This window comes from Cupriavidus sp. 94F1, from assembly GCF_057798875.1.
This window is the reverse complement of sequence record NZ_JBYOJT010000002.1, coordinates 56724-112165: the sequence shown is the minus strand read 5'-3', so window position 1 is coordinate 112165 and position 55442 is coordinate 56724. Positions and strand designations below refer to the sequence as shown.

The 55442-nt window shown below is 65.6% G+C and carries 56 protein-coding genes, 1 tRNA gene and 1 other RNA gene (2 of these 58 cut by a window edge); 15 read left to right on the top strand and 43 right to left on the bottom strand.

Annotated elements, in window-relative coordinates:
* From ruvC to AC3FJ6_RS04570, 7 genes are all read left to right on the top strand, one after another.
* Positions 1–336: the 3' portion of a crossover junction endodeoxyribonuclease RuvC gene (gene ruvC / locus AC3FJ6_RS04600; protein ID WP_153946805.1), read on the top strand. 210 nt of this gene lie to the left of the window's left edge; the window shows 336 of its 546 coding nt (coding positions 211–546); its start codon lies off the left edge, out of view; it ends in the stop codon at positions 334–336.
* 121 nt (positions 337–457) lie between these two features.
* A complete protein-coding gene (locus tag AC3FJ6_RS04595; RefSeq protein WP_488770858.1) occupies positions 458–1633 on the top strand; it encodes a glycerophosphodiester phosphodiesterase in 1176 nt (391 codons plus the stop codon).
* Between the two features lie 54 nt (positions 1634–1687).
* Positions 1688–2269, top strand: a complete 582-nt coding sequence (gene ruvA, locus AC3FJ6_RS04590) for a Holliday junction branch migration protein RuvA (protein WP_400396997.1) — start codon at positions 1688–1690, stop codon at positions 2267–2269.
* A gap of 84 nt (positions 2270–2353) precedes the next feature.
* Positions 2354–3421, top strand: a complete 1068-nt coding sequence (gene ruvB / locus AC3FJ6_RS04585) for a Holliday junction branch migration DNA helicase RuvB (protein WP_488770857.1) — start codon at positions 2354–2356, stop codon at positions 3419–3421.
* A gap of 228 nt (positions 3422–3649) precedes the next feature.
* Positions 3650–4240, top strand: a complete 591-nt coding sequence (locus AC3FJ6_RS04580; protein WP_488770856.1) for a hypothetical protein — start codon at positions 3650–3652, stop codon at positions 4238–4240.
* A 64-nt stretch (positions 4241–4304) separates the two neighbouring features.
* Positions 4305–4892 (top strand): BPSL1445 family SYLF domain-containing lipoprotein, encoded by a 588-nt coding sequence (locus AC3FJ6_RS04575; RefSeq protein WP_153946564.1) that lies wholly within the window; start codon positions 4305–4307, stop codon positions 4890–4892.
* Positions 4893–5057: 165 nt separating this feature from the next.
* Positions 5058–5792 carry a queuosine precursor transporter gene (locus tag AC3FJ6_RS04570; protein WP_153946563.1) on the top strand — a complete coding sequence of 245 codons (735 nt, stop codon included), beginning with the start codon at positions 5058–5060 and terminating at the stop codon, positions 5790–5792.
* A gap of 30 nt (positions 5793–5822) precedes the next feature.
* On the opposite strand, the gene AC3FJ6_RS04565 is transcribed toward AC3FJ6_RS04570, so the two are convergent.
* The 4 genes from AC3FJ6_RS04565 to tyrS are packed head-to-tail and all read right to left on the bottom strand — an operon-like array spanning position 5823 to position 8939.
* Positions 5823–6497: a histidine phosphatase family protein gene (locus AC3FJ6_RS04565; protein WP_488770855.1), complete on the bottom strand. Its 675-nt coding sequence runs from the start codon at positions 6495–6497 to the stop codon at positions 5823–5825.
* A 55-nt stretch (positions 6498–6552) separates the two neighbouring features.
* Positions 6553–7200, bottom strand: a complete 648-nt coding sequence (locus AC3FJ6_RS04560; protein WP_488770854.1) for a YbhB/YbcL family Raf kinase inhibitor-like protein — start codon at positions 7198–7200, stop codon at positions 6553–6555.
* Positions 7201–7219: 19 nt separating this feature from the next.
* The gene (gene dtd, locus AC3FJ6_RS04555) at positions 7220–7690 is read right to left on the bottom strand and encodes a D-aminoacyl-tRNA deacylase (RefSeq protein ID WP_488770853.1); all 471 of its coding nucleotides are present in this window, start codon (positions 7688–7690) and stop codon (positions 7220–7222) included.
* Between the two features lie 7 nt (positions 7691–7697).
* Positions 7698–8939, bottom strand: coding sequence for a tyrosine--tRNA ligase (tyrS, locus tag AC3FJ6_RS04550; protein ID WP_400394786.1), 1242 nt, complete (start codon positions 8937–8939; stop codon positions 7698–7700).
* Positions 8940–9155: 216 nt separating this feature from the next.
* Here tyrS and AC3FJ6_RS04545 point away from each other — a divergent pair, with 216 nt between their 5' ends.
* Both AC3FJ6_RS04545 and AC3FJ6_RS04540 read left to right on the top strand, forming a co-directional pair.
* Positions 9156–10550 (top strand): M23 family metallopeptidase, encoded by a 1395-nt coding sequence (locus AC3FJ6_RS04545; protein ID WP_488770852.1) that lies wholly within the window; start codon positions 9156–9158, stop codon positions 10548–10550.
* A 3-nt stretch (positions 10551–10553) separates the two neighbouring features.
* Positions 10554–11693, top strand: a complete 1140-nt coding sequence (locus tag AC3FJ6_RS04540; protein WP_488770851.1) for an anhydro-N-acetylmuramic acid kinase — start codon at positions 10554–10556, stop codon at positions 11691–11693.
* A 72-nt stretch (positions 11694–11765) separates the two neighbouring features.
* Here the strand turns inward: AC3FJ6_RS04540 and erpA are convergent, their stop codons facing one another.
* From erpA to rplM, 5 genes are all read right to left on the bottom strand, one after another.
* Positions 11766–12134, bottom strand: coding sequence for an iron-sulfur cluster insertion protein ErpA (gene erpA / locus AC3FJ6_RS04535; protein WP_066739489.1), 369 nt, complete (start codon positions 12132–12134; stop codon positions 11766–11768).
* A gap of 99 nt (positions 12135–12233) precedes the next feature.
* Positions 12234–12731: a bactofilin family protein gene (locus tag AC3FJ6_RS04530; protein ID WP_488770850.1), complete on the bottom strand. Its 498-nt coding sequence runs from the start codon at positions 12729–12731 to the stop codon at positions 12234–12236.
* Between the two features lie 22 nt (positions 12732–12753).
* A complete protein-coding gene (locus tag AC3FJ6_RS04525) occupies positions 12754–13509 on the bottom strand; it encodes a DUF6776 family protein (RefSeq protein ID WP_488770849.1) in 756 nt (251 codons plus the stop codon).
* 242 nt (positions 13510–13751) lie between these two features.
* Entirely contained in the window at positions 13752–14144 is a 393-nt protein-coding gene (rpsI, locus tag AC3FJ6_RS04520) for a 30S ribosomal protein S9 (RefSeq protein ID WP_066739492.1), read from the bottom strand.
* Between the two features lie 14 nt (positions 14145–14158).
* Positions 14159–14587 carry a 50S ribosomal protein L13 gene (gene rplM / locus AC3FJ6_RS04515; protein ID WP_124682435.1) on the bottom strand — a complete coding sequence of 143 codons (429 nt, stop codon included), beginning with the start codon at positions 14585–14587 and terminating at the stop codon, positions 14159–14161.
* A gap of 761 nt (positions 14588–15348) precedes the next feature.
* Here rplM and AC3FJ6_RS04510 point away from each other — a divergent pair.
* Complete coding sequence (locus AC3FJ6_RS04510) at positions 15349–15771, top strand: OsmC family protein (protein WP_153946555.1); 423 nt, start codon at positions 15349–15351, stop codon at positions 15769–15771.
* Positions 15772–15869: 98 nt separating this feature from the next.
* Here AC3FJ6_RS04510 and rnpB read toward each other — a convergent pair.
* The 5 genes from rnpB to AC3FJ6_RS04485 all read right to left on the bottom strand — a co-directional run bounded on the left by rnpB (position 15870) and on the right by AC3FJ6_RS04485 (position 20476).
* Positions 15870–16214, bottom strand: an RNA gene (gene rnpB, locus AC3FJ6_RS04505) — RNase P RNA component class A.
* A 34-nt stretch (positions 16215–16248) separates the two neighbouring features.
* On the bottom strand, positions 16249–17052 hold the full coding sequence (locus AC3FJ6_RS04500; protein WP_488770848.1) for a DUF3025 domain-containing protein: 804 nt from the start codon (positions 17050–17052) through the stop codon (positions 16249–16251).
* A gap of 5 nt (positions 17053–17057) precedes the next feature.
* A complete protein-coding gene (gene pyrC, locus AC3FJ6_RS04495) occupies positions 17058–18092 on the bottom strand; it encodes a dihydroorotase (RefSeq protein ID WP_488770847.1) in 1035 nt (344 codons plus the stop codon).
* A gap of 15 nt (positions 18093–18107) precedes the next feature.
* The gene (locus AC3FJ6_RS04490) at positions 18108–19406 is read right to left on the bottom strand and encodes a glycerate kinase type-2 family protein (protein ID WP_488770846.1); all 1299 of its coding nucleotides are present in this window, start codon (positions 19404–19406) and stop codon (positions 18108–18110) included.
* Positions 19403–20476 carry a tartrate dehydrogenase gene (locus tag AC3FJ6_RS04485; protein ID WP_488770845.1) on the bottom strand — a complete coding sequence of 358 codons (1074 nt, stop codon included), beginning with the start codon at positions 20474–20476 and terminating at the stop codon, positions 19403–19405. Before AC3FJ6_RS04485 ends, AC3FJ6_RS04490 begins: the two co-directional genes overlap by 4 nt.
* A gap of 121 nt (positions 20477–20597) precedes the next feature.
* On the opposite strand from AC3FJ6_RS04485, the gene AC3FJ6_RS04480 reads away from it, so the two are divergent.
* Positions 20598–21428 carry a class II glutamine amidotransferase gene (locus tag AC3FJ6_RS04480; protein WP_153946551.1) on the top strand — a complete coding sequence of 277 codons (831 nt, stop codon included), beginning with the start codon at positions 20598–20600 and terminating at the stop codon, positions 21426–21428.
* 294 nt (positions 21429–21722) lie between these two features.
* Here the strand turns inward: AC3FJ6_RS04480 and AC3FJ6_RS04475 are convergent, their stop codons facing one another.
* From AC3FJ6_RS04475 to AC3FJ6_RS04450, 6 genes are all read right to left on the bottom strand, one after another.
* Positions 21723–22457 carry an amino acid ABC transporter ATP-binding protein gene (locus tag AC3FJ6_RS04475; protein WP_153946550.1) on the bottom strand — a complete coding sequence of 245 codons (735 nt, stop codon included), beginning with the start codon at positions 22455–22457 and terminating at the stop codon, positions 21723–21725.
* Positions 22454–23137 carry a glutamate/aspartate ABC transporter permease GltK gene (gltK, locus tag AC3FJ6_RS04470; protein ID WP_153946549.1) on the bottom strand — a complete coding sequence of 228 codons (684 nt, stop codon included), beginning with the start codon at positions 23135–23137 and terminating at the stop codon, positions 22454–22456. The genes AC3FJ6_RS04475 and gltK overlap by 4 nt, the downstream gene beginning before the upstream one ends.
* Before the next feature lie 11 nt (positions 23138–23148).
* Positions 23149–23877, bottom strand: a complete 729-nt coding sequence (locus AC3FJ6_RS04465) for an amino acid ABC transporter permease (RefSeq protein WP_400394325.1) — start codon at positions 23875–23877, stop codon at positions 23149–23151.
* Between the two features lie 65 nt (positions 23878–23942).
* Positions 23943–24842: a glutamate/aspartate ABC transporter substrate-binding protein gene (locus AC3FJ6_RS04460; RefSeq protein ID WP_153946547.1), complete on the bottom strand. Its 900-nt coding sequence runs from the start codon at positions 24840–24842 to the stop codon at positions 23943–23945.
* A 313-nt stretch (positions 24843–25155) separates the two neighbouring features.
* A complete protein-coding gene (locus AC3FJ6_RS04455) occupies positions 25156–26463 on the bottom strand; it encodes a Glu/Leu/Phe/Val family dehydrogenase (protein WP_066739501.1) in 1308 nt (435 codons plus the stop codon).
* Positions 26464–26594: 131 nt separating this feature from the next.
* Entirely contained in the window at positions 26595–27551 is a 957-nt protein-coding gene (locus AC3FJ6_RS04450) for a LysR family transcriptional regulator (RefSeq protein WP_400394323.1), read from the bottom strand.
* A gap of 189 nt (positions 27552–27740) precedes the next feature.
* Between AC3FJ6_RS04450 and AC3FJ6_RS04445 the strand changes: the two genes are divergently transcribed.
* On the top strand, positions 27741–28286 hold the full coding sequence (locus tag AC3FJ6_RS04445; protein ID WP_488770844.1) for a cysteine dioxygenase family protein: 546 nt from the start codon (positions 27741–27743) through the stop codon (positions 28284–28286).
* A 61-nt stretch (positions 28287–28347) separates the two neighbouring features.
* Positions 28348–28806, top strand: coding sequence for an Lrp/AsnC family transcriptional regulator (locus AC3FJ6_RS04440; protein WP_092595370.1), 459 nt, complete (start codon positions 28348–28350; stop codon positions 28804–28806).
* A gap of 10 nt (positions 28807–28816) precedes the next feature.
* Here AC3FJ6_RS04440 and AC3FJ6_RS04435 read toward each other — a convergent pair whose 3' ends face one another.
* The 5 genes from AC3FJ6_RS04435 to AC3FJ6_RS04415 all read right to left on the bottom strand — a co-directional run bounded on the left by AC3FJ6_RS04435 (position 28817) and on the right by AC3FJ6_RS04415 (position 34495).
* Positions 28817–29485 carry a hypothetical protein gene (locus AC3FJ6_RS04435; protein ID WP_488770843.1) on the bottom strand — a complete coding sequence of 223 codons (669 nt, stop codon included), beginning with the start codon at positions 29483–29485 and terminating at the stop codon, positions 28817–28819.
* A 238-nt stretch (positions 29486–29723) separates the two neighbouring features.
* A complete protein-coding gene (locus AC3FJ6_RS04430) occupies positions 29724–30497 on the bottom strand; it encodes an ABC transporter permease (RefSeq protein WP_488770842.1) in 774 nt (257 codons plus the stop codon).
* 2 nt (positions 30498–30499) lie between these two features.
* Positions 30500–31375, bottom strand: a complete 876-nt coding sequence (locus tag AC3FJ6_RS04425; protein ID WP_488770841.1) for an ABC transporter ATP-binding protein — start codon at positions 31373–31375, stop codon at positions 30500–30502.
* The gene (locus tag AC3FJ6_RS04420; RefSeq protein ID WP_488770840.1) at positions 31372–32430 is read right to left on the bottom strand and encodes an ABC transporter substrate-binding protein; all 1059 of its coding nucleotides are present in this window, start codon (positions 32428–32430) and stop codon (positions 31372–31374) included. The genes AC3FJ6_RS04425 and AC3FJ6_RS04420 overlap by 4 nt, the downstream gene beginning before the upstream one ends.
* A 172-nt stretch (positions 32431–32602) precedes the next feature.
* Positions 32603–34495: an ABCB family ABC transporter ATP-binding protein/permease gene (locus AC3FJ6_RS04415; protein WP_400391048.1), complete on the bottom strand. Its 1893-nt coding sequence runs from the start codon at positions 34493–34495 to the stop codon at positions 32603–32605.
* Between the two features lie 113 nt (positions 34496–34608).
* Here AC3FJ6_RS04415 and AC3FJ6_RS04410 point away from each other — a divergent pair, with 113 nt between their 5' ends.
* Positions 34609–35010, top strand: a complete 402-nt coding sequence (locus AC3FJ6_RS04410) for an acyl-CoA thioesterase (RefSeq protein WP_101680068.1) — start codon at positions 34609–34611, stop codon at positions 35008–35010.
* Between the two features lie 113 nt (positions 35011–35123).
* Here AC3FJ6_RS04410 and AC3FJ6_RS04405 read toward each other — a convergent pair whose 3' ends face one another.
* The 7 genes from AC3FJ6_RS04405 to clsB all read right to left on the bottom strand — a co-directional run bounded on the left by AC3FJ6_RS04405 (position 35124) and on the right by clsB (position 45021).
* The gene (locus tag AC3FJ6_RS04405) at positions 35124–35900 is read right to left on the bottom strand and encodes an enoyl-CoA hydratase (RefSeq protein WP_488770839.1); all 777 of its coding nucleotides are present in this window, start codon (positions 35898–35900) and stop codon (positions 35124–35126) included.
* Between the two features lie 35 nt (positions 35901–35935).
* Positions 35936–36892, bottom strand: a complete 957-nt coding sequence (locus AC3FJ6_RS04400; RefSeq protein ID WP_488770838.1) for a DegV family protein — start codon at positions 36890–36892, stop codon at positions 35936–35938.
* Between the two features lie 115 nt (positions 36893–37007).
* The gene (locus AC3FJ6_RS04395) at positions 37008–38207 is read right to left on the bottom strand and encodes an acetyl-CoA C-acyltransferase (protein ID WP_488771348.1); all 1200 of its coding nucleotides are present in this window, start codon (positions 38205–38207) and stop codon (positions 37008–37010) included.
* 20 nt (positions 38208–38227) lie between these two features.
* Complete coding sequence (locus AC3FJ6_RS04390) at positions 38228–40654, bottom strand: 3-hydroxyacyl-CoA dehydrogenase NAD-binding domain-containing protein (protein WP_488770837.1); 2427 nt, start codon at positions 40652–40654, stop codon at positions 38228–38230.
* A 101-nt stretch (positions 40655–40755) separates the two neighbouring features.
* Entirely contained in the window at positions 40756–42543 is a 1788-nt protein-coding gene (locus AC3FJ6_RS04385; RefSeq protein WP_488770836.1) for an acyl-CoA dehydrogenase C-terminal domain-containing protein, read from the bottom strand.
* A gap of 89 nt (positions 42544–42632) precedes the next feature.
* Entirely contained in the window at positions 42633–43223 is a 591-nt protein-coding gene (locus AC3FJ6_RS04380) for a TetR/AcrR family transcriptional regulator (RefSeq protein ID WP_092595388.1), read from the bottom strand.
* A 397-nt stretch (positions 43224–43620) separates the two neighbouring features.
* Positions 43621–45021 (bottom strand): cardiolipin synthase ClsB, encoded by a 1401-nt coding sequence (clsB, locus tag AC3FJ6_RS04375; RefSeq protein ID WP_488770835.1) that lies wholly within the window; start codon positions 45019–45021, stop codon positions 43621–43623.
* 93 nt (positions 45022–45114) lie between these two features.
* On the opposite strand from clsB, the gene mobB reads away from it, so the two are divergent.
* Positions 45115–45627 carry a molybdopterin-guanine dinucleotide biosynthesis protein B gene (mobB, locus tag AC3FJ6_RS04370; RefSeq protein WP_488770834.1) on the top strand — a complete coding sequence of 171 codons (513 nt, stop codon included), beginning with the start codon at positions 45115–45117 and terminating at the stop codon, positions 45625–45627.
* A gap of 45 nt (positions 45628–45672) precedes the next feature.
* Here the strand turns inward: mobB and AC3FJ6_RS04365 are convergent, their stop codons facing one another.
* From AC3FJ6_RS04365 to AC3FJ6_RS04315, 11 genes are all read right to left on the bottom strand, one after another.
* On the bottom strand, positions 45673–46428 hold the full coding sequence (locus AC3FJ6_RS04365; RefSeq protein WP_153946533.1) for an endonuclease/exonuclease/phosphatase family protein: 756 nt from the start codon (positions 46426–46428) through the stop codon (positions 45673–45675).
* Positions 46425–46913, bottom strand: a complete 489-nt coding sequence (gene nudB / locus AC3FJ6_RS04360) for a dihydroneopterin triphosphate diphosphatase (protein ID WP_488770833.1) — start codon at positions 46911–46913, stop codon at positions 46425–46427. Before nudB ends, AC3FJ6_RS04365 begins: the two co-directional genes overlap by 4 nt.
* An 85-nt stretch (positions 46914–46998) precedes the next feature.
* Positions 46999–47964, bottom strand: coding sequence for a hypothetical protein (locus tag AC3FJ6_RS04355; RefSeq protein ID WP_488771347.1), 966 nt, complete (start codon positions 47962–47964; stop codon positions 46999–47001).
* 202 nt (positions 47965–48166) lie between these two features.
* Entirely contained in the window at positions 48167–49975 is a 1809-nt protein-coding gene (aspS, locus tag AC3FJ6_RS04350) for an aspartate--tRNA ligase (RefSeq protein ID WP_092595400.1), read from the bottom strand.
* A 48-nt stretch (positions 49976–50023) separates the two neighbouring features.
* Positions 50024–50719, bottom strand: coding sequence for a DUF502 domain-containing protein (locus tag AC3FJ6_RS04345; protein WP_488770832.1), 696 nt, complete (start codon positions 50717–50719; stop codon positions 50024–50026).
* Between the two features lie 13 nt (positions 50720–50732).
* Positions 50733–51038: an FmdB family zinc ribbon protein gene (locus AC3FJ6_RS04340; RefSeq protein ID WP_488770831.1), complete on the bottom strand. Its 306-nt coding sequence runs from the start codon at positions 51036–51038 to the stop codon at positions 50733–50735.
* 194 nt (positions 51039–51232) lie between these two features.
* Positions 51233–52000: a sodium:solute symporter family transporter gene (locus tag AC3FJ6_RS04335; protein ID WP_488770830.1), complete on the bottom strand. Its 768-nt coding sequence runs from the start codon at positions 51998–52000 to the stop codon at positions 51233–51235.
* 6 nt (positions 52001–52006) lie between these two features.
* Positions 52007–52096: transfer RNA gene (locus AC3FJ6_RS04330), tRNA-Ser, on the bottom strand.
* Positions 52097–52949: 853 nt separating this feature from the next.
* Positions 52950–54527: a ubiquinone biosynthesis regulatory protein kinase UbiB gene (ubiB, locus tag AC3FJ6_RS04325; RefSeq protein WP_153946529.1), complete on the bottom strand. Its 1578-nt coding sequence runs from the start codon at positions 54525–54527 to the stop codon at positions 52950–52952.
* A gap of 57 nt (positions 54528–54584) precedes the next feature.
* Positions 54585–55262: a ubiquinone biosynthesis accessory factor UbiJ gene (locus AC3FJ6_RS04320; protein ID WP_488770829.1), complete on the bottom strand. Its 678-nt coding sequence runs from the start codon at positions 55260–55262 to the stop codon at positions 54585–54587.
* A 114-nt stretch (positions 55263–55376) separates the two neighbouring features.
* Positions 55377–55442 carry the final stretch of a Tim44 domain-containing protein gene (locus AC3FJ6_RS04315; RefSeq protein ID WP_488770828.1) on the bottom strand. The gene runs 933 nt beyond the window's last position, so 66 of the gene's 999 nt are visible here — the last part of the coding sequence; its start codon lies off the right edge, out of view; it ends in the stop codon at positions 55377–55379.

The window sequence follows — 55442 nt, the reverse complement described above, 5'->3', positions numbered from 1 at the left end:
GTCAACGTCAATCCGCAATCGACCCTGTTGCTTGGCCAGGCGCGCGGCGCCGCCATCTGCGGCCTGGTGGGCCAGGGCCTGCCCGTGTTCGAATACACCGCACTGCAGCTGAAGGTGGCCGTGGTCGGTTACGGGCGCGCCAACAAGGACCAGGTGCAGGAGATGGTGATGCGTCTGCTGGCGCTGTCCGGCCGCCCCAGCAGCGATGCCGCCGACGCGCTGGGCGTGGCGATCTGCCATGCCAACGGGGGCGACACCCTGGGCACGCTGGCCACGATGGCACCGGAACTGGCGCGCAAGGGGCTGCGCGTGCGGCGCGGCCGCCTGATCGGCTGACCCGGCTGACCCGGCTGCCCCGGCAGACAGATCTGCCCGCCGACTGACCTGTCGATGCGACGGGCCTGACGCCTGCGTCGCTTAGAATCGGCGTTCGAGCCCCCGCCCAGGAACGCCCCAGATGCCGCAATCCCTCGTTTTCCGATTTTCACTGGCTGCCGCCACGGCGACGCTGGTCGCCGGCTGCGTCACGGCGCCGCGCGCACCGGTTGCCACCGCGACGCCACCGGCCACGGCACCCGCGCCGGCCGCACCGGCCCCCGCGCCCGCCGCCCCGGCGCTGGTCATCGGTCATCGCGGCGCCAGCGCCCTGCGGCCCGAGCACACGCTGGCGTCGTACCAGAAGGCCATCGACGACGGCGCCGACATCATCGAGCCCGACCTCGTGTCCACCAAGGACGGCGTGCTGGTGGCCCGCCACGAAAACGACATCACCGGCACCACCAACGTGGCCGAGGTGCCCGAGTTTGCCGGGCGACGCCGCATCAAGGTCATCGACGGCGAGCGCATCGACGGCTGGTTCACCGAGGACTTCACGTTGGCCGAACTCAAGACACTGCGCGCCCGCGAGCGCATCCCCAGGCTGCGGCCCTACAACGCCAAGCTCGATGACCAGTTCGAAATCCCCACCTTCGACGAAATCCTGAAGCTGGCAGCGCAGGCGTCGGGCCGCCGCGGCAGCCCGGTGGGCATTTATCCCGAGCTCAAGCACCCGAGCTACTTCCGCGGCATCGGCCTGCCGCTCGAAGAAAAGCTCGCCGCCACGCTGCAGGGCAATGCCTACGCGAAGATCGCGCCGGTCTACGTGCAGTCGTTCGAAGTGGGCCCGCTGCGTACCATGAAGCGATTGCTGGGCAGCACCATGCCGAACGTGAAAATTGTCCAGCTGATCGGCAGCGCCCGGCAGCGTCCGGCTGACTGGCGGCTGGCGGGCGACAGCCGCACCTATGCGTCGATGCTGACGCCGCTGGGCCTGCGCGAGGTGGCCACCTACGCCAACGGCATCGGCCCCGAGAAGAGCCTGGTGATTCCGCGCGACGCCCACGGCGGCCTGGCGGCGCCCACGCCGCTTGTGGCCAACGCCCATGCCGCCGGCCTGGTGGTGCACCCGTACACGTTCCGTCCCGAGAACAGCTTCCTGCCGAAGACGCTGCGCGCGCCGGGCGACGATGCCACCCGCAACCCGGACGGCATGGTGCGCGAAGTGCAGGCCTTCCTGGCGGCCGGCATCGACGGCTTCTTCACGGACGACCCCGCACTGGGGCGTCGCGCCGTGGCCACGCCGGCCGGCCAGTAACCCTGAGGGCCGCGCTACACTTGCGGCCAGAATTCGCACCTGAACCCATCCATCATGATCGGACGCATCGCCGGCACCCTGCTTGAAAAGAATCCCCCGCATCTGCTGGTCGACTGCCACGGCGTCGGCTACGAGATCGATGTGCCGATGAGCACCTTCTACAACCTGCCCGCCACGGGACAGCCCGTGGTACTGCTGACGCAGCAGATCATCCGCGAGGATGCCCACCTGCTGTTCGGCTTCGGCACCGCCACCGAGCGCAACACCTTCAGGGAGCTGATCAAGATCACCGGCATCGGCGCGCGCATGGCGCTGGCCGTGCTGTCCGGCCTGTCCGTCCCGGAACTGGCGCAGGCCGTGACCATGCAGGAAGCCGGCCGGCTGACGAAAATCCCCGGCATCGGCAAGAAGACCGCCGAGCGCCTGCTGCTGGAGCTGAAGGGCAAGCTGGGCGCCGACCTGGGCCATGTCCCCGGTGCCGCGCCCGTGCCCGACAGCGCCGTCGATGTGCTCAACGCGCTGCTGGCGCTGGGGTATTCGGAAAAGGAAGCCGCGCAGGCGATCAAGCAGGTGCCGGCCGGCACGGGCGTGTCCGAGGGCATCAAGCTCGCGCTCAAGGCGCTGTCAAAGGGATAACGCTGCCGGCGCGGGATGACGCTGCATGCTGGCGGGCCGTGCGCACTGGCAGCGTAGAATGGCGCCATATAGCTTTCCACTGCCATGATCGAAACCGACAAGCTGACCGGCGACCGCCCGCCGGAGCGCGTAATCTCCGCTGCCCCCGCCTCCACCCAGGAAGAAGCCTTCGAACGCGCGCTGCGCCCGAAGCTGCTTGACGAATACGTCGGGCAGGAAAAGGTGCGTGGCCAGCTCGACATCTTCATGCACGCGGCCCGCAAGCGCCGCGAGGCGCTGGACCACGTGCTGCTGTTCGGCCCGCCGGGCCTGGGCAAGACCACGCTGGCCCACATCATCGCGCGCGAAATGGGTGTGAACCTGCGCCAGACGTCGGGCCCCGTGCTGGAGCGGCCCGGCGACCTGGCCGCGCTGCTGACCAACCTCGAAGCGCACGACGTCCTGTTCATCGACGAAATCCACCGCCTGTCGCCCGTGGTGGAAGAAATCCTGTACCCGGCGCTGGAGGACTACCAGATCGACATCATGATCGGCGAGGGCCCGGCCGCGCGTTCGGTCAAGCTCGACCTGCAGCCGTTCACGCTGGTGGGCGCCACCACGCGCGCCGGCATGCTGACCAACCCGCTGCGCGACCGCTTCGGCATCGTGGCACGGCTGGAGTTCTATACGGCCGACGAACTGGCGCGCATCGTCACGCGGTCGGCACAACTGCTCAACGCCACCATCGATGCCGGCGGCGCGCTCGAAATCGCACGGCGCGCGCGTGGCACCCCGCGTATCGCCAACCGGCTGCTGCGCCGGGTGCGCGACTTCGCCGAGGTCAAGAGCGACGGCGCGATCACGCGCGAACTGGCCGACGCGGCGCTGGCGATGCTCGACGTGGACAGCGTCGGCTTCGACCTGATGGACCGCAAGCTGCTGGAGGCCGTGCTGCACAAGTTCGATGGCGGACCGGTGGGCGTGGACAACCTGGCAGCCGCCATCGGCGAAGCCCGCGACACCATCGAGGACGTGCTGGAGCCCTACATGATCCAGCAGGGCTACCTGCAGCGGACCCCGCGCGGCCGGGTGGCCACCGCCGCCGCCTATCGCCATTTCGGACTGGCGTCGCCGCGGAGCGACCGCGGCGAGGGCGACGGCACCCTCCTCTGACAACCACCACGGCCCGGTTTCACGGGCGGCGCAACAACCGCCCTTGCCGCCCGTTCGCGCGGCCGTCTGACCCCGGCCAGAAGCCCTTGCGCGTCCAGCCGGGCGCCAATTAAACGTTTTCGGCAACCCCTGCAAGTTTTTTCGAAGTGGATTGATGGCTTATGGCCAGTTGTCCACAATGGCTCCATCCTTTTTACAAAATGCGCACGCGCGCCAACAAGGACAGCCATGAAGATCAGAGCCCAGCACGCCCTTTCCATCGCCGCCTGCCTGATGTTCGCCTGGGGCGCCGCCGCCCAGGCCCAGAAACCGTCGACCCCGGCGCCCATCGGCGTGGCCGAGGAAGCGGTGGTCAGCGGCCGGGTCGTCAATGTCGATCCCGACTCGAAGGCCGTGCTGGTCAAGGGCCCGGGCGGCAATCTGGTCGAAATCATCGCGGGTGACGAAGCCAAGAACATCGGCAACGTCAAAAAGGGCGATATCGTCACTCTGACGCGCGGCGCGGCCGTGGTCGCCGGGCTGGAGCCCATCGGCAGCAAGGACACGGCGCTGATGGAGCAGGTGGAGCGCATCTCGCACGCGCCCGAGGGCGGCAAGCCCGGCGTCATGCGCGAAATCACGACCACCATTACCGCACAAGTCACCAATGTGGATGTTGCCAAGCGCACAGTCACGTTCCGCGGCCCGCGTGAGACTCTGCGCACCGTGAAGGTCCAGGACCCGAATATCGATCTCGCCAGTATCAAGAAGGGCCAGATGGCCAAGTTCGTGATCAAGGAAGTCGTGGCGATCACGGTCAAGGCACCAACCGCTGGCTGACCGGTCCGGCAACCCTGCCGCATCGCCTCTGACGCAGTACCTTTCCCCTCCAGGAGAACAACAAATGGATCGACGTCAGTTTGTCACCCGGGTCGCCGGGTCGGGCCTGCTGGTCGCCACGGCCGCGTTTGCTGCCGGTTGCACGACGACGGGCACCAGCGCGGGCACCGATGCCGCGGCCCAGCGCCGGGAAATCGACGCCGGCGCCGATGGCGCGCTGAACCGGCTTTATTCTTCGGTGAAGAGCGCCCAGGAACTGGGCAATCGTGCCCAGGGCATCCTGGTGTTCCCGCGCGTGCTGTCAGGCGGCCTGGTGATCGGCGGCGAGTATGGCGATGGCGCATTGCGCAGCAAGGGCGTCACGCAGGGCTACTACCGGACGATTGCGGGCTCCATCGGCCTGACCGCCGGGGGCCAGTCCCGCTCGGTCATCATCATGTTCATGACGCCCGAGGCGTACAACAAGTTCGTGCAGTCGAAGGGCTGGACCGTCGGCGCCGATGCCAGCGTGGCACTGGCCAAGGTGGGCGCCAATGGCACCATCGACACCGTGACGGCACAGCAGCCTGTCATTGCCTTCGTCCAGACGAACGCTGGGGCGATGGTCGATGTGTCGCTGAACGGCGCGAAGATCAGCAAGCTTGACATCTGACGCCTGGCGCCGGCCCCGCCCTGTCAGGGCGGCAAGGCGAGACAGCGGATGGAAACGCCCGGCTTCGGCCGGGCTTTTTCATGGGCGCGCCACGCGCACGCGTCGCCACTGGCATAATCGCGCGAATCACGCCGCCCCTGCGCTGCCCGCCCCCGGATGCCACCCATGCAAGAACCGCTTGCCGCCACCGCCGCCCCCGGCCATTCCGGGCGGGTCTATCGCTACTACGACCTCGTGATGGTGGCCTTTGTCACGGTGCTGCTGTGCTCGAACCTGATCGGTGCGGCCAAGGCGGCGCAGGTCACGCTGCCGGTGATCGGTCCGGTCACGTTCGGCGCGGGCGTGCTGTTCTTCCCGGTCTCGTACATCTTTGGCGACGTGCTCACCGAGGTCTACGGCTACGGCCGCGACCGGCGCGTGGTCTGGGCCGGCTTCGCCGCGCTGGCGTTTGCCACGTTCATGGCCTTCGTCGTGCTGCGCATGCCCGTGGCGCCGTTCATGATCGATTACCAGAAAAGCCTGGAAGACGTGTTCGGCAACACCTGGCGCATTGCGCTGGGGTCCCTGATCGCGTTCTGCTGTGGCAGTTTCGCCAATAGCTACACCCTGGCCAAGATGAAGCTCTGGACCGGCGGCCGCTGGCTCTGGACGCGGACGATCGGCTCGACCCTGGCGGGCGAGCTCGTCGATTCATCGTTGTTCTACGTGATTGCGTTCTACGGCATCTGGCCGCTGGAAAAGGTCATCCAGGTGGCCATCGCGCAGTACATCCTGAAGACCGGCTGGGAAGTCGTGATGACCCCCGTGACCTACAAGGTGGTGGGATTCCTGAAACGGGCGGAGAACGAGGACTGGTACGACCGGAACACCAATTTCACGCCGTTCCGGCTGCGCGTGTAGGGGTTAGGCGCTGACCGCCCGCACCGCGTCTCACGGTACGCGGCGATCGACCTCGTCCAGCGTCAGCGCCTCCAGATGGCTGACATCGGCCCATTGCAGCAGCGTCAGGTTGGCGCTGTCGCACCGCAGCCGGTTGACGCTGGCGTTCAGCAGCTCGTGCGAGCGCGGCGCCTCCAGCGTCATGCCGGTGGCCTCGCGATAGAGGCAATCGAGCACACCGCCGTGCGCCACCAGCGCGATCCGTTCGCCCGGATGGCGGCGCGACAGCGACAGCGCCACCTCCACCGCCCGCTCGTGGAATTCACGCAGAGACTCACCGGCCGGCGGCGCGAAGTCGGGCACGCGCGCCTGCCAGCGGGCAAAATCATCGGGCCGCTTTTCCGCCACTTCCGCATAGGTCATGCCTTCGAGCTCGCCGTAGCAGCGTTCGCGCAGGCGCGGCTCGGCGCGCACGGACAAACCCAGCGCCTGCGCCAGCGGCGTGGCCGTTTCGAACGCACGTCCCAGATCGCTGGTGTACACCGCATCGATCGGCTCGCCGGTCAGGGCTTCTGCCAGCGCACGGGCCTGGGCACGGCCCGTGTCATTGAGCGGAATGTCGATCTGGCCCTGCAGCCGCCTTTCGCGGTTCCAGGCCGTCTCGCCATGGCGGATCACGATCAGGTGGGTGTAGGCCAGCGACTGCGGGCCGTTACTTTGCAACATGCCAGTTCCTTGGGGGCGACGGATTTGGGCGGAGTGTGGCGCGGCGGCTGCCTGCTTACTTCACCAGCCTCGGGTTCAGCGTGTAGGTGCCGGTGTAGCTGGCCTGCGCCAGCACGTGGCCGTCGATCGCCCGGCGCACGTCGGCGCCGGTGAACTTGCCCTCCACCGGCACACGGTCGATGTCGAGCGCATACACGGTGAACACGTAGCGGTGCACGATGGCATCGTTCCACGGCGGGCACGGGCCGTCGTAGCCGAAGTAGTCGCCCTTCATGTCAGGGTCGTTGGCGAACCAGCCCGTGTAGTCGTTCAGGCCGTGGCGCAGGCCGCCGGCCGTGGCGGTGCCCACCAGCGCTTCGGGGCCAGGCTTGCCGCGCGCAATCACGCCATCGCTATGCGTGCCGGCCGAGATCGTGTTCAGGCCGGGTGGAATATCGACCAGCACCCAGTGGAAAAAGTCCACGCGCGGCAGCGACGCCGGCACCTCCCGGCCCGCCTGGTTCACGTCGTCGCCCTTGCTGGGCACATCGGGGTCGTGGACGATCAGCGCAAACGACCGGGTGCCGGCCGGGAAGTCTTCCCAGTGCAGGTCCGGGTTGCGGTTCGCCGACAACGCCACATGGCTGGCGGCATCGGGTACGCAGAAGGCAAACTCGCCGGGAATCGGCGCGTTGTCGGCAAAAGCCTTGCTCCAGAGTTTCATGAAGATCTCCTTCGATATGTCAGGCAGTTCCAGCCGGGGGCACGCGCAGCCAGAACGTCACGGGGCCATCGTTGGTCAGGCTGACCTGCATCATGGCGCCGAACTCGCCGGTCTGGACCGACGGATGCGCGGCGCGCGCGCGGGTCACGAAATGATCATAGAGGCGGCGGCCGTCTTCCGGTGCCGCCGCCGGCGTGAAGCTGGGGCGCGTGCCGCTGTTGGTATCGGCGGCCAGCGTGAACTGGGACACCACCAGCAAGCCGCCTGCCGTGCCCTGGCCGTCGATGTTCTGCACGGGCAGGTTCATCCTGCCCTCGGCATCGGAAAACACCCGGTACGACATCAGCTTGGCCAGCAACCGTTCGGCCTGCGCCTCGGTGTCGCCGCGCTCGGCGCAGACCAGCGCCAGCAGGCCGGCGCCGATTTCGCCGGTGGTGCGGCCATCCACGGTCACGCGCGCCTGCGATACGCGCTGGATCAGGGCGATCATCGCCGCCTCAGGACAGCGTCACGCGCGCAAATCGGCGCTTGCCCACCTGCACGACATACGTGCCGGCAGCGACCTTGACCGCCTTGTCGCTGACGGTCTCGCCATCGATCTTCACGCCGCCCTGCTCGATATTGCGGTTGGCCTCCGACGTGGAGGGCACCAGGTTGGCCAGCTTGAGCAGCTGGCCGATGCCCAGCGGGGCGCCTTCCAGCGTCACGGCGGGGATGTCGTCGGGAATGCCGCCACGGGCGCGGTGGTTGAAGGCCTCGAGCGCGGCTTCGGCAGCGGCCTGGCTGTGGAAGCGCGCGACGATTTCCTGCGCCAGCAACACCTTGCAGTCACGCGGGTTGCGGCCCGCGGCGATTTCTTCCTTCATCAGGTCGATCTCGCTCATCGGACGGAACGACAGCAGCGTGAAGTACTGCCACATCAGGTCGTCCGAGATGCTCATCAGCTTGCCGAACATGTCGTTCGGGGCTTCGGTCACGCCGATGTAGTTGTTCTTGGACTTCGACATCTTCTCGACGCCGTCCAGACCCACCAGCAGCGGCATGGTCAGGATGCACTGCGACTCCTGGCCATATTCCTTCTGCAGCTCGCGACCCACCAGCAGGTTGAACTTCTGGTCCGTGCCGCCGAGTTCGAGATCGGACTTCAGCGCCACCGAATCGTAGCCCTGCATGAGTGGATAAAGGAACTCATGGACCGAAATCGGAATCCCAGTCCGGAACCGTTTGGTGAAGTCGTCGCGCTCCATCATCCGGGCCACCGTGTATTTGGCTGCCAGCTGGATCATGCCGCGCGCGCCGAGCGGGTCGCACCACTCGCTGTTGTAGCGGATTTCGGTCTTCGCCGGATCGAGCACCAGGCTCGCCTGCTTGTAGTAGGTCTGGGCGTTGGCCTCGATTTGCTCGCGGGTGAGCGGCGGGCGGGTCGAATTGCGGCCGGACGGATCGCCGATCGTCGACGTGAAATCGCCGATCAGGAAGATCACCTGGTGGCCCAGGTCCTGGAGCTGGCGCAGCTTGTTCAGCACCACGGTATGCCCGAGGTGGATGTCAGGTGCCGTGGGGTCCAGGCCCAGCTTGATGCGCAGCGGCACGCCGGTGGCTTCGCTGCGCGCGAGCTTCTGGAGCCACTCGGTTTCAACCAGGAGCTCGTCGCAGCCGCGCTTGGTGATCTCCAGGGCGCGCATCACCGACGGCGTAAGTGGATAATTGGGCGCGGCGGCCGAGGACACTTCACTCATGACGTAAGTCTTTGAAATCTATAAGGAAACTGCGACGGACGACCGGAGCGGTTCTGGTATAATCCGCGCTTCGTGCCAGACGGGTCATCCGTCGGCAAACCGCCGCTCCAGGCGGCAATCAGACAACGCCCGCACCGCACCTCGGGGGAGGAAGGCAGACGAGAGATATCGTCGCGGCAGCGGCCCTGGCAATACCGAAAGCTTGAATTCTACGTGATGTGGTCTAGTCTCCGCGAAGTTTTCGCGCGTGAGCTGGTGGTCCTTGTTGACCCTACGAATCCCCAGCATACGCGCCGCCGCAAGCAGTTGACCGTTGCCGTCGGCACGGTCTTCACGCTCGGCATGGCGGCTGCAATGGGCGTTGCCCCCCGCAACGCCTACGACGATCCGCTCGCCCCGCGCGTGCTGCAGCCGCTGCGCATGCCCGACGTACGCGAGCAGCTTGAACAGTTGACCGAAGTCGACGGCAACAATGTCTACGTGCGCCAGGAACGCATGCAGCGCGGCGATACCATCGCCACGCTGCTGCGCCGCCTTGGCGTGGAAGATCCGGACGCGCAGTCCTTCATCCTCAAGAACTCCACCGCCCGGGGCCTGTTCAGCCTGAATCCCGGCCAGACCGTGCAGGCCGAGATCGACGACAGCAACCTGCTGGTGTCGCTGCAGGCCAACCTGGGCGGTGACGCCGCGGCCTCGCGCGAACTGGTGATCGAGCGCGTGGCGCCGGCCAGGGAAGGCGGCGACTACACATACAAGGCCCGCATCGCCACGGTCGAGAACGACCTGCACTACGAAATGGCGTCGGGCGCCATCGACACCAACGGCTTCTTCAAGTCGATGGACGCGGCCAACGTGCCCGACGAAGTGGTCAGCCAGATGATCTCGATCTTCTCGGGCGTGATCGATTTCCACCATGACATTGCGCGCGGCGACCGCTTCCGGATCGTCTACGAAGCCGGCTTTCGCGACGGCGCCTTCGTGCGCAATGGCCGCGTGATGGCGATCGAGCTGATCAATCGCAACACTTTGTACCAGGCGCTCTGGTACGCGCCGCAGGACGGCGAGCCGGGTGCCTACTACACGTTCGACGGCCGCAGCATGAAGCGCCCGTTCCTGCGCTCGCCGGTGGAGTTCTCGCGCGTGTCGTCGGGTTTCGGCGGCCGCGACCATCCGCTCCACCACAAGTGGGCGCAGCACAAGGGCGTGGACTTCGCCGCGCCGCAGGGCACCAAGGTGCTGGCATCGGGCGAAGGCACGGTGGACTTTGTCGGGCAGCAGAACGGCTACGGCAACATCATCGTGCTGCAGCACGCCGGGGGGTATTCGACGTATTACGCTCACCTGTCCGGCTTTGCGGGCATCCGCGAGGGCCAGCACGTGAGCCAGGGTCAGGTAATCGGCTACGTGGGTTCCACGGGCTGGGCCACGGGGCCGCACCTGCATTACGAATTCCGCTATAACGATGTGCCGCAGAACCCGCTGACGACGACGCTGATGGAAGCGCCGACGCTCACCGGCAAGTCGCGCGCCGAATTCCTGAACTATTCGAGCGCCATGCTGAGCCGCATCAACATGCTGCGCACCTATAACGTCCTGACCGCCAGCAACTGATCCATGTCCATGTCTCCGGTGCCCAGCGACTGCTATATCGGCCTGATGTCGGGCACCAGCATGGACGGCGCGGACGGCGTGCTGGTGGATTTTTCCGGCGCGCACCCCGTCGTGCTGGCCGCCGCGCACGCGCCGTTTCCGCCGGCCTTGCGCGAAGCGTTCGGCGCGCTGCAGCAGCCCGGCGACGACGAGATCCATCGCGAGGCCCTTGCCGCCAACGGACTGGCGCGCGTGTATGCCGAGTGCGTGGCCGGGCTGTTGCGCCTGGCAAATGTCGCGCCGGGGCACGTGACCGCCATCGGCGCACATGGCCAGACCATCCGCCATCGCCCCGGCCTGTATGACGGGACGGGCTATACGCGACAGACCCAGCATCCGGCGCTGCTGGCCGAGCTGACCGATATCGATGTGGTGGCCGACTTCCGCAGCCGCGACATCGCCGCGGGCGGCCAGGGCGCGCCGCTCGTACCGGCCGTCCACGCGGCGCTATTCGGCGCGCGCGACGAAACGCGCGTGGTCTGCAATATCGGCGGCATCTCCAATATCAGCATCCTGCCGGCCGCCCATTCCGGCCACCCGGTGACGGGCTTCGACTGTGGCCCCGGCAACGCACTGCTGGACCACTGGGTGCAGCAGCATCGCGGCCAGCCGTTCGACGATCGTGGTGCCTGGGGTGCCAGCGGCAGCGTCGATGCCGACCTGCTGTCACGCCTGCTGGCGGAGCCCTACTTCCGCGCGCCGCCGCCCAAGAGCACGGGGCGCGACCTGTTCCATCCGGAATGGCTGCAAGCGGTGCTGAACGGACTGCCCCGACAGATCGCACCCGCCGATGTACAAGCGACCCTGGCCACGCTGACGGCCACGGCCATCGCCCAGGACGTGCGGACGCATGCCCGCAACGCCCGGCGCCTGATCGTTTGCGGCGGCGGCGCGCGCAATGACTATCTGATGGCGACGCTCGGCCAGCTGCTGCCGGGCATTGCGGTGCAGACGACCGAGGATTTCGGGGTGCCGGTATCGCAGGTGGAAGCCATCGCCTTTGCGTGGCTGGCGCGGCAGTGCGTGCGCAGGGCGCCCGGGAACGTCCCGACGGTCACGGGTGCGGCGGGGCCTCGCGTATTGGGCGCGGTCTATCCGCGTTGACTTGCGGCCTGGCCGCGCTTTCGGGAATAAAAAAAGCGCACCGTAGTGCGCTTTTTTCCTTGGCGAAGCCGATCAGACCGAGAACGACGAGCCGCAACCGCAGGTGGTCGAGGCGTTCGGGTTCTTGATCACGAACTGTGCGCCGTTGATGTCTTCCTTATAGTCGATCTCGGCGCCCACCAAGTATTGGTAGCTCATCGAATCGATCAACAGGGTGACGCCATTCTTGACCAGCGTCGTGTCGTCTTCATTGACGTCTTCATCGAACGTGAAGCCGTACTGGAAGCCGGAGCAACCGCCGCCCTGCACGAACACGCGCAGCTTCAGCTCGGCATTGCCCTCTTCCTCGATCAGCTGCTTGACCTTGTCGGCGGCGCTGTCGGTAAAGACGAACGGTGCCGGCATTTCCTCGGTAACAGGTGCCTCTGCGACTGCGTTCATGGGGAATTCTCCTGGTTAGATACGCCCGTATTCTACGGGCTACTCACAAATCGTGCCGAAGCCCTGTGTTTTCAAGGGTCTCTGGGCGAGTGCGTCACCTCAGGCCGGCACGCTGGCGCCTTGGGTCGCCTTGCCTTCGCTCGCCTGGTTTTCGCTGCCCTTGGCTTCCGCCGCATCGGCTTCAGACGTCACTTCCACTGTCTCGGCGGGTGGCACATGGTTCGGCAAGGCGCGAATTTCCCCTTGCACCAACGGCACCAGCCGGCCTTCGACAATCGCGCCCTGGTGCATTTCAAGCGCCGCATAGCGCACCTCACCGTAGACGCGCGCATGAGGCTGCAGCTCGAGTAGTTCGGCGGCATGGACCGGGCCCGTCACGGTGCCGTTCAGGATCAGGTGATCCACGCGCACCTCGCCCTCGACCACGCCCTTCTCGCTGATCACCAGCATGCTCGACTTACCGTCGGCGGCCACGACGTTGCCACGCACGCGACCGTCCAGACGCAATCCCCCGGAAAAGGTCACATCGCCTTCGATGGCGGCGTCCTGCCCCACCAGCGTGTCGATGGACAAGCCTTTCTTCTTCGAAAACAGCATGTTGTACTCCTCTTTGCGCTGACTACGGCGTGGCCGTCTGCGTCGTCCGGACCTGGCCGTTCTGGACGATGCGGACCGATACGGCGCGGACTTCGGCGTCCTGCGGAATCGCCAGGTCGCCTTCGATGCGTTGGTAATGCGTCAGCCGGATTGCCGGCAGCGGCGCATCGCCCGGCTGCGGCAACATCAACGTTAACGGCTTGCCGTGTCGATTTCCCGAGATTGTGAATTGCACTTCACCCCTGAACTCGGGCTGCTCGACAAAGGCCTTTGACCCACCCTGCATGACCAGCAGCCGGTAATGCAGGGCGCGGGGCTGCGTTTCATCCATGGCCACGCGGAAGCTCCGGACGTGGATACCGGACGTGTCCCCCGACGCCGGCAACAGGGATTCGAAGAATCCCAGATCTTCTTTCAGCTGTGCCACCTCGGCCTCGGCCGACTTGACCTGTTCAGCCATGCGTTCCTGCGCGGCGCGCGCGATCTGCAACCGAGCCTCGGCCGTGTTGGCGCTCTGCCGCAGGCTGTCGCGCTCGGCGGACACCTCTGCCAGTTGCTGACGCAACTGTTGATGGGCCGCCTCCGGCCCGGCGTCGGTGGCGGGCAGCGGCGCCGAACGGCGCCCGGCCTCATAGGCCGACACGCCCGCAACTGCTGCCACCACGCCCACCAGCACAGCAACAAACAGCCTGGTTCGCCACGGCCGGTAGGTCCGCACAATGGCCCGCCCTGCCCGCAGCCTGCCACTTCGGCGCAACGGCCGGTACTTCACCCCCATTGCGATATCCGCCAGGCTTTGCTGTGACCCATCGTCTATCTCCCCGATCCGCAGGCCCGTGATTGTATCGCCGGGCGATCATCGCGCGAACGAAAAGTGTAAGAAATGGCAAGTTTGCATCAGGGTTGAGACGATGTCGCGGGCTGGCTGGACGGGCGACAGGCGAAAAAAAAACCGCACGACGAATCGTGCGGTTTTTTGGGCTGCCAGACCCGGCGATGCCGGACCGGGACAACAGCGAATTAACGCTTCGAGAACTGCTTCCGGCGACGTGCCTTGTGCAGACCGACCTTCTTACGTTCGACTTCACGCGCGTCACGCGTCACGTAGCCAGCCTTCGACAGGGCCGACTTCAGCGTTGCATCGTAGTCGATCAGGGCGCGGGTGATGCCGTGGCGAACAGCACCGGCCTGGCCGGTTTCGCCACCGCCGGTCACGTTGACCTTGATGTCGAACGTTTCGGCGTGAGCCGTCAGTTCCAGCGGCTGGCGCACGATCATCAGCGAGGTTTCGCGAGCGAAATACTCTTTGATGGGCTTGCCATTGACGATGATGTCGCCCTTGCCCGACTTGATGAAGACACGAGCCACTGCGCTCTTGCGGCGGCCAGTACCGTAATTCCAGTTACCGATCATGGATATTGGCCCCTTTAGATTTCCAGCACCTTGGGCTGCTGTGCGCCATGCGGATGCTCGCCTTCGGCATAAACCTTCAGCTTCTTGATCATCGCGTAGCCCAGCGGACCCTTCGGCAGCATGCCCTTGACAGCCTTTTCCAGGGCGCGGCCCGGGAAACGTTGCTGCATCTTGCCGAACGTGGTTTCGTAGATACCGCCCGGGTAACCCGAGTGGCGGTAGTACTTCTTGTCCTGTTCCTTGGTACCCGTCACGCGCAGCTTGGCCGCATTGACGATGATGATGAAATCACCGGTGTCGACGTGAGGAGTGAATTCCGGCTTGTGCTTGCCGCGCAGTCGGCGTGCCACTTCGCTGGCAACACGGCCGAGGACCTTGTCCGTCGCGTCAATCACGTACCAGTCGCGCTTTACCTCTGCAGGCTTGGCGGAAAAGGTCTTCATGATTTTTTCCTGATTTTGAAAACTGCCCGAGATGACGGTCGCCGTTTTAGCGTCCTGTCAGCGGCCGGTCCTTTGGACCTGGCCTTCCTGCTTGTATCTGCAGGCTCTCCCTGAATCTTTTTCCGGGGGCAATGACCGGAAAGCCGACGATTATACTGGGCGTTCTCGCCATCGCACAAGCAAAGTTGTGGCTTTTCGTCAAGCAGGCCGCACCGGGCAGCGGGACAAAGCGCCGCTTGCGCCGCAACGACCGGCTTCCCACGGCCCTTGACCCTTGCAATCGACGAAAAAAAACCCAAGTCGTATTGGACTTGGGTTTGAATCCACCAAAGGAGGAGGGTGGAGGAGACACCGGGCGATCGACGGGGCCGGTCAGGGCGGGCGGTGCGGCGAGCGATTCGGGTACGTTACCGGCTTTCGCTTTCGCACTCTGGCGCGCTCATCAGCGCCGTCGTTCGATGGAATGGATTATACATACGGCCCTCCGGGATGCAAGAAAATTTGCACTGCGAAATGCAACACCACAATGTGAAATGGAGAAAGCCGCGCTCACGATCCGTCGATATGTATAAAAATCAATGAGTTAAGAGCAACCGCCGGGTGGTGCATGGACACCACACTAGAGGAAACCTTCGGAATATTAGGGGTAATCCCGCACCCAGAGTGCATGTGGCGATTGCCCTATACTCGCGGAATGCAAGCCGTACGACGTGCGCCGCCGTGCGCGTCAAAACACCATCAGGAAACGAGGAACGAAAAAAATGGAATGCAAAGTGACATGGTCAGGCCCGGAGGGCATGAGCTTTATCGCCCAGACCGGCAGCGGACACCTGGTGGCGATGGACGGTGCGCCCGACGGCGGTGGCAACAACCTGGCACCGCGTCCGATGGAGATGGTGCTGCTGGGCACGGGCGGCTGCACCGCCTATGACGTGGTGCTGATCCTCAAGCGCGGCCGCCAGGACGTGCGCGGCTGCTCGGTCAAGCTCGAGGCGGAACGCGCCGACGCGGACCCGAAGGTCTTCACGAAGATCAACTTCCACTTCACGGTGACCGGCAAGAACCTTGACCCCGCCAAGGTGGAGCGCGCCATCGAGCTGTCGCACGAAAAGTACTGCTCGGCGTCGATCATGCTGGCCAAGACCGCCGAGATCACCCACACCACCGAGATCATCGAAGGCTGACCGGCCCCTGCCCGGCAGCCGCCCCCGCCTCAAAGGCTGCCTTGAAAGCAAAACGCCCGGCGCAGAACTTCCTGCGCCGGGCGTTTTTGTATCCGAAAGAGCAAAGCAGGCCGATAAGCCGGATTCTGTGCACACCGCATGCCTTTGCAGGCACACGGCATGTGACAACCATTCCTCTAGGCCGCCCGTTACCGGACGGCTCCAGCTCCCTACCCGCAGACTCGGCGGGCCGCTTCATCGTCTGCCTATTTGGGATTGCTCCAGGTGGAGGTTACCGCGTTTCACCCTTCCCGCCAGCCGAAGCCGGCGGCAAGACTCGTCTCTGTGGCCCTATTCCGCACGTTGCCGTGGATGGCTGTTAGCCAACACCCTGCCCTGTGGAGTCCGGACTTTCCTCCCCTCACCCCCTTGCGAGGGCAAGCAGCGATTGTCTGGCCTGCTTTGCGGGCCGCAGTCTAACACCGAAGTGGACGCCGGTCAGCCCTGCGTGGCCGGAGCGGCCATCCGGCGGCCTGGCCGGAACACGCTGGTATCGGCGTAGAACGACGGATCGGCATTGCCATCGCACCAGCCAGGAATGCCCAGCACCGGCAGTGGCGCGAAACTGCGCCCGCCGGCAAGGCGGCCGGCGTCGGCCGCACCGGCGAGCGAATCCGCCAGCAGCCGGTCGAGCTGGTCCAACGGGGTATCGGGCGCGGCCGGAATCCACCAGGCATGGGCCGTGACCGACTTGTAGGGTTGGACCAGCTTTTCCAGCAGCGCATGGCCGAACGGCACCACGGTACATCGGGCGTGCCACGCGTTGCGCCGCGAGACAAACAGCTCGTGCCACGCAAACCCGCGCAGCGCGTCGAACAGCGAGGCATCCCGACTGACGAAGATGACCGCGTTCTCGTCGAACAGCGTCGCTGCATCGCGCAGGCCGCCCCGCACCTGGCCGACGCCGTCGCGCGCGATGGCCTCGGCCTGCAGCCGGTTCAGCAGGCGCTTGGTCTCGGGGAAATGCAGCCACACAAGTGCGTTGAACGCATCGTGAAGGTTATCGCGCGTCGGCACATGGCCAGTGGCGTAGATATGAGCCTCGTAGGCGACGCCCTCGGGCAGGTCGGCCTGCGGCACGAACCGCAGCGGCAACCCTTGCGCGTTCCGCAGGTGAGGCACATGCGCGGCGCTCGCGTTGAGCGCCTGGCGCAAGTCCCCGCCGGTGAAGGCCGGGGCGGACGCGGCGAACCCCGCAAACGGCCGGAACCACGGCCGCGTCCAGTCGATGGCGGACAGCAAGCCGCTCAGCTCGCCTTCCAGCGCAGCGTTTCGCCGGCGCGCAGTGGCACCAGCGTGGTATCGCCGTACGGCAGTTCGGCCGGCAGCTCCCAGTCTTCGCGCGTCAGCGTCAGCGTGCCGGTGTTGCGCGGCAGGCCGTAGAATGCCGGGCCGTTGAAGCTGGCGAACGCTTCGAGCTTGTCCAGCGCACCGGCCGTGTCGAACGCCTCGGCGTACAGCTCCATCGCGTGCAGTGCCGTGTAGCAGCCGGCGCAGCCGCAGGCGTGTTCCTTCAGGCCGCGTGCGTGCGGGGCGCTGTCGGTGCCCAGGAAGAACCGTTCGCTGCCCGACGTGGCCGCCTTGACCAGCGCGTCGCGGTGGATTTCGCGCTTGAGCACCGGCAGGCAGTAGTAATGCGGACGGATGCCGCCGGTGAAGATGGCGTTGCGGTTGTAGAGCAGATGGTGCGCGGTGATGGTCGCGCCGATGGGGCCTTCGGCCTCGGCCACGTACTGGGCGGCATCGCGCGTGGTGATGTGCTCGAAAACCACCTTCAGCTCTGGCATGTCGCGGCGCAGCGGCTTCATCACACGGTCGATGAACACGGCTTCGCGGTCGAAGATGTCGATGTCGCCATCGGTCACCTCGCCGTGCACCAGCAGCGGAATGCCTTCGCGCTGCATCGCTTCCAGCGTCGGATAGCAGCGGCGGATATCGGTCACGCCGGCGTCGCTGTTGGTGGTGGCGCCTGCCGGGTAGAGCTTCACCGCGTGCACGAACCCGCTGGCCTTGGCCGCGACGATTTCCTCGGGCGGCAGGTTGTCGGTCAGGTACAGCGTCATCAGCGGCTCGAACGCCACACCGGCCGGCAGCGCGGCCAGGATGCGGTCGCGGTAGGCACGGGCCAGCTCGACCGTGGTCACGGGCGGCTTCAGGTTCGGCATGATGATGGCGCGCGCGAACTGGCGCGCCGTGTCGGGCAGCACCGCCGACAGCGCGGCGCCGTCGCGCACGTGCAGATGCCAGTCGTCGGGGCGGGTAATCGTAAGCTTCTGGGTCATGGGGACAAGCACAACTTAGAGAATCAGGATGGCGCGGTAATCGTTCACATTGGTGCGCGTGGGGCCGGTCACCACGAGGTCGCCCACGGCGTCGAAGAAGCCCCACGCATCGTGCGTGTCGAGCTTCTGCCGTGCCGAGACACCGGCCGCTGCGGCGCGGGCCAGGGAATCGGGGCCGAGCAGCGCCCCGGCATTGTCCTCGGACCCGTCGATACCGTCGGTATCGGCCGCGATCGCATGGATATCGGCCGCGCCGTCCAGTTCGATCGCCAGCGACAGCAGGAATTCCGAACAGCGACCGCCGCGGGCCCCTTCCGACGCACCGCTGGGCAATGTGACCGTGCATTCACCGCCCGAGATCAGCACCACCGGCGCGGAGAACGGCGCATTGTACTTGCGAATCTCGCGCACCAGTGCCGCGTAGACGCGCGCCACCTCCTGCGCCTCGCCGGTCACGGTATCGCCGAGCAGCACGGGCTGGATGCCCTGGCGGCGGAACTGCGCGGCGGCGGCGGCCAGACTGCCATGGGCCGTGGCAATCATGCGATTGTCCACACGGGCGAACAGTGGATCGCCCGGCTTTGGCGTTTCGGCGATCTCGCCGCGTGCGCCGCGATCCAGGTGCGCCTGGACGGTCGCCGGCACCGTAGCGCCGTAACGCTTGAGGATTGCCAGCGCATCGGCATAGGTGCTGGGGTCGGGCACGGTCGGCCCCGATGCGATCGCGCTGGGGTCGTCGCCCGCCACGTCGGACACGATCAGCGTGGTCACGGGCGCCCGGCTGGCCTGCGCAAGCCGTCCGCCCTGGATGCGCGAGACATGCTTGCGCACGATATTCATGTCGGTGATCGGCGCGCCACAGCGCAGCAATTCGCGGGTAGTGGCCTTCAGGTCCGCCATCGGAATACCTTCGGCCGGCAGCGACAGCAGGCTCGATCCGCCGCCCGATACCAGCACGATCAGCCGGTCGTCGGGGCCCAGCGACTGCACCTGCGCCAGGATGTCGGCCGCGGCCTGCTCGCCGGCTTCATCGGGCACCGGATGGCCGGCCTCGATCACGCGGATATGCGCGGTCGGCAGGCCGTGCGCGTAGCGCGTGACCACCACGCCTTCGAGCGTGGCGTGGCCGGCGTAGGCCCGTTCGACCGCCAGCGCCATCGACGCGGCCGCCTTGCCGGCGCCCACCACCAGCGTGCGGCCGCCGGCATGGGGCGGCGGCAGGTGGCTGGCGACGATTTCCAGCGGATCGGCGGCCGCCACGGCGGCGCGGAAGCTCTCGAGCAGCAAGGTACGGGGGCAGCCCTGGAAGTTCACAGTGCCTCCGCGATGGCCTGGCCCAGATCGGCCGTGGAGGCGGTCCCGCCAATATCGCGCGTCAGCGGCGCATGTCCCGGCCCGGCCGCCAGCACCTTTTCGATGGCCTGCAGCACGGCGGCGCCGGCCTCGGCGTGGCCCAGGTGTTCCAGCATCATCGCGCCGCACCAGATCTGGCCGATCGGGTTGGCGATGCCCTTGCCGGCGATATCGGGCGCCGAGCCGTGCACCGGCTCGAACAGGCTCGGATAGACCTTGTCCGGATTGATGTTGCCCGACGGCGCCACGCCGATCGTGCCCGTGCAGGCCGGGCCCAGGTCTGACAGGATGTCGCCGAACAGGTTGCTGGCCACCACGACGTCGAACCAGTCCGGGTGCTGCACGAAGTGCGCGGTCAGGATGTCGATGTGGTACTTGTCGACCTTCAGGCCGGGGTAGTTGGCGGCCATGGCCTCCACGCGCTCGTCCCAGTACGGCATCGTGATCGAGATGCCATTGGACTTGGTGGCCGACGTCAGATGCTTCTTGGGTCGTTTTTGCGCCAGTTCGAACGCGAATTTCAGGATGCGGTCCACGCCGTGGCGGCTCATCACCGTTTCCTGCACCACGATCTCGCGGTCGGTATTCGGAAACATCCGCCCGCCGATGCTGGAATACTCGCCTTCGGTGTTCTCGCGCACCACGTAGAAGTCGATGTCGCCGGGCTTGCGGCCGGCCAGCGGGCTCTTGATGCCCGGCATGAGACGCACGGGCCGCAGGTTCACGTACTGGTCGAACGAGCGCCGGAACTGCAGCAGCGACCCCCACAGCGACACATGGTCGGCGATCTTCTGCGGCCAGCCCACCGCGCCGAAGTAGATGGCGTCGTACTTGACCAGCGTGTCGAACCAGTCGTCCGGCAGCATCTTGCCGTGGCGCTCATAGTATTCGTAGCTGGAAAAGTCGAAGTGGTCCCACTGGAAGTCGATGCCAAAGCGCCGCGCCGCGGCGTCCATGACACGGATGCCTTCCGGCATCACTTCCGTTCCGATTCCGTCTCCGGGAATGACAGCGATCTTGTATTGACTCATGGCTGGGAAGGGCGAGGTGGCGGGGGGCGCGGGCGCCCGGCTTGGCAGCATCGGGCACGCGCATGATAATGTCTGCATTCTATTGCAAAGCGGCAGCCCCCTGCCGCACGGTGCCCTCGCCATGTGCCAGCTGCTAGGCATGAACTGCGCCACGCCCACCGACGTGACGTTTTCCTTTACCGGCTTCGCCGCCCGCGGCGGCGTGACAGACCATCATGCCGACGGTTTCGGCGTGGCGTTCTTCGAGGACAAGGCCTGCCGCCTGTTCATCGACAACCAGTCGGCCGGTACGTCGCCGGTGGCGGACCTGATCAAACGCTACCCGATCAAGTCGAAGAACGTCATCTCCCATATCCGCAAGGCCACGCAGGGAACGGTGCTGCTGGAGAATTGCCACCCATTCATGCGCGAGCTATGGGGCCGGCACTGGATCTTTGCCCACAACGGCGACCTGAAGGGCTTCACGCCGTTCCTGTCCGGGGTCTACCAGCCCGTGGGCGATACCGACAGCGAACTGGCCTTCTGCACGCTGATGCAGGGCCTGAGAAAGCGATTTCCAGGGTCGCAGCCACCGCTCAACGAGCTGGGCCATGCCCTGGCCGACATTACCCGCGACATTACGCTGCATGGCGTTTTCAATTTTTTGCTATGCAACGGGCAGGCGTTGTTCGCGCACTGCTCCACGCGGCTGTACTACATCGTGCGGCAATGGCCGTTTTCGAAGGCCCATCTGATCGATGCCGACCTGTCGATCGACTTCTCGCAGGTCACCACGCCGGACGACCGCGTGGCGGTGATTGCCACCGCGCCGCTGACCGACAACGAGACGTGGACCCAGTTTTCCCCGGGTGAGCTGATCATGTTCGAGGACGGCAGGCCCACCATGACGTGGACGGTACCGATCCCGCCGGAAGTCCAGGCGAAGAACGCGGCCAATACGGCGTGTACTTGAAGGGGATCGGGTGTCCGCGAGCTGCCTCACGATCGAGGGGCGGCTTGTTGTTGGATGGCCAACGCCGTCGAACACGCCCAAGGGGTGACAGATGGTGAGGTCTTGGGTCCCTCTCCCCTCAGGGGTAGAGGGTGCGGGAGAGGGGTGGGCTACCAACGAGCCACGCTGAAGCGAAGCCGTCGGTTTGTTCCAGCACGCAAGCCCCGGAAAAGGCTGTCGGTTTTGCGCACCCTTGCCTTCTCCCCCAACCCCTCTCCCGCGCAGCGGGAGAGGGGAGCAAACCAGCGGTCTGCTTCAGTGGTGCAAGATCTTCGACAGGAACTGGCGGGCGCGTTCCGAGCGGGCGTCGATGTTGCCGAAGAACTCTTCCTTCGGGCAGTCTTCGACGATCTTGCCGGCGTCCATGAAGATCACGCGGTTGGCCACCTTGCGGGCGAAGCCCATTTCGTGGGTCACGCACATCATGGTCATGCCTTCCTGCGCCAGCTGAACCATCACATCCAGCACTTCGTTGACCATTTCGGGGTCAAGCGCCGACGTCGGCTCGTCGAACAGCATGCAGATCGGATCCATCGACAGCGCACGGGCGATGGCCACGCGCTGCTGCTGGCCGCCCGACAGTTGGCCCGGATACTTCGATGCCTGGCTCTTCAGACCCACGCGCTCCAGGTACTTCAGGCCCTTGGCCGTCGCCTCTTCCTTCGAGCGGCCCAGCACCTTCATCTGGGCGATGGTCAGGTTCTCGGTGATCGACAGGTGCGGGAACAGTTCGAAGTTCTGGAACACCATGCCCACGCGCGAGCGCAGCTTGGGCAGGTTGGTCTTCGGGTTGCCCACCGACGTGCCATCGACCAGGATGTCGCCCTTCTGGAACGGCTCCAGCGCGTTCACGGTCTTGATCAGCGTCGACTTTCCCGAGCCCGACGGGCCGCACACCACCACCACTTCACCCTTGGCGACCTGGGTCGTGCAGTCCGTCAGCACCTGGAAGGCGCCGTACCACTTGGAAACGTTATTAATTTCGATCATACGGCCACCTTTTTCTGATAACGCTTGACCAGCAGCGAAGCGGAGAAACAAATGATGAAGTACACGAGGCCGGCGAACAGCAGCATCTCCACGATGCGGCCATCCCGCTCGCCAATGCCGTAGGCCTGGCCGAAGAAGTCCGCCAGCGCGCTCACGTAGACCAGCGACGTATCCTGGAACAGGATGATGCCCTGCGTTAGCAGCAGCGGCACCATGTTGCGGAACGCCTGCGGCAGCACCACCAGGCGCATGGTCTGGCCATAGGTCATGCCCAGCGCCTGCGCGGCGAACATCTGTCCGCGCGATACGCTCTGGATACCTGCGCGGATGATTTCCGAGTAGTACGCGGCCTCGAACAGCGAGAACGCGATCAGCGCGGACGTCATGCGCAGGTCGGACGCGGCGTTCAGATTGAACACCTTCTGCAGCAGCTGCGGGATGATCAGGAAGAACCACAACAGCACCATCACCAGCGGGATGGACCGGAACAGCGTCACGTACCCCTGCGCGAACCAGTTCAGCGGCTTGCTCGACGACAGGCGCATCATCGCCAGGATCGTGCCCCAGACGATGCCGACGATCACGGCCGTCACGGTGATCTTCAGCGACACCATCATGCCCTCGCCGAGCACGTGGAGGGTCGATGCGTTGATCGAGCTGAAATCGAATTCGTATGCCATGTTCCAGCTCCTTACTTGCCGCCGATGAAGCCCGGCACGCGGGTACGGCGTTCCACCCAGCGCATCAGGAACATCACCGTGAAGTTGATCAGCGCGTACAGCAGCGTGACCGCGATGAACGATTCATACGGGCGCGCGGTGTAGTCCACCAGCTGGCGGCCTTGCGCGGCCAGTTCCAGCAGACCGATCGTCGACGCCACGGCCGAGTTCTTGAAGATGTTCAGGAATTCGGACGTGATTGGCGGCACGATGACGCGGAACGCCATCGGCAGCAGCACGTGGCGATACGTTTGCGACAGGGTGAAGCCCATGGCCAGGCCGGCGTTCTTCTGACCGCGCGGCAGCGAATTGATACCCGAGCGCACCTGTTCGCAAACCCGGGCGGCGGTAAACGTGCCCAGGCAGATCATGGCGGCCAGGAATTGCTGCGTGAACGGGTTCATCTGCTTGATGGCCTCGCCGCCGGGCAGCAGCTCCGGACCGACGAAATACCAGATGAACAGCTGCACGAGCAGCGGAATGTTCCGGAAGATCTCGACATAGGTGGCGGCGAAACCCGACAGCCACTTGTTCGGCACGGTGCGCAGCACACCGAGCACGGAGCCGATGACGAGCGCGATCACCCACGACGACAGGCCCAGCGCGATCGTCACCTTGAGACCGGAAATCATCCAGTCCAGGTACGTCTCGTTGGCGGCGGCCTGCTCGAGGAAGACTCCCCAGTGAAAAATGTAATCCATAGTGCGTCCTCAAAAAGAAACGGAAGGACTGCTCCTTCCGTTTCGCACTGCTCCAATCGCGCAGATCAGTCGAGTGCCTTGTCGTTCGGGTTCTTGAAGAGCGCCTTCATGTCTTCGGACAGCGGGAAGTCCAGGTTCAGGCCCTTCGGCGGCACCGGTTGCTGGAACCACTTGGTGTACATCTGGTTGATCGAGCCGTCCTTCATCAGGCCGGTGATCACATGGTCGGCCAGCTTCTTGAACGGCACGTCGTCCTTGCGGATCATGCAGCCGTACGATTCACGCGATTGCGGCTTGCCCACCACGATCCAGTCGTTCGGGTTCTTGGCCTTGGCGCGCTCGCCGTACAGCAGTGCGTCGTCCATCATGAACGCCACGGCACGGCCCGATTCCAGCGTCAGGAACGACTGGCCATGGTCCTTGGTGCTGATGATGTTCATGCCCAGCTTCTGGTCGTCGTTCATCTTGCGCAGCAGGCGCTCGGACGTCGTACCGGCCGTGGTCACCACGTTCTTGCCCTTCAGGTCGGCCCAGTCCTTGATGCCGCCGTCCTTCTTCACCATGATGCGCGTGCCGATGATGAAGATGCTGGTGGTGAACGAGGCCTGCTTCTGGCGCTCGAGGTTGTTCGTCGTCGAGCCGCACTCGATGTCGATCGTGCCGTTCTGCAGCAGCGTGATGCGGTTCTGCGAGGTGATCGGGATTTCCTTGACCTGCAGGTTCGGGAGCTTCAGCTGGTCCTTGATGGCTTCCACGATCTTCATATTGATATCGTAGGAATAGCCTACCTGGCGCACACCGCCCAGGTTGTAGTTGAACGGAATCGAAGAGTCCCGCACACCCAGCGTAATGACACCCGTATCCTTGATCTTCTGCAGCGTACCCGTCAGCGGCTCGGCTGCCTGTGCGCTCGCGCACAGCATGCCTGCCGCAATCATCAGGCCGGCCAACTTGGCAACATTCATAACATCTCCTTGACCATGAAGAGAGAAAGGCGCGACTGTAACAGACAGTCCCGCCGGCGAAACAGTATTGCTTAGCTCGTCACCCAAGACAACGGGTTTTTCCCCTAACTGGTGCCATTTCAGGCAGCGTTTCGCGGCAATGCGCCAAAATGAGACACGACTGCCAACGTCGGATTGCAAGTTTCCGGAAGCGGCTTCAATAGAAAAACGGCGACCGGAACAAGTCCGGTCGCCGTTTCTCAGTGAATCAGGATGCGGGCCAGATTTGCTGCGTTGCAGCAGCCCTGGCGTCCCGTTCCTTGACCCGCCTGCATCATGGATACAGACCGCGCATTTCGCGCGCCTGCAGGATCCGCGAGCAGGCGACGATGAACGCGGCCGTACGCAGCGTGACCTTGTTGTCCTGGGCAACCTGCCAGATCGCCCGGAAGGCTTCTTGCATGATTCGTACCAGGCGTTCGTTGATTTCCTCTTCGGTCCAGAAGAAGCTCGAGAAGTCCTGCACCCATTCGAAGTAGGACACCGTCACGCCGCCGGCGTTGGCGATCACGTCCGGGCAGACCAGAATATTGCGCTCGCGCAAGATGTCGTCGGCCTGCGGGGTGGTCGGGCCGTTGGCGCCCTCGATCACCAGCTTCGCCGTGATCTTCGGCGCGTTCTCGGCCGTGATCTGGCCTTCCAGCGCGGCCGGGATCAGGATGTCGCAGTCGACTTCCCAGAACTGGTCGCCCTTGATGACTTCGGCGCGATAACCCTCGATCGTGCCGCTGTGCGACGCGTATTCCATCATCGCCGGCACGTCCAGGCCAGCCGGGTCGAACAGCGTCGTGCGGTGATCCTGCACCGCCACCACCTTGGCGCCGGCCTCATGGAACAGCTTGGCGGCCACGGCGCCCACGTTGCCGAAGCCCTGCACGGCCACGCGTGCTCCCTTGACGTCCATGCCCAGGTTGCGGGCAGCCTCGGAACCGACCACGAACACGCCACGGCCGGTGGCCTCGTGACGGCCCAGCGAACCGCCCAGCGAGATCGGCTTGCCGGTCACCACGCCGGTGGCGGTGCTGCCCGAATTCATCGAGTAGGTATCCATCATCCAGGCCATGACCTGGGCGTTGGTGTTCACGTCCGGCGCCGGAATGTCCTTGGTCGGCCCGATGATGAGGTTGATCTCGCTGGTGTAGCGGCGCGTCAGGCGTTCCAGCTCGCCGTGCGACAGCGTGCGCGGGTCCACGCGGATGCCGCCCTTGGCGCCGCCGTACGGCACGTTCACGGCCGCGTTCTTCACCGACATCCACGCCGACAGCGCCATCACCTCGGACAGCGTCACGTCCTGGTGAAAGCGCACGCCGCCCTTGCCCGGGCCGCGCGACAGGTTGTGCTGCACCCGATAGCCCTCGAAGTGGGCGATGGTGCCGTTGTCCAGTTCGATGGGTACGTCGACGATCAGCGCACGCTTCGGGCGCTTCAGGGTTTCAACCCAGCGTGCCAGCGAGCCCAGGTAGGGCGTGACACGGTCGACTTGCTGCAGGTAGATGCCCCAGGGACCGAGATTGTCGGCGTTCAGGTACGAAGGCAGGGCGTGAGCATTGGAGACGTTTTGCGTCGGTGCTGCGGAAGACATCGTTGGTTTCCGAGTGAAGGTGACACGGAGCATATCGGCGCCCCCTTCCCCGAATCCAATGCCGTTTGCTCATTCACCACATGACGGTTATGCAAGACTTGCATAACGTTGGCGAGGTGCCCCGGCCCTTGTCAGGCGGTCGTTGACGGGGCAACCAGGGTCGCCCACACCTTGTCCACCAGCTGGCGCTTGCGCCGGAGCTGGCTGCCGCGCCGTTCGCCGCCTTCCGCCGGCCGCTCGCGGTAGAGCCGGATTTCCATGTCGATCGATTGCGGCAGGCCGCGCGCGGCCTCGGCCCGCACCAGGCGGCCGGCAGCGACGTCCTCGCGCACCGTGCTTTCTGGCAGAAATGCCATGCCGTGGCCCGCCAGCGCCATGACCTTGAGCGCCTCGGCCATATCGGTTTCGTAGCATTTGTCGAGCTTGAGCGAATCGGTGGACTCAGCCAGCAGCATGTCCACCATGCGGCCCAGAAACGCATTGGGCGTGTAACTGAGGAACGGCACCGGCTTCTTGTCGGTGCCCGGCAACCGAAACAGCGGGCGGCCCGTGGCGTCGGGCACGCTGTACGGCGACAGCCGTTCCGTGCCCAGTACCAGCATGTCGTAGTGTGCCGGATCGAGCTGGATGGCCTGACGCGGATGGTGGTAGACCATCACAAGGTCGCAGCCACCTTCCACCAGCATCAGCACCGCATCGTGGACGTTCAGCGCGCGCAGGCGGCATGGCAGCGTGCCCAGCTTGCGCTCCACGCCTTTGAGCCATTCCGGGAAGAATGTCAGCGACAGCGTGTGGGGCACCGCGAATTCCAGCACCTGCGCGTTGGCCGACCGCTGGCCGCGCATCAGTGCGCGCGTTTCGCTGACCTGCGCCAGCATCGCCAGCGCCTGTTCGTAGAACACCTTGCCGGCCTCGGTCAGACTGGTGGGATAGCTCGACCGGTCGATCAGCTCGGTGCCCACCCAGGCCTCCAGTGACTGGATACGCCGGGAGAACGCCGGTTGCGTGACATGCCGCAGTTCCGCCGAGCGCGAGAAGCTGTGCGTCTCGGCCAGGCTGACGAAGTCTTCAAGCCATTTGATTTCCATGGCGCGGATTATCGCCTGATGGAGCAACGCCGGCGCAGTCCGCAAAAACATTCTCCAAAGTTGCGATTTATTGGAATGTAATTACAATGCAGAGCAACTTGGGACGACATTTCGCATGCTGGTGCTCCGGACGCGCTTTTAAGATGAACGCTATCGCACATATCGCACATCAAGAAGAACGCGCCCGCCATGGAAGCCGCCGCATCCCCCATCCGTTCCACGCCGTCCCCGTTGTCCTCGCTGGCCTCGGGCATGGAAGCCACGCTCTCGCAGAGCGCCCGCATGGTCGCCGCGCACGTGGCGGCCAGCCTGCCCGACGCGGACACGCTGCTGGCCAGCCTGCCGCCCGGGGCGCTCGAAGGCAGCCCAGACAACTACACGCGCTATCTGGTCTATGCCGATCCCTACGAGCGTTTTTCGGTGATGGTGCTGGTCTGGCGCCCGGGCCAGCACAGCCCGGTGCACGGCCATCGCACCTGGTGCGCATACCGGGTGCTGCGCGGCACGCTGTCCGAACGGCATTACCGCTGGAATTGCGAGAATCGCACGGCCAGCCAGACCGGCGCCGCGACGCGCGAGGCAGGCGACACGTTCAGCGTGCCGGCCGGCCTGCAGCATATCCACGCACTGGGCAACGACAGCCACGCGGTGGCCGTGTCACTGCACATCTACGGCGTGGACCAGGACCGCATTGCCACCGGCGTGAACCTGCTGGTGGATACCATCGTCAGCTGACATCCGCCCTGGCAGGGTGGCCGGCGGCTGGCGCCCACCCACCTTACCGTACCTGACAACGATGGACCGCTATGACCGCCAGATCCTGGGCATCCTGCAGGAAGATGCCTCCGTACCCGTTGCCGACATCGGTGAACGCGTCGGCCTGACCTCCACGCCGTGCTGGCGCCGCGTACAGAAGCTGGAAGAGTCCGGCGTGATCCGCAAGCGCGTGGCGCTGCTCGATGCCGCCCGGCTCAATGTGGGCGTGACCGTCTTTGTGTCGATCCGCACCAGCCAGCACAACGTGAAATGGCTGAAGACCTTCCACGACCTCGTGGCATCGATTCCGGAAGTCACCGAGTTCTACCGCATGGCGGGCGACACCGACTACCTGCTGCGCGTGGTGGTGCCCGATATCGCCGCCTATGACGCCGTGTACAAGAAGCTGATCCAGGGCGTGGAACTGGCCGATGTCAGTTCCAGCTTCGCGATGGAGCAGATCAAGTACACGACGGCGCTACCGCTGGACTACGCGTAGCGCCTGGGGGCTACTTCGGCGAATGCACGACATCGACACCGAGCCGGAACGTGCCGATCTTCGGCTGCTTCGGCAGATCGGTGCCGATGGCGTCGATGACCAGACGCATGCCCGGCTTGGTCCGGTATCGTCCGCCGGACTGCAGCCCGGGATTGTCGGCCGGGTCGTACCAGACGATCAGCGTGCCGCGACCGGCATGCCCGCCGGCGGCCTCCAGCTGGCCCAGGGTGCCTTCCTGCCCCGAGCCGCTGACATTGCGCTGCGCACGCAGCCATAGCGGATAGACGCGGTTTCCATAGGCGTCGCCTTCCATGCTCGCCAGCACCTTCAGCGCGGTATAGCCGTCCCGCGGGACCGCGACGACCTGCTTGCGCTGGGTGCCCTTGGCGACGAACTGGACGCGCGAGCCTTGCCACGGCGCCTCGGCGGTGTAGGTAAAGACCGTCGGCTGCGCAGCCGCGCCGGGGGCGACCACCACGTTCAGGTCGTCCAGCGTGTTGTCGCCGATCTTGTACCACCGCCGGTCATCGGCGCCAGGCCGTTGCCCGGCTTCGGCATGGGCGTCATTGGCCCAGATGTACCTGCCGTAGGTCACGCAGCTTCCCAGCGGATACTCGCTCTTCTGCTGCCACCGCTCGATCGCGCTGCAATCGCTGGGGCGTTCTGGCGAATCTGCCATGGCATTCGCCGCGGATGACAGCAGCAACACCAGCGCCGCGGACGAAGCCGCCGCTCGCCGGCAAATCTGGCTTTTTCTTGGCATGGTCGAACCTTGAGTTTTTGGTTGATGGACGGCCAGGGCACGTTGCCCCGACGTCCACAACTCTAGGTATCGGCCCACGCGCCAACAATCGCCATCCGTCCAAAGATGGCGGTGGCTTGTTGCCGTCCCGGCCCGGTGGGACGGTGCGGCGCGATCAGCCCCGATGCGCCCAGCCTGTCATCCGCTTTTCCAGCACGGCAAACAGCTCGTACATGACCATCGCCATCACGGCAATCACCACCAGCCCGGCAAAGGCCAGGGGCATCTTCATCGCCGATCCGGCCGACACCAGCAGGTAGCCGATCCCTTCGTTGGCCGCGTTCATTTCCGACACCGTGGTGCCCACGAACGCCAGCGTGATGGCGACCTTGAGCGACGCGAAGAAGAACGGCAGCGCGCGCGGCAGGCCCACCTTGATGAGCACGTCGCGCCGCTTGGCGCCCAGCACACGTAGTACATCCTCCAGTTCCGGTTCCAGCGTGGCCAGCCCCGTGGCGATGTTGACCATGATCGGAAAAAACGAGATCAGGAACGCGGTCAGGATGGCCGGGCCGGCGCCCAGGCCGAACCACACCACCAGGATTGGCACGAAGGCCGCCTTGGGCAGCGCGTTGAATGCCGTCATCAGCGGGTATGTTGCCGCGTAGGCCAGCCGCGACGAGCCCATCAGCATGCCCAGCACCACGCCCACCACGATGGCCACGCCGAAGCCGACCATGGTGGTCCAGAACGTACGCCACGCGTGCCCGGCGATCACGCCGGCATACTCGAACAGCGACGCCACGATCGAAGACGGGCTGGGCAGGATGAAGTCGGATACGTCGAAGACCAGGCACGCCCCCTGCCACAACAGCAGGCAGGCGCCAAGCAGAATCCACGGGGCGACGCGCTGTACGCGCTTCGCCTGGAGAGAGGACATCGTCGTCATGTTCAGGGCCGTCCCGCGTTGTCAGTGTGGTTGCCGGGCTTGTGGCCGATCTTCTCGCGCAGTTCGTGCACGCGTTCGGCAAACGGTTCGGTATAGGTAATGTCCAGCGGGCGCGGACGCGGCAGGTCGATCTCGCGGCGCAGCACGATCCGTCCCGGGCGCGCGCTCATCACATAGACCGTGTCGGCCAGGAACACAGCCTCGCGCAGGTCGTGGGTGACGAGGATCACGTTGAAGCGTTGCGCCTGCCAGAGGTCGCGCAGCACGCACCAGAGTTCCTCGCGGGTGAAGGCGTCGAGCGCGCCGAACGGCTCGTCCAGCAGCAGCATGCGCGGCTCGTGGATCAGCGCGCGGCAGATCGACGCACGCTGCTGCATGCCGCCCGACAGCTGCCACGGATACTTGTCCTCGTAGCCGGCCAGGCCCACCGTCTTCAGCAGCGCACGGGCGCGCTCCACATACTCCGAGCGCTTCTTGCGCATGGTCGACCGGTACGGCTCGACGATCTCCAGCGGCAGCATCACGTTGTCGAGCGTGGTGCGCCACGGCAGCAGCGTAGGGGCCTGGAAGGCCATCCCCACCTGCTTGAGCGGCCCCGTCACCTTGGCACCGTTGATGCTGACCGCGCCGCGCGTGGCCGGCCGCAGCCCGGTGGCCAGCTTCATGAACGTGGACTTGCCGCAGCCCGACGGCCCGACGATGGCGATGAATTCGCCTTCGCGCGCCTGCAGCGAGATATCCTCGACCGCGAACTCGCCGCGGCGGGCCAGTTCGTCGTCGTAGGCCAGCCAGACGCGATTGAAATCGACGAACGGCTTGGCGGGCTGCTCGCCGACCGGCGTGCCCGAGGCGGGCATCAGGGCTTCGCGCGCCATCATCGCAATACGTCCAGTTCGGCGGCCGAAGGCAGGTAGGCGTCGGTCCACAGCCCATCGGGATTGATGCGGCCCTTGGTGCCGAACGCGTCGGCCACCTGCGAGGCCATCAGCGACAGGCGGGGCTTGCTCACGCGGCCGAAGCCTTCGGCCTTGGCGTCGGGCGACTTCACCACGCTGTCCAGCGCGATCTTCAGACGGCGGAGTTCCAGCTTCTCGTCGATGATCCCGTCGCGCGCCTTGACGGCCTTGACGCCGTCTTCGGGCCGCGCGATCACGTCCTTCGCCGATTTCGCAAACGCCCGCAGGAAGGCCTTGACGGCCTCGGGGTTGCTCTTCAGGAACTGTTCGGATGCGATGACCGCGTTGCCGTAGAGCTTCACGCCGTATTGCGGGTACGGCAGCACCACGATGTCCTCGTCCTTCACGCCGCGCGCATTCAGGTTCAGGATCGACGTGAACGAGAAGCCGGTGATGGCGTCCAGATCGCCGCGCGCCAGCATGGTCTCGCGCAGCGTGGGGTCCATCGCCTGCCAGTTGAACGCCCCGGCCTGCAGGCCGTTGGCCTTGGCGAAGATCGGGAAGGCGCGGCGGCCGGCGTCGAACACCGGGGCGCCGAGCTTCTTGCCGGCGAGGTCCTTCGGCGCCTTGATGCCCGACTTCTTCAGCGCCAGCACGGCGGCCGGCGTGTTGTTGTAGACCATCATCACGGCCACGGGGCGGTTCTTCGCGTCGGGGTTGTTGCCGTAGAACTCCATCACCGACGCCAGGTCGGCAAAGCCCATGTCGTACGTGCCCGAGGCCACGCGGTTGACCACGTTGCCCGACCCGTTGCCGGCGTCGATGGCCACGTCGAGCTTTTCGGCCTTGTAGTAGCCCTTCTGCTCGCCCAGCAGGAACAGCGCCGACGGGCCTTCGAAGCGCCAGTCGAGCTGGAAGCGGATCTTCGTGGGGGCCTGCGCCTGCGCGGTGCCTGCGCAGAGTGTCGACAGCACCATCGTGGTGCCCAACGCGGTGCACAGCTTCAGCAGATGACGGCGCAAGGGGGTTTGCGGCATGAACCTTCTCCAGTAGTTGATCTCTCTGGAGGGGACTTTTCGCAAGGGACGTGCCAGCTTTTCACCACCACGTCATGCACCGGCGCAAGGCGTGCGCGCGGTGCATTGACGAACCATGATTGTGCGCGGCCCGCTGTCGGCATGCGTTGCCGACAGCAATTGTCGACAATCGTCAGGCGTCCTGCGTGGCGTCGCCCACCTCGACGTCGCGCGCGTCGGCATCGGGCGAACCCTGGGCGGCGTTGCGCGCCTGGATCTGCCACATCTCGGCGTAGCGGCCGTTGGCACGCATCAGGTCGGCATGGGTGCCGCGCTCGACGATGCGGCCGTGGTCCATCACCAGGATCTGGTCGGCATGGACCACGGTGGACAGCCGGTGCGCGATCAGCAGCGTGGTGCGGTTCTGCGCCAGCCGCATCAGTTCGGCCTGGATGGCCTGCTCGGTGCGCGAGTCCAGTGCCGATGTGGCCTCGTCGAACACCAGGATCGGCGGATTCTTGAGCAGCGTGCGGGCGATGGCTACGCGCTGCTTCTCGCCGCCAGACAGCTTCAGGCCCCGCTCGCCCACCGGCGTGTCGTAGCCCTGCGGCAGTTCGCGGATGAAATGGTCGATCTGGGCAGCCTGGGCGGCGGCGATGACTTCCTCGCGCGTGGCCTCTGGCCGGCCATAGGCGATGTTGTAGTAGATGCTGTCGTTGAACAGCACCGTATCCTGCGGCACGATGCCGATCGACGCGCGCAACGTGGACTGGCGCACGCGGCGGATGTCCTGGCCGTCCACCTCGATGTCGCCCTGCGTCACGTCGTAGAAGCGGAACAGCAACCGGGCCAGCGTGGACTTGCCCGATCCGCTGTGGCCGACCACGGCCGTGGTGGTGCCGGCGGCAATCGTGAAATCCACATCGTGCAGGATCACGCGATTCGATTCGTAGCCAAAGCCGACGTGGCGAAAGCGCACCTCGGCACCGCTGACCCGCAGCGGCGGCGCGTCGGGGCTGTCGGCCACCTCCTGGTGGGTGCCCAGCAGCACGAACATGCGGTCCATGTCGGTGGTGGCCTGCTTGATCTCGCGGTAGATCACCCCCAGGAAGTTGAGCGGGATGTACAGCTGGATCATCAGCGTGTTCACCAGCACCAGGTCGCCCAGGGTGAGCTTGCCGGCCGCCACGCCTACCGTGGCGCGCCACAGGATCAGGATCAGGCCCGTGGCGATGATGGCCTGCTGACCGAAGTTCAGGAACGACAGCGAGTTCTGCGAGCGGATGGCCGCGGTGCGATACGTGCGCAGGTTCTCGTCGTAGCGGCGCGCCTCGTATTCCTCGTTGCCGAAGTACTTGACCGTCTCGAAGTTCAGCAGCGAGTCGATGGCCTTCTGGTTGGCGCGCGAATCCAGTTCGTTCATCTTGCGCCGGAAGTGCGTGCGCCACTCGGTCACGACGATCGTGAACGCGATGTAGCCCACCAGCGCGCACAGCGTGATGGCCGCGAACCAGATGTCGTAATGCAGGAAGAAGAAGCCGATGACCAGCGACATTTCCACCAGCGTCGGCAGGATGCTGTACAGCGAGTACGAAATCAGCGACTGGATGCCACGGGTGCCGCGCTCGATGTCGCGGCTCATGCCGCCGGTCTGCCGCTCCAGGTGGAACCGCAGCGACAGCGCGTGCAGGTGCCGGAAAACTTGCAGCGCGATCTCCCGGACCGCGCTTTGCGTCACCTTCGAAAAGAGGATTTCACGCAACTCCGTGAACAGTGAGCCCGACAGCCGCAGCACCCCGTAGGCGATGATCAGGCCCACCGGCACCACCAGCAGCGCCGTGGCGTCGCCTGGCTTGATGTCCATTGCGTCGACGAGCTTCTTCATCAGCACCGGCACGCCCAGATTGGCTACCTTGGCGGCCACCAGGCAGGTCAGCGCCAGCATCACGCGCCACTTGTAGTGCCAGACGTAGGGCAGCAGGTTGCGGACGGTCTGCCAGTCGCTGCGGGGCGCACCGGCGCCCTTGAACAGTGCATTGGCCGGCTCCGTGGGGGCGGGCTCGGCGGTCGTGGAATAGCGGCGCATACGTTAGAATTCGTGCCAATGCCGCGATTGTCGCAGAGATCGCCACGGCCGGCAGACCACCGTCCTGTTGCCTTATGAATTCCCCGTATTTCCCGCTCTCATCGATCGCCCACATGTCCACTTCCGCCCCCCTCTCCGAACTGCCAGCCGGCAAGAACCCGGCCCTGCGTGTCGTGCCGATGCCCGCCGACGCCAACGTGCACGGCGACGTGTTCGGCGGCTGGATCATGGCCCAGGTGGACATCGCCGGGTCGATCCCGGCGGTGGAGCGCGCCCAGGGCCGCGTGGCCACGGTGGCGGTGAACTCGTTCCTGTTCAAGCACCCGGTGTTCGTCGGCGACCTGGTCAGTTTCTACGCGGATATCGTCAAGACGGGCCGCACCTCGATCACGGTGTCCGTGGAGGTCTACGCGCAACGGATGCGCCACAGCCACGAGATCGTCAAGGTGACGGAAGCCACGCTGACGTACGTGGCCACCGACGAAAGCCGGCAGCCGCGCGTGTTGCCGGCCTGATTGCTTGCCTGACATCGGTTTCTGCCTGCCGGTCGTGGCATGCTGAACCGGCTTTCCCTCTCGCCCGCCCCTCTCCCGCGAGCGGGAGAGGGGCGCAGACCCAGACAGCCGCCTCAGTCGAACTTCGAGAAATCCGGCTTGCGCTTCTCGAAGAACGCCGTGAACGCTTCCTTCGCTTCGGGCGCCACCAGCATGCGGCGGAACATCTCGCCTTCCTCGGCCATCTTCCTCTCGATGGTCGCCACATCATCCCCCTTCATCAGCCGCTTGGTCTCGCGCAGCGACGACGCCGGCAGCGCCGCCAGCTTCGCCGCCTGCTGGCGCACGTAGTCCGACAGCTCCGCCACGGGCAGCACCTTCGTCACCAGCCCGATCGCGAATGCTTCCTGCGCACTGAACGCTTCGCCCAGCAGCAGCTTCTCGGCGGCCCGCTGATAGCCCACCAGGCGCGGCAGCAGCAGGCTCGACGCCGCCTCCGGGCACAGGCCCAGTTGCGCGAACGGCAGCGACAGCTTGGCGGTGTCCGATGCGTAGACCAGATCGCAATGCAGCAGCAGCGTGGTGCCGATGCCCACCGCCGCGCCACTGACCGACGCCACCACGGGCTTGGTGGCATGGCTGATGGCGTGCAGGAACTGGAACACCGGCGGCTCGGCGCCGTCGCTGCCCTGCGTCGGCGGACGCTTCATGAAGTCCTCCAGGTCGTTGCCGGCCGTGAAGATTTCAGGCTTGCCCTCGATCACGATCACGCGCACAGCGTGATCGGATTCGGCGGCGCGCAACGCGTCGGCCATGGTCTGGTACATGGCGGCCGTAATGGCGTTCTTCTTGTCGATGCGATCGAAACCAATGGTCAGGATGCCCTGGTCGATGCGGGTGGCAATGCTCATGTCTTCCTCGTCTCGGTCGTGATGCAGACTGCCGCTCACACAAACGGTGGCGGCATGTCGGAAAGATAACTGAGGCCGAACGCGCCCGCGCCCACGTTGAGCGCGACGGTCAGGCTCATCGGCGCGAGCATCAGCTCCACGCCATACTTCGCGGCGGTCTCGGCCAGCGACTGCCATGCCGGCCACGATTCCACCTCGTCCAGATCGCCCGCATAGGCGGCGGCCACGGCGGGCGTCAGCAGGCACCTGGCCCGGATGCAGGCTTCCGCATGGCCCAGCAGGCGGCGCACGCCGTCGTCGGCGCCGCGCACCTTGGCAATCGCCTCGGTGTCACCCTGGTGCATGCGGATCACCGGGCGGATATTGAACGCGCTGCCCAGCATGTAGCGGCTCCAGGTGATGCTGTTCTCGCCCTTGTGCCTGGCGCGCGTGTACATGTACAGCAGTTCGTCGGGGATCAGGAACATGTGCGCGGCGTCGCGCAGACGGTTTTCCACGGCGTCCACCACTTCGGAGGCCTTCGCGCCATTGGCCAGCATGCGGGCCGCCTCGCGCACGATCAGCGCCTGGCCGGGGCCGATGGCGCCGGTGTCGATCACGGTCAGGTCGAACAGTCCGCTGCGCCCGGCGTCCTTGCGCAGCTTGAAGCTGCGGGCAACCGTGCCCACCACGGCGCCCGTGGCATTCGCGTAGAGCTTGCTGCGGCTGCTGGCGATGGTCAGCAGGATGGCGCGGTCGCAGCCAGCCACGACGTTCTTCAGCAGATGGTCTTCCAGCTCGCGTTCGAGCAGCGGGATCGATTCGGCATAGTGGTCCTGCTTGCCGACCAGGTACTGGTGATAGAGGTCCGGCAGCGCGGCCTCGTCGCGCGTATCGACCACGAAGCGGTCGCCGGCGCGGATGCGGAACGGGATGGTGCGGACGCCCAGCGCGTCCATCATCGAACGCGGCATGTCGCATGCCGCGTCGGCCAGAATGGCGGTCTCCTGCATATTGTTGTTCTCCTCCGGGTCAGTGCGTCAACGTGTTGGCATCTTCGTGTCCATACATTTCTTCATCTGATCGAAGGTTGGGACAGCCCTGCCCCGGGCTGTCCCTGCGGCGCGTTCAGACGCGCTCGAAGATTCCTGCGGCCCCCATGCCGGTGCCCACGCACATGGTGACCATGCCGTACTTCAGGTTGTGGCGACGCAGCGCATGCACCACGGTGGCCGAACGGATCGCACCGGTCGCGCCAAGCGGATGGCCCAGCGCAATGGCGCCGCCCATGCGGTTCACGCGGGCCGGATCGAGTTCCAGGTCGCGCATCACCGCCAGCGACTGCGCGGCGAACGCCTCGTTCAGCTCGATCCACTCGATCTGGTCCTGCGTCAGGCCGCCGGCCTTCAGCGCGGCCGGAATCGCGGCCTTCGGGCCGATCCCCATGATCTCCGGCGGCACGCCCCGCACCGCGAACGATACGAAACGGGCCAGCGGCACCAGGTTGAACTGCTTGAGGATCTTTTCCGAGACCAGAATCAGCGCGCCGGCGCCATCCGACGTCTGCGAGCTGTTGCCGGCCGTCACGCTGCCCTTGTTGGCGAACACCGGGCGCAGCTTGGCCAGGCCTTCCACCGACGTGTCCGGGCGCGGACCTTCGTCCAGCGAGATAGTACGCGTCTTGACGCTGACCTGGCCAGTGGCGAGGTCCGGAAACTTCTCGACTACCTCGATCGGGGTAATCTCGTCGTTGAATTCGCCAGCCTGCTGCGCGGCGATGGCCTTCTGGTGCGACGCCAGCGCGAACGCGTCCTGGTCTTCGCGGCTCACCTGCCATTGCGAGGCCACCTTCTCGGCGGTCAGGCCCATGCCGTAGGCAATGCCGACGTTCTCGTCGCGCGCGAAGATCGACGGCGACATCGACGGCGAGTTGCCCATCATCGGCACCATGCTCATCGATTCCACGCCGGCGGCAATCATTACGTCCGATTCGCCCACGCGGATGCGGTCGGCCGCCATCGCCACGGCCGACAGGCCCGAGGCGCAGAAGCGGTTCACCGTAATGCCGCCCACCGTATTGGGCAGGCCGGACAGCAGCGCGCCGATACGCGCCACGTTCAGGCCCTGCTGGGCTTCGGGAATGGCGCAGCCAACAATGGCGTCTTCGATCAGCGCCGGGTCCAGGCCCGGCACCTGGGCCACCGCGGCCTTCAGGATCGAGGCCAGCAGGTCGTCGGGGCGGGTGTTCTTGAATGCGCCCTTCGGGGCCTTGCCAATCGGCGAACGGGTAGCCGCAACGATGTAGGCGTCTTGCAGTTGTTTCATGATGTCGGTTCCTCGTTGGCGGATTAGTTGCGCACCGGCTTGCCCGTCTGCAGCATGCCCATGATGCGCTCCTGCGTCTTGCCGTTGCCCAGCAGGTCGATGAACGCCTTGCGTTCCAGCGCCAGCAGCCAGTCTTCGCTGACCAGCGAGCCCGCCTCCACGTCCCCGCCGCACACCACTTCGGCAATGCGCGACGCGATCAGGAAATCGTGCGCCGAGATGAAATTGCCATCGCGCATGTTGACGAGCGACGCCTGGATCGTGGCGATGCCCGAGCGGCCAGCCACCGGAATCAGCTGGCCCGGCAGCGGCGCGCGGTAGCCGGCATTGGCCAGCGCGCGCACTTCACCCTGCGCCACGTACAGCAGTTCGTGCACGTTGTAGACGATGGTGTCGGTCGGCTGCACGTAGCCCATCTTCTGCGCATCGAGTGCCGACGTCGACACCTTGGCCATCGCCGCCGCCTGGAAACGGCTGGTGACGAAGTTCAGGTAGTTCGTGCTGCCGGCAGCCTGCGCCGCCTTGGCTGCCGCAATCGCGGCTTCCTTCAGGCCGCCGCCGGCCGGCACCAGGCCCACGCCGACTTCGACCAGGCCCACGTAGCTTTCCATCGCCACCACGCGCTTGGCCGAATGCAGCATCAGTTCGCAGCCGCCGCCCAGCGCGATACCCGACACGGCCGGCACCACCGGCACCGCCGCGTATTTCACGCGCATCATCGTGTCCTGGAACTTCTTCACGAACGGCTCGATGCCCTTGGCGCCGCCCATCATGAAGGCCGGCATGGCGGCTTCCAGGTTGGCACCGGCCGAGAACGGACCGCCCGGCGCGCCCAGCTGCAGCGACGTCGGCTGCCAGACGACCAGGCCCTTGTACCCGGCTTCGGCCAGGTCCACGGCGCGCACGATGGTGTCGAGCACGTCCGGGCCAATCGTGTTCATCTTGCTCTTGAACGAGATGACCAGCACATCGTCGGCCCCTTCGCTGGTCCAGATGCGCGCACCGTCGTTCTCTTCGATGGTCTTGCCGGCGCGGCGCGGATCTGCCGCGTCGGTGCCCTTGATGGCGGCACGGAACACCTGGCGCTCGTACACCGGCAGCGCGGCACGCTTGACGAAGCTGCTGGTCGCCGGCGACCAAGAGCCCTGTGCCGTATGCACGCCGCCGTTGTCGGCCACCGGGCCTTGCAGCACCCAGGCCGGCAGCGGCACGTTGGCCAGCGCCTTGCCTGCGTCGATGTCTTCCTTGACCCACTGCGCCACCTGCGTCCAGCCGGCGGCCTGCCAGTCCTCGAACGGACCCGAGTTCCAGCCGAAGCCCCAGCGAATCGCCAGGTCGATGTCGGCAGCCGAACCGGCGATCTGCTCCAGATAGACGCCGATGTAGTGGAACACGTCGCGGAACACGGCCCACAGGAACTGTGCCTGCGGGTTGGTCGATTCGCGCAGCAGCCTGATGCGCTCGGCCGGGTCCTTCTTGAGCATGCGCACGACGATCTCGTCGGCCTTCTTGCCCGAATCCACGTACTGGCCGGTCTTGGCGTCCAGCACCTTGATGGCCTTGCCTTCCTTCTTGTAGAAGCCCGCGCCGGTCTTCTGGCCCAGCGCGCCGGCATCCACCAGGCCCTTGAGCACGGCCGGCGTCTTGTAGACGGCCGCGAACGGGTCGCCGCCCAGGCCGTCCTGCATGGTCTTGATCACGTGGGCCATCGTGTCCAGGCCCACCACGTCGGCGGTGCGGAACGTGGCCGACTTGGCGCGGCCCAGCTTGGTGCCGGTCAGGTCATCGACGATATCGAACGGAATGCCGTACTTTTCGGCTTCGGCAAACACGGCCAGGATCGAGAAGATCCCCACGCGGTTGGCGATGAAGTTCGGCGTGTCCTTGGCACGCACCACGCCCTTGCCGAGCGTGGTGGTCAGGAAGGCCTCCAGGCGGTCCAGGATCTCGGGCTTCGTGGTGGCGGTCGGGATCAGTTCCACCAGGTGCATGTAGCGCGGCGGATTGAAGAAGTGCACGCCGCAGAAGCGCGCCTTCAGGTCGGCGTCGAAGCCGTCGGACAGCGACGTGATCGACAAGCCCGAGGTATTCGTCGCGAAGATCGCGTTCGGCGCCAGGTGCGGCGCCACCATCTTGTAGAGATCGTGCTTCCAGTCCATGCGTTCGGCGATCGCCTCGATCACCACGTCGCATTCCTTGAGCAGTTCCAGATTGTCCTCGTAGTTGGCCGCGCGGATCAGGCCGGCTTCGTCCTTGATGCCCAGCGGCGCCGGCGACAGCTTCTTGAGGTTTTCGATGGCACGCATGGCGATGCCGTTCTTGGGGCCTTCCTTGGCCGGCAGGTCGAACAGCACCACCGGCACGCGGGCGTTGACCAGGTGGGCGGCAATCTGCGCCCCCATGACGCCGGCACCGAGCACGGCGACTTTCTTGACGATGAAATTGGACATGCGCGCTCCTAGAGTCGTGAGCGTTTGAGGAGAGAGAAATTCAGTGCTGTCTGGGTCGGCTCCGCCTCTCCCGCCTTGCGGGAGAGGGGAGCCACCCCCGATCAGAACAGATCGGCGTCCAGCGCCATCAGCGTGGCCGAACCGGCGCGCGCCTTGCGGATCTCGGCGGCGGTTTCGGGCAGCAGCTTGGCAAAGTAGAAGCGCGCCGTGGCCAGCTTGCTGACGTAGAACTTGTCGCCGCTGTCCTGCTTCTCCAGCGCGATCTTGGCCATGCGGGCCCAGAAGTACGAGAACACCAGGTGGCCCACCACGCGCAGGTACGGCACGGCGGCGGCGCCCACCTCGTCGGGGTTGCCCATCGCCTTCATGCCGATTTCCATCGTGAGCTTCTGCACCTTGTCGCCGATGTCGGCCAGCGGGTTCACGAATTCCTGCATGGCTTCGTTGGTGCCCTCTTCCTCGACGAACTGCTGCACGATCTTGCCGAAGGCCTTCAGCTTGGCGCCCATGTCGCCCAGGATCTTGCGGCCCAGCAGGTCCAGCGACTGGATCGTGTTGGTGCCTTCGTAGATCATGTTGATGCGCGCGTCGCGCACGTACTGCTCCATGCCCCATTCGGCGATGTAGCCGTGGCCGCCGAACACCTGCATGCCCTCGTTGGTCGACGTGAACGCGTTGTCGGTCAGGAAGGCCTTGATCACCGGCGTCAGCAGCGCCACCAGGTCGGCGGCTTCCTTGCGCACGGACGCGTCGGGGTGTGACAGTTCGCGGTCGATCTGCAGCGCGGTCCAGTAGCTGAACGCGCGGCCGCCTTCGGCGTAGGCCTTCTGCGTGAGCAGCATGCGGCGCACGTCCGGATGGACGATGATCGGGTCGGCCGCCTTCTCGGGCGCCTTCGGGCCGGTCAGCGCGCGCATCTGCAGGCGGTCCTTGGCGTAGGCCAGCGAGTTCTGGTAGGCCACTTCGGTCAGGCCCAGGCCTTGCGCGCCCACACCGAGGCGGGCCGCGTTCATCATCACGAACATGGCGTTGAGGCCCTTGTTGGCCTCGCCCACCAGCCAGCCGCGCGCGCCGTCCAGGTTCATCACGCAGGTGGCGTTGCCGTGGATGCCCATCTTGTGCTCGATCGAGCCGCACTTGATGCCGTTGCGCTCGCCCGGGTTGCCGTTGGCGTCCGGGATGAACTTCGGTACGACGAACAGCGAGATGCCCTTGGTGCCTTGCGGGGCGTCCGGCAGGCGCGCCAGCACCAGGTGGATGATGTTCTCGGCCAGGTCGTGCTCGCCGGCCGAGATGAAGATCTTGGTGCCCGTGATGGCGTACGAGCCGTCGCCCTGCGGTTCGGCCTTCGAGCGCAGGATGCCCAGGTCGGTGCCGCAGTGGGGCTCGGTCAGGCACATCGTGCCCGTCCACACGCCCGACACCAGCTTGGGCAGGTAGGTCTGCTTCAGTTCCGGCGTGCCGTGCGCGTGCAGCGCCTCGTAGGCGCCGTGCGACAGGCCCGGGTACATCGTCCATGCCTGGCCGGCCGAGTTCAGCATCTCGTACAGCGCGTTGTTGACCACGATCGGCAGGCCCTGGCCGCCGAATTCGGGGTCGCAGGCCAGCGCGGGCCAGCCGGCCTCGACATACTGCTGGTAGGCTTCCTTGAAGCCCTTGGGTGCGCGCACCACGCCGTCGCCGACGTAGGTGCAGCCTTCGCGGTCGCCGGGCTGGTTCAGCGGAAACACCACGTCCGCGCAGAACTTGCCGGCTTCTTCGATCACCTGGTTGATGGTGTCCGCGTCGATGTCCGCGTGTTGCGGCATCGCCTTGAGTTCGGCTTCTGCGCCGAGCAGTTCGTGGAGCACGAACTGCATGTCGCGCAACGGTGCGGTGTACTGGCCCATCAAAGACTCCTTGGAGGTTTGCCCGGTGCCGCCACACGCGCATGCCGCACGCCCTGGAGGGGACGCGTGCGACCGTTGCCGGGGGCGGCTCAGGTACGGTAAGACTGAATCAGTTTGTTGAGCGCGACCATGGCAAGTTCGGCACTGTCCGGCAGGCGCAGAAATCGGGCGTCATGATGCAAGCCTAGTTCAAGGCTGTACATCTCGAACAGCATCAGGCGCGGATCGCAATCCGCGCGCAGGTGCCCCTCCTCCTTGGCCTGGTCGATGGCACGCAACAGCGCGGCCCGCCAGATCGTGACGCTCTTGACCAGCTCGTCACGCACCGGGCTTTCCGCGCGGTCGTCGTACTCGACCGCACCGCTGATGTAGATGCAACCCGTGGTCACTTCCTGGATGCGCTTTTCCATCCAGCGCCGCACCATCGACCACAGGCGAGGCAGACCGCGCGGCTCCTGCAGCGAGGGGTAGAACACCTCCTGCTCGAACCGCCGGTGATACTCGCGCACCACTTCCACCTGCAGGTCTTCGCGCGAACCGAAATGCGCGAACACGCCGCTCTTGCTCATCTGCATGCGTTCCGCGAGCAGGCCGATGGTCAGACCTTCCAGCCCGTCGCGGGACGACAGTTCCAGTGCGGCATCGAGAATCGCCACGCGCGTCATCTCACCCTTTCGCAAGGGCGTGGGCGCGGCGGCGGATTCAAGACGAACTGACTGGTGTCGCATGGTTTTCTCTCCGTTCTCTGCAGCATCCCGCGGATGCTGTTTCCTGGCTTGACGCTGCTTTCGGCAGGCGCCGCGACAGCAAACCGCCATCGCAAATGCACGAAGTCTAAGCCAAAAAAGAACGGTCGTTCAGATTATTCTGGCGGGGCCGACTGGCATCAAGTATTTAATTAGACCCGTGTTTCTAAACAGGCGGCCCCGATGGGGCCGGCCGCGGCGTCCATTCGGCGCATTGCAGCAACGGCTTAAAAACCGCACCGAATCGCGGCCTGCGCGCAACGGGGTATGGCAGCACTGCGGCAAGGCACCATGTTACCGTGTGGCGCCGCGTCGGCGCCTCGTCGGCGTCTCAGTAGCGGCCCGTCACGCCCGCGATGACGACGCCGAGACGCAACACGTAGTAGGCCGCCCAATTGGCAAAGCGCCGCAAACGCGGCAGCCGGGCATGCACCTCGGGCATCACCCGCGCGCTGCGCTGGACCATGGCGCGCTCCAGCCGGAGCCGCAGCGTATTGGCGAATGCGGCGTCATAGACCGCCACATTCGCCTCGCGTGCCAGCAGCAGGCTGAACGGGTCCATATTGCTCGACCCCACCGTGGCCCAGGTATCGTCCACCACCGCCACCTTGGCGTGCAGGAAGCTTTCCTCGTACTCATAGATCTCGACGCCGGCCTCCAGCAGCCGCGCGTAGAGCGCGTGGGTGGCGTAGTGCTGGAGCCGGTATTCGACCATGCCCTGCAGCAGCAGCCGCACCCGCACGCCGCGCTCGCGGCAGGCCAGCAGCGCGCGCCGCATCTTGTGGCCGGGCAGGAAGTAGGCGTTGGCCAGGATGACGTCGCGGCGCGCCGAGCCCAGCGCGTACAGGTATTCGCGTTCGATGGTGCGGCGATTGCGCAGGTTGTCGCGCAGCAGCAAGGCGGCCGGCACCCCATCAGGCTGGACGTCATTGCGCGCCTGCCGCGCGCCGCGCGTCAGCGCCTCCACTTCGGCAAACGCGTTCGCCGTTTCACGCAGGCCGCGCCGTTGTGCGATGCGGAACCAGAGCCGGGCCGATGCCAGCGCGATCTGCGCCACCAGCGGACCGCGCACGCGTACGGCGAAGTCGTATCGCGGCCCCAGTTCCGGCAGGTCGATCGGCCCGTGGTTATGGTCGTCGATGATATTGATGCCGCCGACGAACGCCACCTTGCCGTCGATCACGGCGATCTTGCGATGGAGCCGCCGCAGGTGGCGCCGCGCAAACTTGAATCCGCGCAGCGGCCGGTAAATTTCCACATTGACGCCGCCGGCACGCAGGCGATCCAGCAGCGCGGCGGGCATGTCGCCGGCGCCAAACCCGTCCACCACCAGCCGCACATCGACGCCACGCCGGGCGGCCGCGATCAGCGCATCGCCCACGCGCGCGCCCACGGCATCGTCGGCGTAGATATAGGTCTCCACCACCACGTGCCCCTGCGCCGCATCGATGGCGGCGATCAGCGCCGGAAAGAACTCCTGGCCGTTACGGAGGAGATCGACGAGATTGCCCGGCACCGGGCTGCCCCGGCGGCGCACCCAGCGCATCAGCCGGGCCCTGGCATGGGCCCCGGCGCTGCGCAACTCGTGGACGGGCCCGCTCGGGCCAGTCCCGGGCGTCGGCGGCGCGGCGGCGTCCACTGGCGCCGGGCGCCCGTCGGGTGCCTGGGTCACCTCGGGCACCTCGGGGGTCCGGGGCAATTCGGGTTCGGCGCGATCGTAAGTCCGTGACATGGCTCGATTATCGGGCAACGGGCGGCTCCTGCACATGGCCCGGCCGAACTCTGCTATTGTCAGGCCATTGTGACGCCCAACAGGGAAAGCATTGTGAAGGTATTCGGTATCGCCGGTTCTTCGGGCAGCGGCAAGACGACGCTGCTGGACCAGTTGATCCCCCGCTTCGTGGCCGGCGGCCTGCGCGTCGCCGGCATCAAGCACACGCACCACGGTTTCGATCCGGACACGCCTGGCAAGGATTCGTGGCGCATGCGCCAGGGTGGTTGCGAGAACGTCGTGCTGGTGGGCGCCCGCCACCTGACGCTGATGCGCCACTATCCGGAAGACAAGCCGTCCCCGGAAATCGGCGAAGCCCTGGCCGTGCTGCCGCCCGACACCGACCTGGTCATGGTCGAGGGCTACAAATGGAGCGATTTCCCCAAGCTGGAAATCTATCGTCCGGCCAACGGCAAGGCGCCGCTCTGGACCGAAGTGCCGGGCGTGGTGGCGGTGGCCACCGATGCAATGGAACAGGTAACCGGACAGACGACGCTGCCGGTGATCGACCTGGCCGACGCGGACGCCATCTACCGCTGGATCCGCGACTACCTGGCTTCGCACTGACGCCAGATTCAGCGGGGGTACCGGCCCCTGCGCTGTCTTTCCGCCTTACGCTTCCGGGATCGCCACGCGATGCGCCAGCTCGGCCATCAGCGGCACATGATCCGATCGCTGCGCCCACTCACGGCCAGTCAGCGCCTGCGTGCGTTCGATATCGAAGCCGCGCACGTAGATGCGGTCGAGCTGCCACCACGGCATATGGCTCGGAAAGGTATGAATGCGTCCGTTCTTGGCGTGGGCCGATTCCACGGCATTCAGCGTGTTGCAGATGCGGGTATCGAGCTTGTGGTTCCAGTCGTTGAAGTCGCCCGCGATCACCAGCGGCGCGTGGTCGGGCACCACTGATCGCACCCGGTCCACCAGCGCACTGGCCTGCCGCACCCGGCTGCGCGCGAACAGCCCGAAATGCACGCAGATCAGATGCGCCTCCACGCCGTGGATGTCCGCCACGGCGTGCAGCAGCCCGCGCTGTTCGAAGCGATGATCCGAAATATCAAGATTTTCCGACATCAGGATCGGATGCCGCGACAGGATCGCGTTGCCGTGGTGCCCGTGTTCGTACACGGCGTTGCGCCCGTAGACCGAATGTGGATAGGCGTCGGTGGCCAGGTAGTTAAGCTGGGTGTGATCGGGGTCGAACAGTTCGGCGGCGATCAGGCGGTCATTGCGATCCTGCACTTCCTGCAGGAACACGATATCGGCGTCCATCGACTGCAGGCCCGTGCGCACGCTCTGGATGCGCGGCTTGCCCGAAAACCCCTTCACACCCTTGTGGATGTTGTAGGTCACGACGCGAAGTTTCATCGCGCCTCTCCACGTACGGCCCCGGCTTCCACGCCCTGCGCCCCGGCCATACGCCAGGCCAGCTGGCGCACCGCCTCCGCGTTGCTGCTGGAAAAACAGCGTTCGGCGGCTGCCTGCCATGACAGCCACTCGAACCGCAGGTGTTCACGCGGCGCCAGCGTCACAGGCAGCGGCTCCGGTACACACAGGCCGAACCAGTGCTCGGTATTGCGGGTGACGCCGGGCGCATAGCGATGACGCCACTGGGGGTAGATTTCGTAGTCGATCGTATGCCGCCAGTCGGTCAACTGGTAGTGGCTGGCCACGATGCCGGTTTCCTCGGCAACTTCGCGGGCGGCGGTCGCCATCAGCGGCTCGTCGACGGCATCGAGGCTGCCCGTCACCGATTGCCAGAAGCCTGGCCGGTCGGCACGCTCGATCAACAGGACTTGCAGGTCTGGCGTATGAATGACGACCAGTACCGATTCGGGGATCTTGTAGCGCATGGGGCGGTGAAAGCAACAGAACCCAAGCATAGCGCAGCGGCGCCCCCTTCGGCGTCATCCGCTGTCTGAATACCGCGATGTGGAATCACGCGACGGTCTGCTCGCCCGCCGCCCTCGGCGTCAGGTAGTGCGCGCCGGGCACAGGGCTGGCCACGCCGTCCGGCCCCGTGCCGGGCATGCTGCCCAGCCAGGTATCGAAGACCTCGGGCGAATCGCCGTGCCCCCAGGCGGCGCGCAGTTGCTGCATCAGCGGCGCCAGCGCCTGGGTATAACGCTGGGACGCCACATGGGCATGTTCGGCCAGCGCATCGGTGCTTTCACGCACCTGGGCGGCCAGATCCGCGCGTTCCTGGCCGATTTCCTTCTCGCGCATGCCGAGCTGGTTGTATTTCTGGATCAGGAACCGCTGGTAATCCCCCGCCTCCACCCCTTGCGCGGCCTGGGCATTGACCTGTTCGAAGCGCAGCACGATGCTGGCCGTTTCCTGCTCGACATGGGCGGCCTCGGCGTTCACCTGCTGCAGGGCTTCCTGCAGGCGGAGGGCCTCGCGCCGATGGGTCTGCAGGCGCGTCGCTTCGTCGTCAAACGTACGCTGGGCGGTCAGGTAGGCCTGCACCACGGGTTGCGGCGCCACCACGAGCAGCGGGTCGGCGCCCCCGGCACGCCGGCCCGACAGCAACGCGTCCTCGGCCAGCCGCAGGTTGCCGACATCCTCCAGCCAACGACCGCGGGCCATCACGGTAGCCACGGTGTCCAGCGCCAGCTTGCGCAGGGCGTCGGCACGCTGCGCGGCCACGGGGCCTTCGCCCTGCACGGGCTGGGCGTAGTCGGAGAGCGGCTGCGCGCTCTGCACGGCATGCGCGATATCGGGCACGCAGGCCGCCACGGTGGTCGCCACCGATTCCGACATGGCCTGGGCCGACTTGCGCACTGCGCGGCGCAGCTCGAAGCGCGCCAGCAGCATCATGAGCAGCCCGGCCACCAGCCAGGTCAGGATGGTTTCCGCATGGGCCAGCACGAAGGCCCGGATCGTTTCCGTATCGAGTTGCAGCATCTGGTTTGTCCTCCCACGTCACGACCGGCCTTTCGGGTGGGCCGGCTTCGCGCGCATCAGGCAGAAAGACATCATCCGTGGTGCCTTCGTTCCGAGTGGTAACAAATGGAAACGCATCCTTGCGCCGAAAACAAAAAAGCCGCGCGGGTGCGCGGCTTTTCGTACCGGAACCGGAATGATCCGGTCTCGGGTCGGGCGATCAGGCAGTCGTCTTCGGCTCTTGCGCGCGCAGGCGGATATGCAGTTCGCGCAGTTGCTTCTCGTCGACCGAGCTCGGGGCCTGCGTCAGCAGATCCTGGGCGCGTTGCGTCTTCGGGAAGGCGATCACGTCGCGGATCGAATCGGCACCGGCCATCATCGTCACGATGCGGTCCAGGCCGAAGGCCAGGCCGCCGTGCGGCGGCGCACCATATTGCAGCGCGTCGAGCAGGTAGCCGAACTTGGCACGGGCTTCCTCGTCGCCGATCTTCAGCGCGCGGAACACCTTGCTCTGCACGTCCTCGCGGTAGATACGGACCGAGCCGCCGCCCATTTCCCAGCCGTTCAGCACCATGTCGTAGGCCTTGGCGATGCACTTGCCCGGGTCGGTTTCCAGGTACTGCAGGTGCTCGTCCTTGGGGCTCGTGAACGGATGGTGCATGGCCACCCAGCGGGCATCTTCCTCGTCGTACTCGAACATCGGGAAGTCGATCACCCACAGCGGCTTCCAGGTGTCCTCGAACAGGCCGGTGCTCTTGCCGAATTCCGAATGGCCGATCTTCAGGCGCAGCGCGCCGATGGCGTCGTTGACCACCTTGGCCTTGTCGGCCCCGAAGAAGATGATGTCGCCGTCCTTGGCTTCGGTGCGCTTCAGGATTTCGGCAATCGATGCGTCGTGCAGGTTCTTCACGATCGGCGACTGCAGGCCATCACGGCCCTTGGCCACTTCGTTGACCTTGATCCAGGCCAGGCCCTTGGCGCCGTAGATCGCCACGAACTGGGTGTAGGCATCGATCTCGCCGCGCGAGATGGCGCTGCCGCCCGGCACGCGCAGGCCCACCACACGACCGTTGTCGCTGTTGGCCGGGCCCGAGAACACCTTGAAATCGACGTCCTTCATGACGTCGGTCAACTCGGTAAATTCCAGCTTGACGCGCAGGTCGGGCTTGTCCGAGCCAAAGCGGGCCATGGCTTCGCGGAATTCCATCACCGGGAACTTGGAGACCAGGTCCACGTCGATGGCGTTCTTGAACACGGTGCGCATCATGTCCTCGAACAGGTCACGGATCTCCTGTTCGGTCAGGAACGACGTTTCGCAGTCGATCTGGGTGAATTCGGGCTGGCGGTCGGCGCGCAGGTCCTCGTCACGGAAGCACTTGGTGATCTGGTAGTAGCGGTCGAAGCCCGAGACCATCAGCATCTGCTTGAAGATCTGCGGCGACTGCGGCAGCGCGAAGAAGTGGCCCGGGTTCACGCGCGACGGCACCAGGTAGTCGCGGGCGCCTTCGGGCGTGCTCTTGCCCAGCATCGGGGTCTCGATGTCGATGAAACCCTGTGCATCCAGGTACTTGCGCACTTCCATGGCCACCTTGTAGCGCAGGCGCAGGTTGTATTGCATCTGCGGACGGCGCAGGTCCAGCACGCGGTGCGTGAGGCGCGTGGTTTCCGACAGGTTGTCGTCGTCCAGCTGGAACGGCGGCGTGACCGACGGGTTCAGCACGGTCAGCTCGTGGCACAGCACCTCGATCTTGCCCGAGGTCAGGTTGCTGTTCTCGGTACCGGCCGGACGCGGGCGCACCTTGCCGACCACGCGGATGCAGAATTCGTTGCGGATCTCTTCCGCGGCCTTGAACATCTCCGGACGGTCCGGATCGCACACCACCTGCACCAGGCCTTCACGGTCGCGCAGATCGACGAAGATCACGCCGCCATGGTCGCGACGGCGCTGCACCCAGCCCGTCAGGGCCACTTCCTGGCCGGTCAGTTGTTCGGTCACCAGACCGCAGTAATGTGTACGCATGGAAGACATAGGAGAAAGTCCCTGTAATGCACGGCCGCCAGGCAGCCGCGCGCAAATTCAGTTGGTATGGGTGTCGGCGACTTCGTCGGCAACCAGCGCGCCGTCGTCCGCGCGGGCATCGCCGCCGGCGCGGCGCGGCAGTTCGGTCGGCGCCACCACGCCCATCGACACGATGTACTTCAGCGCCGCGTCAACGGTCATGTCGAGCTCGATGGTGTCTGCCTTCGGCATCATCAGGAAGAAGCCCGACGTGGGGTTCGGCGTCGTCGGCACGTACACGCTGACGTATTCGCCCTGCAGGTGATTTTGCACGTCGCCGCCCGGACGTCCAGTCAGAAACGCAATCGTCCATGACCCTTCGCGCGGATACTGCACCAGCAGCGCCTTGCGGAACGCGTTGCCGGACGACGACAGCAGCGTGTCCGACACCTGCTTCACGCTGGTATAGATCGGCCCCACCACCGGGATATGGCCCAGCAACGCTTCCCACCAGCGCACCAGGCGCTGGCCAATGAAGTTGTGCGCCAGCACGCCCACCAGCAGGATGAACAGCAGGGTCAGGATGGCGCCCAGCCCCGGGATGCGGCGCCCGAAGATGTTCTCGGGCTGCCACGCCAGCGGCAGCAGCGCCATGCTCTGGTCCATCGTGCCGATGATCAGGTTGAGCACCCACAGCGTGATGCCCAGCGGCACGAGCACGAGCAGACCGGTCAGGAACCAGGTCTTGATGGCGGACGTTTTCTTGGTAGCCACGGCTTGCCGGCGCTCAGTTGCTGCCGGCGGCCGGCGTGGCCGGTGCCGCAGGCGCGGCAGCCGGGGCGGCCGGCGCGGCATCGGCTGCCGGCGAACCGGCCGGGGCGCTGGCCGGGGCGCTGGTGCCGCCGCTGCCGCCACGGAAATCCGTCACGTACCAGCCCGAGCCCTTGAGCTGGAAGCCGGCTGCGGTTAGCTGTTTCTTGAAGGTCTCCGCGGTGCCGCAGGATGGGCAGTCCGTAAGCGGGGCATCGCTCATCTTCTGCAGCACATCGCGCCCGTGGCCGCAGGCGTCGCAACGGTAGGCATAGATCGGCATGGTTCTTTCGTGGAATCTGAAACGTAAAGCAGGTAAGTGGCTGCGCCCCGTCGGATCGACAAGGGCCTGCGCACGAAAATACCCGCGCGGCGGTGCAAAGCCGTTGATTATAAACCGTCGGCGGGGCGTCTACGGGCAGGAAATGCGGGCTTTCGGGGGCGTAATCGTCACGATATCGCCCCGGCGCTTAAAAGTTAAGCAATATGCACTTCGCGGACCGGCGGCCGGTCGCTGATCCATTGCGGCAGCAGCGAGCCGAACACCATGCCGCCAATCGAGCACAGCAGGCCCACCATCTGCGGCGGCACGGTAGCGTCGGCAAACGCCACCTCGCAGGTGAGCCACGAACTCAGGCCCAGCACGATGGCCAGCAGGCCGCCCTGGCGCGTGGCCGGCTTCCAGAACAGGCCGAACGCCAGCGGCACGAACGCCGACACCAGCGTCACCTTGTAGGCGTTTTCCACCATGTGGAAAATCGACAGGTGCGAATTCAGCGCGAACAACGTCACCAGCGTGGTGAAGACCAGCACCACCGCCTGCATCACGCGCAGGAACTGCTTGTCGCTCAAATGGCGGAAATACGGGCGCAGGATGTTCTCCGCGAACGTCACGGACGGCGCCAGCAGCGTGGCCGACGCGCAGCTCTTGATGGCGGACAGCAGCGCGCCGAAGAACATCACCTGCGCGAACATCGGCGCGTGGTTCAGGATCAGTTGCGGCAGGATCAGCTGCGAATCCGCATGGATGTACTTCTCGACCATCTGCGGGTCGATCAGCGTGGCCGAATAGGCCAGGAACATCGGGATGAAGGCAAAGAAGAAGTACAGCACGCCGCCCAGGACCGACGCGCGGCCGGCGATCTGTTCGGTTTTCGACGAGGTCACGCGCTGGAACACGTCCTGCTGCGGGATCGATCCGAGCATCATGGTGAACAGCGCCGCCGCAAACCCGATGATCTGCACCAGATCCAGCGACGGCAGGAACTCGAACTTGCCCGCCGCCGCCGCGTGCGACACCACGGCCGTCACGCCGCCGGCCTGGCCGCTGACCTCGTAGCCGATATAGAGCATGCCGACCACGATGATGATCATCTGGATGAAGTCGGTCACCGCCACCGACCACATACCGCCGAACAGCGTATAGACCAGCACGCTGGCCGCGCCGATCATCATCCCGGCTTCCTGCGACAGCGCGCCGTCCGACACGGTATAGAACACCAGGCCCAGCGCCTTGATCTGCGCCGCCACCCAGCCCAGGTACGACACGACGATGCACAGCGTGGTCAGCACTTCGGCCAGCCGGCCGTAGCGGTTGTGATAGTAGTCGCCGATGGTCAGCAGGTTCATCCGGTACAGCGGCCGGGCGAAGAACAGACCGACGAGGATCAGGCAGAGCGACGAGCCGAAGGGGTCGGACACCACCCCCGACAGGCCTTCCTTCAGGAAGACCGCCGGGATGCCGAGCACGGTTTCAGAGCCGAACCATGTGGCAAACACCGTGGCGGTGACGATGTAGAACGGCAGGCTGCGGCCCGCGACGGCGAAGTCGGCGGTGCCCTTGACGCGCAGTGCCGCCCACAGGCCGATGCCGACCGAGATAACCCAATAGATGATGACGAACCAGATCAGCATGCCGCTGCCCTATCCCAAATAGCCAGAAATGCCCTGGTGGCGAAAAACCGAATGCCGGCCGGATGCCTTGGAACATGCCAGGCTGACTCCGCCCGGAGTCCAATTCATCGGTCGGGGCCGCTGGCGCCCGGGAGGGGGCATAGGCGGTCGTAGCCGAATCAAAACGCGGATTATAGCGACGCAGACCCCCCGGAATGAAAAAAATTCCCCGGGGCGCGGTCAAATCCCCACACTCGCACCGGCACGGTGCAGCGTGGGGCGCACGGCATCTGGCGCAGCCTTACCAGTAGCCCGCCCAGGCCAGCGCCTGGACGATCACGATGCCCGCCAGGAAGCCGCCCATCAGCATCAGCGCGGTGGAAAGCCGGCGGTTGGTACGGCGCTGCTCGTGCACCAGCTGGGTCAGCAGGCGCTCCTGCTCGCCGTTGTTCAGCAGCGCACGGCGCTCCAGGAACTGGTGCGCCAGCCGGGGGAAGTCGGGCAGCATCTTGGCCCATTGCGGCGCCTCGACCTTGACGCGCTCCCAGGCGCCCTGCCAGCCGACCTGCTCGTACATCCAGCGTTCCAGGAACGGCTTCGCGGTCTTCCAGAGGTCCAGATCGGGGTCCAGCTGGCGGCCCAGGCCTTCGATATTGAGCAGCGTCTTCTGCAGCAGCACCAGCTGTGGCTGGATTTCGACGTTGAACCGGCGTGACGTCTGGAACAGGCGCATCAGCACCATGCCCAGCGAGATTTCGCGCAGCGGCTTGTCGAAATACGGCTCGCAGCAGGCGCGCACCGCCGATTCCAGTTCCTCGACGCGTGTCTCCGGCGGCACCCAGCCCGACTCCACGTGCAGCAGTGCCACCCGGTGGTAGTCGCGGCGGAAGAAGGCAATGAAGTTCTGCGCCAGGTAGTTCTTGTCGAACTCGGACAGCGCGCCAACGATGCCGAAGTCCAGCGCGATATACCGGCCGAAGGTCTCCGGCTGCACCGACACCAGGATGTTGCCCGGGTGCATGTCGGCATGGAAGAAACCGTCGCGGAACACCTGCGTGAAGAAGATCTCCACGCCTTCCTCGGCCAGCTTGTGCATGTCGACGCCGGCCGCCTTCAGCGATTCGGTGCGCGAGATCGGGATGCCGTGCATCCGCTCCATCGTGAAGACGGTGCTGGTACACCAGTCCCAGTACACCTCGGGCACGCACAGCAGGTCGCTGTCGGCAAAGTTGCGGCGCAGCTGGCTGGCGTTGGCCGCCTCGATCATCAGGTCCAGTTCGTCGTGCAGGTACTTGTCGAACTCGGCCACCACCTCGCGCGGCTTCAGGCGGCGGCCGTCGACCCACACGCGCTCCAGCCACGTGGCCATGTCGCGCATCAGCGCCAGGTCGCTGTCGATCACGGGCAGCATGCCGGGGCGCAGCACCTTCACGGCCACCTCGCGGCCATGGTTCGGGCCGCCGCGCAGCGTGGCGAAGTGAACCTGCGCAATCGACGCGCTGGCCACTGGCTGGTGCTCGAAGTTCTCGTACAGCTGCGCCAGCGGCCGGCCCAGCGACTTCTCGATGATCTTCACGGCCACCGCCGAATCGAACGGCGGCACCTGGTCCTGCAGCTTGGCCAGTTCGTCGGCGATATCGGGCGGCATCAGGTCGCGCCGGGTAGACAGCACCTGGCCGAACTTGACGAAAATCGGCCCCAGGGTCGTCAGCGCCAGGCGCAGGCGCTCGCCGCGCGGCTGTTCGAGCTTGCGGCCGATAGTGATCACGCGCACCAGGAACTTGATGCGCCGACTCTTGAAGCCGGACAGCACAAGCTCGTCGAGCCCGTAGTACAGGATGACGAAAATAATCTTGCAGAGACGCAGCAGGCGGGTCATGCGGGGATTTTCAAAAGACGGCGCCGCGCGATGCGGCAGCGAAGAGTGACATGGCGATTAACGGTGGGCCGACGGAAGCTGGCCCGAAGCCCCCTCCCCCTGTCCACCCGTGCGTTCCAGGCGTTCGAGCCGCTTTTCCAGCCGCGCCAGGTCGTCCCGCACACGCGCCACGTCGGCACCGAACCCATCCAGCGCGGCATGGCGCACGAGGGTCGGCTGCTCGTCGAGCAGGTATTCGGTCACATTGTCCAGCAGTGCCCGGCCCACGCGCGTGGCGCTTTCATGCACCTGGCGCGCGCCGTCCACCATGCGCTGGGCCACGCTGTCGCTGACCGGGCCGCCCATCACGCCACGCAGCGCCCGCGACAGGTCTTCGGCCGCGTCCCAGCGCAGGTTGCGCGCCAGCGTCGACACCGCATTGGCCAGTTCCGCATCGCCTTCGATCCGGACATGCCGCATGGCGGCAGCCTGGCCGCCCTCGGCCACGTCGGCCACCACCAGCGGCCACTGCTGCAACGGCACCCGCAGCGTCACGGCGGGCGTATCGGCGTCGGCCGCCTGCTCGATGCCGCCCCGGTCCGTGATCCGCAGGGACAGCGCGAATGCCGCGGCATCGAACCGGATGACACGGCCGGCAAATGGCGCCAGCAGGCCGCAGGCCCAGGGCTCCTGTTCGATCAGGTGATTCAGTGCGGCGACGATCGGCGCGGCCAGGGGTGTCGGCAAGGCGTTCATGGCGTCCGGTTCCGGGCAATCTGCCCAATAAAAAAGGCCCACGCGTACGTGGGCCTCCATTCTAAGCTACTCGGCCGCCGCTTCATGTCATCCATGCGGCGGCGGTCGCGCCGCTCAGGCTTCCTGCTGGATGCCAGCCAGCAGCCAGCCGCCGCCGGACGCCGACTTGGCAAGGTTCCA

Excerpts from the sequence above, each read along its gene's own strand:
- AC3FJ6_RS04595 (WP_488770858.1), top strand. The coding sequence starts at position 458 with ATGCCGCAATCCCTCGTTTTCCGATTTTCACTGGCTGCCGCCACGGCG.
- ruvA (WP_400396997.1), top strand. The coding sequence starts at position 1,688 with ATGATCGGACGCATCGCCGGCACCCTGCTTGAAAAGAATCCCCCGCAT.
- ruvB (WP_488770857.1), top strand. The coding sequence starts at position 2,354 with ATGATCGAAACCGACAAGCTGACCGGCGACCGCCCGCCGGAGCGCGTA.
- AC3FJ6_RS04580 (WP_488770856.1), top strand. The coding sequence starts at position 3,650 with ATGAAGATCAGAGCCCAGCACGCCCTTTCCATCGCCGCCTGCCTGATG.
- AC3FJ6_RS04575 (WP_153946564.1), top strand. The coding sequence starts at position 4,305 with ATGGATCGACGTCAGTTTGTCACCCGGGTCGCCGGGTCGGGCCTGCTG.
- AC3FJ6_RS04570 (WP_153946563.1), top strand. The coding sequence starts at position 5,058 with ATGCAAGAACCGCTTGCCGCCACCGCCGCCCCCGGCCATTCCGGGCGG.
- AC3FJ6_RS04565 (WP_488770855.1), bottom strand. The coding sequence starts at position 6,497 with ATGTTGCAAAGTAACGGCCCGCAGTCGCTGGCCTACACCCACCTGATC.
- AC3FJ6_RS04560 (WP_488770854.1), bottom strand. The coding sequence starts at position 7,200 with ATGAAACTCTGGAGCAAGGCTTTTGCCGACAACGCGCCGATTCCCGGC.
- dtd (WP_488770853.1), bottom strand. The coding sequence starts at position 7,690 with ATGATCGCCCTGATCCAGCGCGTATCGCAGGCGCGCGTGACCGTGGAT.
- tyrS (WP_400394786.1), bottom strand. The coding sequence starts at position 8,939 with ATGAGTGAAGTGTCCTCGGCCGCCGCGCCCAATTATCCACTTACGCCG.
- AC3FJ6_RS04545 (WP_488770852.1), top strand. The coding sequence starts at position 9,156 with ATGTGGTCTAGTCTCCGCGAAGTTTTCGCGCGTGAGCTGGTGGTCCTT.
- AC3FJ6_RS04540 (WP_488770851.1), top strand. The coding sequence starts at position 10,554 with ATGTCCATGTCTCCGGTGCCCAGCGACTGCTATATCGGCCTGATGTCG.
- erpA (WP_066739489.1), bottom strand. The coding sequence starts at position 12,134 with ATGAACGCAGTCGCAGAGGCACCTGTTACCGAGGAAATGCCGGCACCG.
- AC3FJ6_RS04530 (WP_488770850.1), bottom strand. The coding sequence starts at position 12,731 with ATGCTGTTTTCGAAGAAGAAAGGCTTGTCCATCGACACGCTGGTGGGG.
- AC3FJ6_RS04525 (WP_488770849.1), bottom strand. The coding sequence starts at position 13,509 with ATGGGGGTGAAGTACCGGCCGTTGCGCCGAAGTGGCAGGCTGCGGGCA.
- rpsI (WP_066739492.1), bottom strand. The coding sequence starts at position 14,144 with ATGATCGGTAACTGGAATTACGGTACTGGCCGCCGCAAGAGCGCAGTG.
- rplM (WP_124682435.1), bottom strand. The coding sequence starts at position 14,587 with ATGAAGACCTTTTCCGCCAAGCCTGCAGAGGTAAAGCGCGACTGGTAC.
- AC3FJ6_RS04510 (WP_153946555.1), top strand. The coding sequence starts at position 15,349 with ATGGAATGCAAAGTGACATGGTCAGGCCCGGAGGGCATGAGCTTTATC.
- pyrC (WP_488770847.1), bottom strand. The coding sequence starts at position 18,092 with ATGACCCAGAAGCTTACGATTACCCGCCCCGACGACTGGCATCTGCAC.
- AC3FJ6_RS04485 (WP_488770845.1), bottom strand. The coding sequence starts at position 20,476 with ATGAGTCAATACAAGATCGCTGTCATTCCCGGAGACGGAATCGGAACG.
- AC3FJ6_RS04480 (WP_153946551.1), top strand. The coding sequence starts at position 20,598 with ATGTGCCAGCTGCTAGGCATGAACTGCGCCACGCCCACCGACGTGACG.
- AC3FJ6_RS04475 (WP_153946550.1), bottom strand. The coding sequence starts at position 22,457 with ATGATCGAAATTAATAACGTTTCCAAGTGGTACGGCGCCTTCCAGGTG.
- gltK (WP_153946549.1), bottom strand. The coding sequence starts at position 23,137 with ATGGCATACGAATTCGATTTCAGCTCGATCAACGCATCGACCCTCCAC.
- AC3FJ6_RS04465 (WP_400394325.1), bottom strand. The coding sequence starts at position 23,877 with ATGGATTACATTTTTCACTGGGGAGTCTTCCTCGAGCAGGCCGCCGCC.
- AC3FJ6_RS04460 (WP_153946547.1), bottom strand. The coding sequence starts at position 24,842 with ATGAATGTTGCCAAGTTGGCCGGCCTGATGATTGCGGCAGGCATGCTG.
- AC3FJ6_RS04455 (WP_066739501.1), bottom strand. The coding sequence starts at position 26,463 with ATGTCTTCCGCAGCACCGACGCAAAACGTCTCCAATGCTCACGCCCTG.
- AC3FJ6_RS04450 (WP_400394323.1), bottom strand. The coding sequence starts at position 27,551 with ATGGAAATCAAATGGCTTGAAGACTTCGTCAGCCTGGCCGAGACGCAC.
- AC3FJ6_RS04445 (WP_488770844.1), top strand. The coding sequence starts at position 27,741 with ATGGAAGCCGCCGCATCCCCCATCCGTTCCACGCCGTCCCCGTTGTCC.
- AC3FJ6_RS04440 (WP_092595370.1), top strand. The coding sequence starts at position 28,348 with ATGGACCGCTATGACCGCCAGATCCTGGGCATCCTGCAGGAAGATGCC.
- AC3FJ6_RS04435 (WP_488770843.1), bottom strand. The coding sequence starts at position 29,485 with ATGGCAGATTCGCCAGAACGCCCCAGCGATTGCAGCGCGATCGAGCGG.
- AC3FJ6_RS04430 (WP_488770842.1), bottom strand. The coding sequence starts at position 30,497 with ATGACGACGATGTCCTCTCTCCAGGCGAAGCGCGTACAGCGCGTCGCC.
- AC3FJ6_RS04425 (WP_488770841.1), bottom strand. The coding sequence starts at position 31,375 with ATGATGGCGCGCGAAGCCCTGATGCCCGCCTCGGGCACGCCGGTCGGC.
- AC3FJ6_RS04420 (WP_488770840.1), bottom strand. The coding sequence starts at position 32,430 with ATGCCGCAAACCCCCTTGCGCCGTCATCTGCTGAAGCTGTGCACCGCG.
- AC3FJ6_RS04415 (WP_400391048.1), bottom strand. The coding sequence starts at position 34,495 with ATGCGCCGCTATTCCACGACCGCCGAGCCCGCCCCCACGGAGCCGGCC.
- AC3FJ6_RS04410 (WP_101680068.1), top strand. The coding sequence starts at position 34,609 with ATGTCCACTTCCGCCCCCCTCTCCGAACTGCCAGCCGGCAAGAACCCG.
- AC3FJ6_RS04405 (WP_488770839.1), bottom strand. The coding sequence starts at position 35,900 with ATGAGCATTGCCACCCGCATCGACCAGGGCATCCTGACCATTGGTTTC.
- AC3FJ6_RS04400 (WP_488770838.1), bottom strand. The coding sequence starts at position 36,892 with ATGCAGGAGACCGCCATTCTGGCCGACGCGGCATGCGACATGCCGCGT.
- AC3FJ6_RS04390 (WP_488770837.1), bottom strand. The coding sequence starts at position 40,654 with ATGTCCAATTTCATCGTCAAGAAAGTCGCCGTGCTCGGTGCCGGCGTC.
- AC3FJ6_RS04385 (WP_488770836.1), bottom strand. The coding sequence starts at position 42,543 with ATGGGCCAGTACACCGCACCGTTGCGCGACATGCAGTTCGTGCTCCAC.
- clsB (WP_488770835.1), bottom strand. The coding sequence starts at position 45,021 with ATGTCACGGACTTACGATCGCGCCGAACCCGAATTGCCCCGGACCCCC.
- AC3FJ6_RS04365 (WP_153946533.1), bottom strand. The coding sequence starts at position 46,428 with ATGAAACTTCGCGTCGTGACCTACAACATCCACAAGGGTGTGAAGGGG.
- nudB (WP_488770833.1), bottom strand. The coding sequence starts at position 46,913 with ATGCGCTACAAGATCCCCGAATCGGTACTGGTCGTCATTCATACGCCA.
- aspS (WP_092595400.1), bottom strand. The coding sequence starts at position 49,975 with ATGTCTTCCATGCGTACACATTACTGCGGTCTGGTGACCGAACAACTG.
- AC3FJ6_RS04340 (WP_488770831.1), bottom strand. The coding sequence starts at position 51,038 with ATGCCGATCTATGCCTACCGTTGCGACGCCTGCGGCCACGGGCGCGAT.
- ubiB (WP_153946529.1), bottom strand. The coding sequence starts at position 54,527 with ATGACCCGCCTGCTGCGTCTCTGCAAGATTATTTTCGTCATCCTGTAC.
- AC3FJ6_RS04320 (WP_488770829.1), bottom strand. The coding sequence starts at position 55,262 with ATGAACGCCTTGCCGACACCCCTGGCCGCGCCGATCGTCGCCGCACTG.